The 57,671-nt window shown below is 45.5% G+C and carries 52 protein-coding genes (1 of these 52 running past the window's edge); 22 read left to right on the top strand and 30 right to left on the bottom strand.

Annotation, left to right across the window (positions count from 1 at the left end; genetic code table 11):
• The 3 genes in view from DN062_RS13835 to DN062_RS13825 are tightly spaced (at most 60 nt apart) and all read right to left on the bottom strand, a layout consistent with a single transcriptional unit that may run on beyond the window.
• On the bottom strand, positions 1-643 hold the 5' portion of the coding sequence (locus DN062_RS13835) for a UDP-2,3-diacylglucosamine diphosphatase (protein ID WP_112159900.1). 104 nt of this gene lie to the left of the window's left edge; only the first 643 of its 747 coding nucleotides appear in the window; its start codon is at positions 641-643; its stop codon lies off the left edge, out of view.
• Positions 643-1,143 (bottom strand): peptidylprolyl isomerase, encoded by a 501-nt coding sequence (locus DN062_RS13830; protein WP_112159899.1) that lies wholly within the window; start codon positions 1,141-1,143, stop codon positions 643-645. The genes DN062_RS13835 and DN062_RS13830 overlap by 1 nt, the downstream gene beginning before the upstream one ends.
• Before the next feature lie 60 nt (positions 1,144-1,203).
• The gene (locus DN062_RS13825) at positions 1,204-2,454 is read right to left on the bottom strand and encodes a TIGR03862 family flavoprotein (protein ID WP_205126740.1); all 1,251 of its coding nucleotides are present in this window, start codon (positions 2,452-2,454) and stop codon (positions 1,204-1,206) included.
• A gap of 645 nt (positions 2,455-3,099) precedes the next feature.
• On the opposite strand from DN062_RS13825, the gene DN062_RS19150 reads away from it, so the two are divergent.
• Entirely contained in the window at positions 3,100-3,222 is a 123-nt protein-coding gene (locus DN062_RS19150) for a hypothetical protein (protein ID WP_338039980.1), read from the top strand.
• Positions 3,223-3,256: 34 nt separating this feature from the next.
• On the opposite strand, the gene lipA is transcribed toward DN062_RS19150, so the two are convergent.
• A complete protein-coding gene (lipA, locus tag DN062_RS13815) occupies positions 3,257-4,300 on the bottom strand; it encodes a lipoyl synthase (RefSeq protein WP_112159896.1) in 1,044 nt (347 codons plus the stop codon).
• 123 nt (positions 4,301-4,423) lie between these two features.
• Here lipA and DN062_RS13810 point away from each other — a divergent pair, with 123 nt between their 5' ends.
• Positions 4,424-4,603, top strand: coding sequence for a PLDc N-terminal domain-containing protein (locus DN062_RS13810; RefSeq protein ID WP_205126739.1), 180 nt, complete (start codon positions 4,424-4,426; stop codon positions 4,601-4,603).
• 181 nt (positions 4,604-4,784) lie between these two features.
• On the opposite strand, the gene DN062_RS13805 is transcribed toward DN062_RS13810, so the two are convergent.
• Positions 4,785-4,985, bottom strand: a complete 201-nt coding sequence (locus DN062_RS13805; RefSeq protein ID WP_112159895.1) for a DUF1127 domain-containing protein — start codon at positions 4,983-4,985, stop codon at positions 4,785-4,787.
• A gap of 163 nt (positions 4,986-5,148) precedes the next feature.
• Here DN062_RS13805 and DN062_RS13800 point away from each other — a divergent pair, with 163 nt between their 5' ends.
• Positions 5,149-6,594, top strand: a complete 1,446-nt coding sequence (locus DN062_RS13800) for an aminotransferase-like domain-containing protein (protein ID WP_112159894.1) — start codon at positions 5,149-5,151, stop codon at positions 6,592-6,594.
• Between the two features lie 61 nt (positions 6,595-6,655).
• Positions 6,656-8,437: an ABC transporter transmembrane domain-containing protein gene (locus DN062_RS13795; RefSeq protein WP_112159893.1), complete on the top strand. Its 1,782-nt coding sequence runs from the start codon at positions 6,656-6,658 to the stop codon at positions 8,435-8,437.
• 28 nt (positions 8,438-8,465) lie between these two features.
• Here the strand turns inward: DN062_RS13795 and DN062_RS13790 are convergent, their stop codons facing one another.
• The 4 genes from DN062_RS13790 to DN062_RS13775 form a co-directional block, all read right to left on the bottom strand.
• On the bottom strand, positions 8,466-9,587 hold the full coding sequence (locus tag DN062_RS13790) for a cytochrome-c peroxidase (protein ID WP_112159892.1): 1,122 nt from the start codon (positions 9,585-9,587) through the stop codon (positions 8,466-8,468).
• Between the two features lie 8 nt (positions 9,588-9,595).
• Positions 9,596-12,334 (bottom strand): TonB-dependent receptor, encoded by a 2,739-nt coding sequence (locus DN062_RS13785; RefSeq protein WP_112159891.1) that lies wholly within the window; start codon positions 12,332-12,334, stop codon positions 9,596-9,598.
• Positions 12,335-12,404: 70 nt separating this feature from the next.
• Positions 12,405-13,418, bottom strand: coding sequence for a FecR domain-containing protein (locus DN062_RS13780; RefSeq protein WP_112159890.1), 1,014 nt, complete (start codon positions 13,416-13,418; stop codon positions 12,405-12,407).
• 1 nt (position 13,419) lies between these two features.
• Positions 13,420-13,929 (bottom strand): sigma-70 family RNA polymerase sigma factor, encoded by a 510-nt coding sequence (locus DN062_RS13775; RefSeq protein WP_112159889.1) that lies wholly within the window; start codon positions 13,927-13,929, stop codon positions 13,420-13,422.
• A 297-nt stretch (positions 13,930-14,226) separates the two neighbouring features.
• Between DN062_RS13775 and DN062_RS13770 the strand changes: the two genes are divergently transcribed.
• The gene (locus tag DN062_RS13770) at positions 14,227-17,445 is read left to right on the top strand and encodes a DEAD/DEAH box helicase (RefSeq protein ID WP_162301305.1); all 3,219 of its coding nucleotides are present in this window, start codon (positions 14,227-14,229) and stop codon (positions 17,443-17,445) included.
• A gap of 381 nt (positions 17,446-17,826) precedes the next feature.
• Here DN062_RS13770 and hchA read toward each other — a convergent pair whose 3' ends face one another.
• The 5 genes from hchA to DN062_RS13745 form a co-directional block, all read right to left on the bottom strand.
• Positions 17,827-18,699, bottom strand: coding sequence for a glyoxalase III HchA (gene hchA, locus DN062_RS13765; RefSeq protein WP_112159887.1), 873 nt, complete (start codon positions 18,697-18,699; stop codon positions 17,827-17,829).
• A 180-nt stretch (positions 18,700-18,879) separates the two neighbouring features.
• Positions 18,880-20,097 (bottom strand): MFS transporter, encoded by a 1,218-nt coding sequence (locus tag DN062_RS13760; RefSeq protein WP_112159886.1) that lies wholly within the window; start codon positions 20,095-20,097, stop codon positions 18,880-18,882.
• Positions 20,098-20,350: 253 nt separating this feature from the next.
• On the bottom strand, positions 20,351-20,869 hold the full coding sequence (locus DN062_RS13755) for a Slp family lipoprotein (protein WP_112159885.1): 519 nt from the start codon (positions 20,867-20,869) through the stop codon (positions 20,351-20,353).
• A gap of 40 nt (positions 20,870-20,909) precedes the next feature.
• Positions 20,910-21,128 (bottom strand): VF530 family protein, encoded by a 219-nt coding sequence (locus tag DN062_RS13750; RefSeq protein WP_112159884.1) that lies wholly within the window; start codon positions 21,126-21,128, stop codon positions 20,910-20,912.
• A 108-nt stretch (positions 21,129-21,236) separates the two neighbouring features.
• The gene (locus DN062_RS13745; protein ID WP_112159883.1) at positions 21,237-22,691 is read right to left on the bottom strand and encodes a diguanylate cyclase domain-containing protein; all 1,455 of its coding nucleotides are present in this window, start codon (positions 22,689-22,691) and stop codon (positions 21,237-21,239) included.
• A gap of 293 nt (positions 22,692-22,984) precedes the next feature.
• Between DN062_RS13745 and DN062_RS19095 the strand changes: the two genes are divergently transcribed.
• Positions 22,985-24,667 (top strand): PAS domain-containing methyl-accepting chemotaxis protein, encoded by a 1,683-nt coding sequence (locus tag DN062_RS19095; RefSeq protein ID WP_112159882.1) that lies wholly within the window; start codon positions 22,985-22,987, stop codon positions 24,665-24,667.
• Positions 24,668-24,703: 36 nt separating this feature from the next.
• Here DN062_RS19095 and DN062_RS13735 read toward each other — a convergent pair whose 3' ends face one another.
• From DN062_RS13735 to DN062_RS13725, 3 genes are all read right to left on the bottom strand, one after another.
• A complete protein-coding gene (locus DN062_RS13735) occupies positions 24,704-25,414 on the bottom strand; it encodes a 16S rRNA pseudouridine(516) synthase (RefSeq protein ID WP_112159881.1) in 711 nt (236 codons plus the stop codon).
• A 45-nt stretch (positions 25,415-25,459) separates the two neighbouring features.
• Complete coding sequence (locus DN062_RS13730) at positions 25,460-27,259, bottom strand: protein adenylyltransferase SelO (protein WP_239995792.1); 1,800 nt, start codon at positions 27,257-27,259, stop codon at positions 25,460-25,462.
• A gap of 79 nt (positions 27,260-27,338) precedes the next feature.
• Entirely contained in the window at positions 27,339-27,917 is a 579-nt protein-coding gene (locus tag DN062_RS13725; protein WP_112159880.1) for an HAD family hydrolase, read from the bottom strand.
• A gap of 291 nt (positions 27,918-28,208) precedes the next feature.
• Here DN062_RS13725 and DN062_RS13720 point away from each other — a divergent pair, with 291 nt between their 5' ends.
• From DN062_RS13720 to DN062_RS13700, 5 genes are read left to right on the top strand one after another with little or no spacing between them, the layout of a single operon-like run.
• The gene (locus DN062_RS13720) at positions 28,209-28,736 is read left to right on the top strand and encodes a GspH/FimT family pseudopilin (RefSeq protein ID WP_112159879.1); all 528 of its coding nucleotides are present in this window, start codon (positions 28,209-28,211) and stop codon (positions 28,734-28,736) included.
• Positions 28,737-28,755: 19 nt separating this feature from the next.
• Positions 28,756-29,223 (top strand): type IV pilus modification protein PilV, encoded by a 468-nt coding sequence (pilV, locus tag DN062_RS13715; protein ID WP_112159878.1) that lies wholly within the window; start codon positions 28,756-28,758, stop codon positions 29,221-29,223.
• Entirely contained in the window at positions 29,220-30,167 is a 948-nt protein-coding gene (locus tag DN062_RS13710; RefSeq protein ID WP_112159877.1) for a PilW family protein, read from the top strand. The genes pilV and DN062_RS13710 overlap by 4 nt, the downstream gene beginning before the upstream one ends.
• Positions 30,167-30,679 carry a pilus assembly PilX family protein gene (locus tag DN062_RS13705; RefSeq protein WP_112159876.1) on the top strand — a complete coding sequence of 171 codons (513 nt, stop codon included), beginning with the start codon at positions 30,167-30,169 and terminating at the stop codon, positions 30,677-30,679. The genes DN062_RS13710 and DN062_RS13705 overlap by 1 nt, the downstream gene beginning before the upstream one ends.
• An 8-nt stretch (positions 30,680-30,687) precedes the next feature.
• The gene (locus tag DN062_RS13700; RefSeq protein ID WP_112159875.1) at positions 30,688-34,755 is read left to right on the top strand and encodes a pilus assembly protein; all 4,068 of its coding nucleotides are present in this window, start codon (positions 30,688-30,690) and stop codon (positions 34,753-34,755) included.
• A 92-nt stretch (positions 34,756-34,847) separates the two neighbouring features.
• Here DN062_RS13700 and dksA read toward each other — a convergent pair whose 3' ends face one another.
• The 5 genes from dksA to DN062_RS13675 all read right to left on the bottom strand — a co-directional run bounded on the left by dksA (position 34,848) and on the right by DN062_RS13675 (position 39,689).
• Positions 34,848-35,255, bottom strand: coding sequence for an RNA polymerase-binding protein DksA (dksA, locus tag DN062_RS13695; protein ID WP_112159874.1), 408 nt, complete (start codon positions 35,253-35,255; stop codon positions 34,848-34,850).
• Positions 35,256-35,259: 4 nt separating this feature from the next.
• Positions 35,260-36,462: a zinc metallochaperone GTPase ZigA gene (gene zigA, locus DN062_RS13690; RefSeq protein ID WP_112159873.1), complete on the bottom strand. Its 1,203-nt coding sequence runs from the start codon at positions 36,460-36,462 to the stop codon at positions 35,260-35,262.
• A 9-nt stretch (positions 36,463-36,471) separates the two neighbouring features.
• A complete protein-coding gene (thrS, locus tag DN062_RS13685; RefSeq protein ID WP_112159872.1) occupies positions 36,472-38,478 on the bottom strand; it encodes a threonine--tRNA ligase in 2,007 nt (668 codons plus the stop codon).
• 141 nt (positions 38,479-38,619) lie between these two features.
• The gene (locus DN062_RS13680; protein WP_112159871.1) at positions 38,620-39,297 is read right to left on the bottom strand and encodes an RES family NAD+ phosphorylase; all 678 of its coding nucleotides are present in this window, start codon (positions 39,295-39,297) and stop codon (positions 38,620-38,622) included.
• Complete coding sequence (locus tag DN062_RS13675) at positions 39,291-39,689, bottom strand: antitoxin Xre-like helix-turn-helix domain-containing protein (protein ID WP_193483897.1); 399 nt, start codon at positions 39,687-39,689, stop codon at positions 39,291-39,293. The genes DN062_RS13680 and DN062_RS13675 overlap by 7 nt, the downstream gene beginning before the upstream one ends.
• A gap of 261 nt (positions 39,690-39,950) precedes the next feature.
• On the opposite strand from DN062_RS13675, the gene DN062_RS13670 reads away from it, so the two are divergent.
• The 3 genes from DN062_RS13670 (at position 39,951) to DN062_RS13660 (ending at position 41,792) form a co-directional block, all read left to right on the top strand.
• Entirely contained in the window at positions 39,951-40,511 is a 561-nt protein-coding gene (locus DN062_RS13670; protein WP_112159870.1) for a pyridoxamine 5'-phosphate oxidase family protein, read from the top strand.
• 211 nt (positions 40,512-40,722) lie between these two features.
• On the top strand, positions 40,723-41,019 hold the full coding sequence (locus DN062_RS13665) for an HNH endonuclease (RefSeq protein WP_112159869.1): 297 nt from the start codon (positions 40,723-40,725) through the stop codon (positions 41,017-41,019).
• Positions 41,016-41,792 carry a CLCA_X family protein gene (locus DN062_RS13660; RefSeq protein WP_112159868.1) on the top strand — a complete coding sequence of 259 codons (777 nt, stop codon included), beginning with the start codon at positions 41,016-41,018 and terminating at the stop codon, positions 41,790-41,792. The genes DN062_RS13665 and DN062_RS13660 overlap by 4 nt, the downstream gene beginning before the upstream one ends.
• Positions 41,793-41,919: 127 nt before the next feature.
• Here DN062_RS13660 and DN062_RS13655 read toward each other — a convergent pair whose 3' ends face one another.
• Positions 41,920-42,324, bottom strand: coding sequence for a hypothetical protein (locus DN062_RS13655; protein ID WP_112159867.1), 405 nt, complete (start codon positions 42,322-42,324; stop codon positions 41,920-41,922).
• Between the two features lie 136 nt (positions 42,325-42,460).
• Between DN062_RS13655 and DN062_RS13650 the strand changes: the two genes are divergently transcribed.
• The 5 genes from DN062_RS13650 to DN062_RS13620 all read left to right on the top strand — a co-directional run bounded on the left by DN062_RS13650 (position 42,461) and on the right by DN062_RS13620 (position 47,174).
• The gene (locus tag DN062_RS13650; RefSeq protein ID WP_112159866.1) at positions 42,461-43,180 is read left to right on the top strand and encodes a methyl-accepting chemotaxis protein; all 720 of its coding nucleotides are present in this window, start codon (positions 42,461-42,463) and stop codon (positions 43,178-43,180) included.
• Between the two features lie 351 nt (positions 43,181-43,531).
• Entirely contained in the window at positions 43,532-44,269 is a 738-nt protein-coding gene (locus tag DN062_RS13645) for a formylglycine-generating enzyme family protein (RefSeq protein WP_112159865.1), read from the top strand.
• Positions 44,270-44,856: 587 nt separating this feature from the next.
• Complete coding sequence (locus DN062_RS13635) at positions 44,857-45,234, top strand: DUF2237 family protein (protein WP_112159965.1); 378 nt, start codon at positions 44,857-44,859, stop codon at positions 45,232-45,234.
• Positions 45,235-46,311: 1,077 nt separating this feature from the next.
• A complete protein-coding gene (locus tag DN062_RS13625; RefSeq protein WP_112159863.1) occupies positions 46,312-46,776 on the top strand; it encodes an SHOCT domain-containing protein in 465 nt (154 codons plus the stop codon).
• 20 nt (positions 46,777-46,796) lie between these two features.
• The gene (locus DN062_RS13620; RefSeq protein WP_112159862.1) at positions 46,797-47,174 is read left to right on the top strand and encodes a heavy metal-binding domain-containing protein; all 378 of its coding nucleotides are present in this window, start codon (positions 46,797-46,799) and stop codon (positions 47,172-47,174) included.
• A 121-nt stretch (positions 47,175-47,295) separates the two neighbouring features.
• Here the strand turns inward: DN062_RS13620 and DN062_RS13615 are convergent, their stop codons facing one another.
• The 7 genes from DN062_RS13615 to DN062_RS13585 form a co-directional block, all read right to left on the bottom strand.
• Positions 47,296-48,108: an HAD-IIB family hydrolase gene (locus DN062_RS13615; protein ID WP_112159861.1), complete on the bottom strand. Its 813-nt coding sequence runs from the start codon at positions 48,106-48,108 to the stop codon at positions 47,296-47,298.
• Positions 48,095-48,949 (bottom strand): endonuclease/exonuclease/phosphatase family protein, encoded by an 855-nt coding sequence (locus DN062_RS13610; RefSeq protein ID WP_112159860.1) that lies wholly within the window; start codon positions 48,947-48,949, stop codon positions 48,095-48,097. The genes DN062_RS13615 and DN062_RS13610 overlap by 14 nt, the downstream gene beginning before the upstream one ends.
• Positions 48,949-49,758, bottom strand: a complete 810-nt coding sequence (locus tag DN062_RS13605) for a carbohydrate ABC transporter permease (protein WP_239995790.1) — start codon at positions 49,756-49,758, stop codon at positions 48,949-48,951. The genes DN062_RS13610 and DN062_RS13605 overlap by 1 nt, the downstream gene beginning before the upstream one ends.
• A gap of 9 nt (positions 49,759-49,767) precedes the next feature.
• A complete protein-coding gene (locus DN062_RS13600; RefSeq protein WP_112159858.1) occupies positions 49,768-50,640 on the bottom strand; it encodes a carbohydrate ABC transporter permease in 873 nt (290 codons plus the stop codon).
• Positions 50,641-50,706: 66 nt separating this feature from the next.
• Positions 50,707-51,987 (bottom strand): ABC transporter substrate-binding protein, encoded by a 1,281-nt coding sequence (locus DN062_RS13595; RefSeq protein WP_112159857.1) that lies wholly within the window; start codon positions 51,985-51,987, stop codon positions 50,707-50,709.
• The gene (locus DN062_RS13590) at positions 51,971-53,026 is read right to left on the bottom strand and encodes an ABC transporter ATP-binding protein (RefSeq protein ID WP_112159856.1); all 1,056 of its coding nucleotides are present in this window, start codon (positions 53,024-53,026) and stop codon (positions 51,971-51,973) included. Before DN062_RS13590 ends, DN062_RS13595 begins: the two co-directional genes overlap by 17 nt.
• Before the next feature lie 9 nt (positions 53,027-53,035).
• Positions 53,036-53,791, bottom strand: coding sequence for a DeoR/GlpR family DNA-binding transcription regulator (locus DN062_RS13585; protein WP_112159855.1), 756 nt, complete (start codon positions 53,789-53,791; stop codon positions 53,036-53,038).
• A 1,008-nt stretch (positions 53,792-54,799) separates the two neighbouring features.
• Between DN062_RS13585 and DN062_RS13575 the strand changes: the two genes are divergently transcribed.
• The 3 genes from DN062_RS13575 to tnpB all read left to right on the top strand — a co-directional run.
• Positions 54,800-56,902, top strand: coding sequence for a sensor domain-containing protein (locus tag DN062_RS13575; RefSeq protein WP_112159854.1), 2,103 nt, complete (start codon positions 54,800-54,802; stop codon positions 56,900-56,902).
• A gap of 151 nt (positions 56,903-57,053) precedes the next feature.
• Entirely contained in the window at positions 57,054-57,341 is a 288-nt protein-coding gene (tnpA, locus tag DN062_RS13570; protein WP_112159853.1) for an IS66 family insertion sequence element accessory protein TnpA, read from the top strand.
• Positions 57,338-57,671: IS66 family insertion sequence element accessory protein TnpB (gene tnpB, locus DN062_RS13565; protein WP_112159852.1), on the top strand; the 334-nt coding region annotated here is incomplete at its 3' end. The genes tnpA and tnpB, both read left to right, overlap by 4 nt.

Below are 57,671 nucleotides of genomic sequence, written 5' to 3'. Positions count from 1 at the left end.
CTTGACCTTTTTTTACTTGGTTTTGATGATGCGCGGGTCTATGGGTGTGACCATGAATTAGATGATCAACCTTAGCACAAAGTAGCGTTTGTTTCACGGCGTCCGGACTAACATCCATGATTGAGTAAGACTTTTCAGCGCCTCTTGCTTGGCTTTCAGCTCTAAGTGATTTTGCAATTGCAATGCGCTCTTGCAAAGGTTTACTTAAAAATTGATGTTGCCAAGCTGGGTTTCGAACCATTGACCGGAAGTTTTGATACTCTGTGTCCTCAGTACACAGTTGGTCACCATGCATGAGTACAGCCGTTTGGCCATTTACAAGCTGAAGGGGATATGACTCAGGCAATAATGTGATATTCGCTTGGTCTAACCACTGCGTTTTCACTAAGAAATCTCTATTTCCATGTTGGAAAAAAATAGCTAAATCTTGATGCCGTTGTAGAGTTTGAAGCGCAGAAATCAATCTTTCAGCCCCCGGAAGGGGGGCGTCATCACCGATCCAATATTCAAAAATATCGCCTAGCAAATACAACTCAGCCGCACCTTGAGCTATGTTGTCAAGAAACCATAACAGCGCCTCAAAAATGTCGGGGCGCTCAGGTTGCAAATGCAGATCTGATATAAAAAGCTGTTTCTTTGGCATTAAGACTTTTCAATCACAACCGCTTTAGTAATGATGACATCTTCTGTAGGTACATCTTGGTGGCCCGCTTTAGAGGCAGTTTTGACTTTCTTGATTTTATTGACAACATCCATACCATCAACCACCTTGCCAAATACCGCATAACCCCAGCCTTCCATTGTTTTAGCGCTGTGATCTAAGAAAGTATTATCAGAAACGTTAATAAAAAACTGAGCTGATGCAGAATGAGGATCCATGGTGCGCGCCATTGCTAAGGTGCCAGTTTTATTGGATAAACCATTATCGGCTTCGTTTTCGATAGTTTCGCGCGTTTTTTTAGAAATCATGCCAGGTTCAAAGCCACCACCTTGAATCATAAAACCTTCAATGACGCGGTGAAAAATGACGCCATCATAAAAGCCTTCTTTAACATACTGCTCAAAATTTGCTGCCGTTTTTGGCGCTTTTTCGTGGTTCAGCTCAATGGTGATATCGCCATGGTTTGTATGCAGTAAGATCATGTTCGTATTCCTGATGGGTTATTAGAATCTATAATTATACCTAAGTCGTGGATATGTGCATTATATTGATGGCTCTTGTGTCCGAATCCAATTCAATGCAGCGCGTCCCGCATGTTGTCCCGTTGCAAAACAAGCGGTTAATAAGTACCCCCCTGTTGGAGCTTCCCAGTCGAGCATTTCACCTGCACAAAAAAAGCCAGGGTGACTGGATAGCATGAAATCATTATTCATTTCTGAAAGTTTGACACCACCTGCTGTGCTGATGGCTTCATCTATAGGGCGAGGGGTTGTTAGCTGAATTGGGTAATGTTTTAGGCAAACTGTGACTTTTTGCGGATCTCGCATGGCATCAGCACTTAAACGGTCTCTCAGCAGATCGATAAAGACAGGCTTCAGTCCTAAGCGCTTGAGATGATTATTGATGGATCGTGAGCCATGTGGTTTACTCATGTCCTTTAATAGATCCTCAAATGGGCGGTCTGGCATGAGATCTAAGAAAAGATCGGCGATTCCGTCAGTAAGTATTTTTTCGCGCAGAAGGGAGGAGGCCGCATAAATTAAGCTGCCCTCAAGTCCATATTTAGCAATAAGCAGTTCACCTTTACGTTGCCACCTAATACCCTTGTTATCTTCAAATGTCAGAGTCACCCCCTTGAGTGGAGCGCCAGAGTGGCGGCCTTGAAGAATGGAACTCCAGTCACATTCAAATCCGCAGTTGGTGGGTTTAAAGGGGGCGATTTGAACCTGTTTATCTTTTAGTAGCTCAGTCCACTGGCCATCTGAACCCAGCTTGCGCCAACTCCCACCCCCAGTCGCCAGAATGACTATTTTTGCAGAGATATGTTGAGTGCCATTTGGGGTCTCGAAGCTAAGAATATGCTTTGTTTCATCCCATCCTACCCAGCTATGACGAGTGTGAAACTCCACCCCTTGATGCTTTAGACGTTGTATCCATCTTCGCAGAAGAGGGGCTGCTTTCATCTCTTTTGGAAACACCCGTCCAGACGAGCCGATAAAGGTTTCTATACCCAGTTCATGGCACCAATTAACCAAATCAATTGGTGTAAACTCATTTAAAGCGGTTTGCAGATTGGGTTGTGCTTCTGCATAGCGTTTGCAAAATTGTTCAAAGGGTTCGGAGTGGGTGATATTGAGGCCACCACGACCTGCCATTAGAAATTTTCGCCCAACCGTTGGCATCGCCTCATAGAGGCTCACTTTAAGGCCTTGAGTGGCCAGCGTCTCCGCTGCCATAAGTCCAGCCGGGCCACCACCTACAACAACGGCTGTAACAAACGCACTCTGTGTCACTTTTGTATCCATATAAATTAATTAATAATTAAAGAGAGCTTTAATCGAAACAACCGCTACATGGCGCACTCTATTGAGTGAGATTAAAACACAAATTTGCCCGATAACGATTATAAAATTCCGAAAAATCGCTCACTTACCGTTGACCTACCTGTCCATTAATTATTTAAATGCCCTCTCTACATCAAGGAAGTAGCCGCTGCTTCATGGATGAATCACCCCCCCCTCTGTGCTGAGCTTAAACGCTTTCAGCTTCCTTTTTCCATGAGCATTAGTCCTGCTAAACGCTAGATTACATTGATGCATTCACAAAAGTTCCGCTTACTCGCCATCGACACACCTCTCGGTGAAGATGCCATTTTTGCCTGGTCGCACCAGCCGTGATGAAGAAAGCCGCGGCTACGAAAACGAATTTGTCTGCGTGCATGCTTCGCGTGTCTAACGTCCACCGCTCAAAACAGGCTGGCCCAAAATGCTCGCTCCACAACATGACAAGGTGGTCGGCCCTGAGGGCGAAGAGATCTACACCGATGAATACGGCCGTGTCAAAATCCAGTTTCCTTGGGACCTCTACGGTCAAAAAAACGAAAATAGGTCCTGCTGGGTCGCGTTAGCCACCAATGAGCAGGTAGAAACTGGGGCTCGATTTACATCCCACGCATATGCCAGGAGGTCATTGTCGACTTCTACGACGGCAACCCGGATTGTCCGATCATTACAGGGCGAGTTTACAAGGCTGAGCAGATGCCGCCTTGGACCGAGATATAGACAGAGCCATTAAAAGCTCTGTCTAGAACCTGTATCAGTTGATTTGTTTCAGCGGAATTTGGTTAATTGCATTACTAACCGGGACCGTTGCTGGCGCGGCCAAGCCAAGGTTGTTCTTTTCGAACACGCGATCAGCACGGTAGCTTGAGCGAACCATGGGGCCTGAGGGGACCTCCATAAAGCCTTTCGCCAATCCCACTTCACGATAGTGATTGAACTGCTCTGGTGTCACATAACGCTCAACGGGCAGATGATTTTTGGTGGGTCGCAGATATTGACCCAGTGTGACAATGTCGACGCCTGCGGCACGTAAGTCATCAAAGGTTTCAAAAATCTCTTCGTCGGTCTCGCCTAAGCCCACCATAATACTGGTTTTGGTGATGATGTCAGGACGGTACTGTTTGGCGTGTGCAAGAACTCGCAAGGTTTTTTCATAGCCTGCGCGCTTATCGCGGACTGGGTGAGTAAGGCGACGAACGGTTTCAATGTTCTGTGCAAAAACTTGTAACCCAGAATCAACAACAAGCTCGATGTGTTCTTCTACGCCGTCAAAGTCGGGCGTTAAGGCTTCGACGATCACTTGCGGAGTGCGTGCTTTGATTGCGGACACGCAAGCGGCATAGTGAGCAGCACCACTATCGGCAAGATCATCACGATCGACAGAGGTCAGCACGATATAGCGTAAACCCATCAACTCGACGGACTTAGCCGTGTTTTCCGGTTCATCAACATCTAACCAACCTTTTGGATTGCCAGTGTCCACAGCACAAAAGCGGCAGGCGCGTGTGCAAACGGATCCCATCAGCATGATTGTAGCCGTGCCGTTGCTCCAGCATTCCCCGATATTCGGGCAGTGGGATTCTTGGCATACCGTGCTCAAACGATGCTCTTTCACATTGTGACGAACGGCTTCAAAGCGAGCACCGCCGGGCATCTTTGCGCGCAGCCACGATGGCTTCGGAGAAAAGGTTTCTGAAGATGAATTGTGAGATTGCTTGATACCATCTTTGATGGCGGCAATGCCTTGTTCTGTACGAAACTTTTGTCCACTCGGGACACGGATTTTACCATTGCTCATCGGATGCTGTGCTCTCTGATCACCGGTTGCAAGAATAAGATATATTCTATCATAGATGTTAACATTAGGCGTGCTGAGGATGACTGAGTACGGCTATTTTTTCAAAGGATGAGGTGAACGATTATGATATCGATTGAAGTTTCGGGTCTTCTGGGGCTGGTGTTGTTGGTGTTGAATGTCTATGCCATCATCAGGATTGTGCAAAGTAACGCAACTAACGGCTCTAAAGTACTGTGGGTGGTGTTAATTTTGCTGTTACCTCTGTTCGGCTTAATTATCTGGTATTTAATGGGACCAAAATGAATGATGTTCTAATGATAAAAAGGGGAAGGGTTAACGTCCTTCCCTGATGGCGGTGGCTTAAGTGCCATGGTGTTCTTTTGGTTCAATAATCCTAACTTAGCCAACAGGTCTGTCGTGTTGACTATGGGCGAACCTGAATAAGTCTGGTTAATAACCCTATACATTGTTGAGCAGGCCATGCTCAACAGTCTTTGTTCACGTGCTTTTTGAATAACGAGCGTTTCCAGATGGGTTCCTTTCCTTCATCTTGTGCCTGTGAGCGAGTAATGCCAACATCTTTCAGTAACCGCTCTTCGAGTGCTAGTAATTGGCGGTGGCTACGGCGGTATGCACGGTAGTCGCGTAGTTGAAGACAAAGCTGGGTAAGGTTGAAGTGCTGCATGATTGATCCCCTCTTAATTTGTCTGACTAGAATAATCGGTGCTACTATTTGGATACAGATATAGGTTTTTGTATTATTAGGATACAGATTGGTTATTTTTAATTCTGTATGGTCGATATTTAGGTCATCTGTATCGTAATTATGCTGAAAGTGGGTAATTGTTATGACGCGCTATGAAGAGGTCGCCAGTGTATTGCGAGAGCGTATAGAGCATGGTCTTTACCGTGTGGGGGATCGCCTGCCTTCTATCCGTGCGGTGTGCCAAGAGTTAGACGTCAGTATCTCGACGGCTCAAGAAGCCTATCGGCAACTGATGGATGCGTCCTTGATTGAGTCTCGGCCTAAATCAGGCTATTTTGTGTTGCCGCGCCAAGTACCCTTGGTGTTGCCGTCTGTGTCACGCCCTGCGCGGCGTCCGTTGGACATATCACAATGGGATCAGGTGTTAGAGCTGGTTGCCGCAACACAGCGTGACGACACGCGGTTGCTGTTGGGACGTGGAGTGCCTAATTTGGCATATGACACGCTTAAACCCTTGTCAAAAATTCTGTCTGGTTTACACCGAAGCAATGACTTGAATGGGTTCAACTACGATAAACTAAATGGCAGTCCCGAACTTCGTCAGCAGGTGGCGCGTTTAGCCACGGCTTCTGGCTGTCTGTTGCATCCGGATGACATTATAATTACGACGGGCTGCCAAGAGGCGTTGGCTATTTCATTGCGGACGTTGACTCAACCTGGCGATGTGGTGGCGGTGGACTCACCGAGTTTTTACGGCACTATGCAGATACTGAAAGCCAATGGCTTAAAAGCGTTGGAAATACCTACCGACCCGCAAACAGGCATTAGTTTGGAAGCATTGGAGCTGGCGTTAGAGCAGTGGCCAATCCGAGCAATACAAGTGACCCCCACTTACAATAATCCAATCGGTTACACCATGCCTGAGGCGCGTAAGCGCGCCTTGTTTCAGCTCGCTCAGCGCTTTGATGTTGCCATCATCGAAGATGATATTTACGGAGATTTGGCATTTACTCATCCTAGACCACGTACAGTAAAGTCCTTCGACAAGGATGGGCGCGTTTTGCTCTGCAGCGGATTTTCTAAAACAGTCGGCCCTGGGTTGCGGGTGGGTTGGCTGGCACCTGGTCGTTACAGTGATCTAGCTTTGCATATGAAGTATGTCTCAACTGGCGCTTCGGCGACATTGCCGCAATTGGCGGTGGCAGAGTTTGTGGCTAAAGGTTATTACGAGCGCCATCTTCGCTATGCCATCCGCCAATACCAGCGGCAGCGCGATATCATGATTAGCTGGGTGCAACGCTACTTTCCTAGAGGTTCGGGTATTAGCTACCCTCAAGGCAGCTTTCTGTTATGGGTTGAGTTACCTGCTGCTGTGGATTGTGTGAGCCTTAACGAACGCTTGGTAAAACACGCGATCTATGTCGCGCCCGGGTCTTTGTTTTCAGCTTCTGGCAAGTATCGTCAATGTTTACGCCTGAATTATGCTTTTACTCTAACGCCTGCTATAGAACGCGCAGTGCGGACGGTTGGCGAGCTTGCCTCAGAAATGGTGCGAGAGGCGCGACAGCATGAGGTGGAAGAGACATAAAATCACGCTTGATCGCGCTACACTCAAAGTAATGTTTGTCTGCCATCTTCTCAGGAGCCACATGACTCAATTAAAAACACACCCTCGATTGTTATTGCGCTTGTCCGCTTTTTTGTTGCCTTACAAAGTGCAGATGACGGTGGCGGCCATTGCCTTGGTTGTTGCAGCCGGGTGTGTGTTGTTGCTGGGGCAGGGGCTGCGGTTGGTTGTCGATAGAGGATTTGCCGCGAATGATGTGCAGTGGTTGAACTTTGGTTTACTGGTGACGTTGGTTGTGGTGCTGGTAATGGCCATTGCGTCAGCCGCACGTTTTTACTATGTCAGCTGGATAGGTGAGCGTTTGGCGGCGGATCTTCGCACTCAGGTGTTCAAGCATTTGCTGACCATGGAACCCGAGTTTTTTGCTCGCAATGGCGCAGGTGAGATTCAAAGCCGACTGACAGCGGATACCACTGTATTGCAAAGCCTATTCGGCTCGTCGATCTCCATGGCCTTGCGGAATCTGTTGACGTTTATTGGCGCACTAATTTTTCTGTTCATCACCAGCCCGCAATTGACCTTGTTGGTGTTGGTGGGTATACCAGTGACGGTGATACCGGTGGTTTTGTTTGGGAAACGTGTGCGCAGTCTGTCACGTTCCAGTCAGGATCGGGTTGCCGAGCTTGGGAGTTATGCAGGGGAAGTGATTCAGGGGATTGAAACGGTACAGGCTTCGGTGCACGAGGCCGAAGATCAGCGCCATTATAAACACCGAGTGGAGCAGGCGTTTCAGAGTGCGCGGGCACGGATTGTTCAGCGTGCTCTGTTAACAGGCTTTGCGCTGATGGTGATTTTCTCAGCTGTTGGATTGATCCTCTGGCAGGGTGGACATGCTGTTCTGGCGGGCCGAATGAGTCCGGGTGAGCTGACCGCTTTTGTATTTTATGCCATGATCGCGGCAGGTGCTGTCGCCACTCTGGCCGAGGTGGCAGGTGAAGTGCAACGGGCGGTGGGTGCAACTGAACGTTTGCTTGAGCTACTGGATGCGACGCCTAGTATTTTGCCCCCCTTATCAGTGACCCCTTTGCCTCAGCCTTTACGTGGTGAAGTGGTTTTTCAAGGGGTCAGTTTTGTCTATCCATCACGCCCAGAAACGCGGGTCGTCGATGATCTATCTGTGACGATCCAGCCAGGTGAGCGTATCGCATTAGTCGGGCCGTCGGGCGCTGGTAAATCCAGTTTGCTGAAACTCTTGCTGCGCTTTTATGATCCAGCACAGGGCGAGATTCGCTTGGATGGCGTCAACATCACCGCTCTGGATCCTCAGGCATTGCGTAGTTGTATGGCATTAGTTGCTCAGGAAACGATCTTGTTTACGGGCACAGTGGAAGAAAATTTACGTTTTGGTCGTCCCGACGCAACAGAAGCGAACTTAATTGAAGCGGCTATGCAGGCGCAGGCTTGGGAGTTTATCCAACGTTTACCTCTGGGGTTGAAAACCCCTTTGGGTTCCGGTGGAATTCAGTTGTCGGGTGGACAGCGTCAACGTATGGCGATTGCGCGTGCGTTGCTTCGAGACCCTCGGGTTCTCTTATTAGATGAAGCGACGAGTGCACTCGATGCTCAGAGTGAGCAACTGGTTCAGGCCGCTTTGGATCAGCTGATGCAAGGGCGCACATCGCTGGTGATTGCGCATCGGCTGTCTACGGTGATTTCCGCCGATAGAATTTTAGTGATGGATCAGGGAAAATTGGTGGCATCCGGTACGCATCAGCAGCTTTTGCAACAGTCTGGCCTGTATCAACGTCTGGCAGCTCTGCAGTTTGGAGCAGAGGCCAGTGTCGTTGATACGGCACAAGGATAACCTTTATATCGATCAACGCTTGTGGTTGTTAGGGTAACTCTGGCGGTGGTTTCATATAAGGCAGGTGGCCTGTTAGTGAAAGCAAAAATGCTTTGAGCTCTGCCACTTCATCTTTGCTCAACTCAAGTGGTTGAATGAGTGAGGAAAGCTGTGCCAGGGGGAGATCTAAGTGTTTGTCGGGCAGTGCCGCATTTTGCCACCAGCCGATGTTGTAGAGCGAAAGTAACATGTCCAGGTCGCGAGCAAAACCATTGTGCATGTAAGGTGCTGTTTCGCTGATACCTCTGAGTGCTGGTGTCCGAAAGGCCCCCATGTCATCAGCGTTCGCGGTTATACGGTAGCGCCCAAGAGAATTGCCGACGCGTTCGAAAGAGGTCCCTAAATGATGATATTGCTGATCGCTTAGCAGGCTACCATGGTGACAGTTCATGCAACGTGCTTTGGTTCGAAAGAGATGCAGTCCGCGTATCTGTTCAGTACTGAGCGCCTGATAGTCACCCTTAAGAAAGCGGTCATAGGGGGTGTCGTTCATATTCACGCTGCGCATAAACGATGCAATCGCCGTTGCAATCCTCTCAACGCTCACCTGCGGATCACCAAAGGCAGCCTCAAACAAGGGTGAATAGCCATCTATCTTAGACAGTTTTTCGACTGAGATTTCAAGATCTCCGGCCATCTCGATGGGGTTGCTCCAGCTGGCAATGACCTGCTCCTCTAAGTTGGCCGCTCGACCATCCCAGAAGACTTCATTTAGAAATATGCTGTTGATAATACTGGGTGCATTCATATCGCCCTGTTGTCGGTTGTGCCCGATCGAAACTCGACGCCCATCGGCCCAGCCTAGGTCTGGATCATGGCAGGATGCGCAGGCGATCTGATCTGAAGCAGACAGGCGGCGTTCAAAAAACAGCTGTTTGCCCAATACTACTTTGTCGGGTGTTAGTTGCTGCCATTCAGGGAGGCTGTCGAGACTGGGCAAGGGCGCGAGCTCTGCAGCTTCGACGCCCGGATCGATATTCGCCATGGGCCACAAGGACGGAGGCTGTCGGTAAGCCTCGATCTTTGGATCCGTTGCTGCCCTTGCTAGACTCACGAAGAGCAACAAGGCAAGCAGGATTGTGACGCGGGTGATGGATACTCTTCTCTGCATCGTCTTGCCTAAAACCTATACCCCAGTTCCAGCCAGTACTGGCGTCCCACTCCAAACAATTGGACATTCGATTCAGCACTCACGACGTTTTGATTGTCAGTGACATTGACGACATCAACGCGTAAATAGGGTGAGTTTTTTGACTCCAATAAGCGGAGGTCTAGGCTCATGTCCCAACGAAGTGTACTGCCTTGTTTGTAAACATCGTATTGACTCAGACCTGTCGCTGTATCACGACCCAGGTTGCGTAAGTAACGATAGCCATTCGTGAAGGCAAAGGCATTGCGCAATTGAATACGATCATTAGGGCTGCGGGTAATCAGGTCTAAATTGACACTGACGGGTGTGGCAAAATTACTGGCAGGCAGGTCTCGCTTAAGGATGCGCTTACCGTCAAACCAAACCTCTTCATCGCCGTTGATGCTAGACAGATAACCTGATGAATCATTGCCATAGGTTGTGTCAGTTTGTTTGTCCATCCAGGATGCAGAGGCATTGACAGCCCAATAGGCACCTAGCCATTCTGCTGGCGTTGAGCGCCAATAGAGATCAATCTGGTGGGTGCGACTGGACCCTGAGTTATCAAACCATTTGAGATCCTTTGCAGTGTCTTGCTGTGTACGTACCTGCCGTTCTCCGCGTCGTTCAACCATGACAAGACCCGCTTCACCGGATAATACGGGGCCACTAATGCCCAGATTAATTTCATCATCGTAAGGTGTATCGAGATCTTGGTAGAGCCAGCGGCGACTCAGGTCCACTGGCATAAACTCACCAGTAGGAGAGGTCCGTGACGTTTCGACAATTAAATCACGCTCTTTTTCTCTGAGTCGGTAGGCTAAGAACGACTTGCCATAATAGCGGTTTGCGCCAGCACTGAGGCGGTAACGTTTCTCGTCATCCAGATAAATCCCCCCACTTAATCGCGGTGCTACATTGGTATTCCCTAGCCAGCCATCTCGCTCAAGACGCAAACCCGTGCGCCAGAAAATACGTTGCTGATCGCTGTGCAATTCAGCAAAAGCTGCAGAGTTTAGGTTGGAAAAACGTGTCTTACCTGCTTGGTAAATGACTTGGCGGTCTTTAAATTGATCCACCGGAGACCAAGACCCCAGGCCTATTTGAGGAGGCAGTGGTTGGGTGAAATCCAGTTTGTATTCATTGAAAATGAAATCATTGAGTCGATTTTGACGGAAGTGAATCCAGCGCAGTTCACCGCCATAATCAAAGCTTAAGGTATCAGCCAAGGGAGAACTGAATTTTAGCGTGGTATTAAGGGTCTGTTGTTCGTTTTCTAACTCACCATAGCCACCGATCATGCCGCCGTCATAGACCGTTGTGTTTTTGTACTGGTCCATAATATTTTTTTCAAAGTAGCGCTCATCTGAGCTGCGTCCTGCATTGACATTCAAATCCATGCGGGTATCGCCGAAGTTCTTAGCAAAATTAACGCTAAGGTTCAGCCCTTGGTGTCGGCTATCAAAATCGGAATCGGGGAAGTTGATGAAGAAACTATCCTGATCGTATTCGCTAAAGGCTAAGGATGCATTCAGAAGATAATCCTGTTCAAGCATATCCAGACGTAGCACCCCTGAGCGGGAATAGGTATCGAGTGTGCGCTCTTCACTGGGTCTGAAAATACGACCTGTTTCAGCAAAGTGAGCGAAATCAACGCTGACATGTTGTTTCTGTCGGATGCGTGACGTTTTCTCGTCCAGTCCAGCAAACACTCCGATATCCCCTAAGCGAGTGGCGCCCTGAATGCTGGTTTGGTCTTTGCGAAAGTTGGGCTGAAATTCACCCGGTAGTCCGACAGGCAGCTGGGCCGCCGCATCACCAAATGTACCCTGCTGCACAGGGTCAACATGAAAGGTTGTCCAGCTGTCACGGGTCATACGACGGCTGATACTAAAGCTATCTTCACCTTGGTAGCCTTTGGTTTCTGCCTTAATCACCCCACCAGTGAATCCTCCTTCACTTGCGGATGCATTTACGTCGATGACTTCTACGTGTTTGAGAAAGTCGCTATTGATAAAGATACTTTGTGAGTGGCCAGCAACACTGGTGTAGTTACCCAACCCCTCACGCTGTGCTGGGTCCATTAGATTATCAATAGCGGCACCATCTAGCATAAGTTTGTTTTGATAGGGTGCGGCACCTCGGATGGAAAACTCTGCTGGTTTAATATCCCCTTGCTGTAAGCTTGAGCTGCTGCGATCGGCTACCCGAACCGATGGGAGAATGCTGAGCGACTCTGCAAGATCCCCTCGCATTGCATTGCGCATTTCACCGCTTTCAAGAGATGAAAAACCTGAGCGAGCGTATCCACCTTCAACTCTCATTAAAGGCAATAAAACGGTTTGATCTGTCCCTGTTTGACCTCGGGCTCGTATTAGAAAACCGCCACTCACGATGGGTGCTGATTGGAGCCCTGTGCTAGACAGTAAAATATCGAGAGCCTCTTGTACCGTATAGTGACCGGACAACCCCGTACTGGATTTACCCTCGACTAAATCGGTTGAGTAAGAAAGTAGAATGCCGCTTTGTTGGCCCAGTGTATTGAGTGCTTGTCCTAAGGGGCCTGCCGAAATATTCCAGTGACGGCTTGTTGACGCTTCCTGCATCGATGAGGCCATCACCGAGAAGGGGAGCATGCCAGCCGTCATACCGACGCAAAGGGTACCGAGCAACAGCAAATGCGATAGAGGTTTACGTTTAAAAGATACAGCAATCACCGTGTATGACATGAATACATCCTCAAAGAAACGTCATTTACCTACCTTGACGTTTAAGAATGAAAATCAGTCCATCTTTTTTTCATTTTTTAAAATGTTTTGATGGATGCAGAGAAATCCAGTAGCGCGATATGTGCTTTAACTGTATTGGCAGACTATAGCTGAGGCTTTCTAGGACGTTATGAGTATCGTCGATTGGGTAACTACCTGAGACTCTTAAGCTGTCTAGCACAGGGTCTAGCCGTATCATGCCTAAGTGGTGAACAGAAAGTTCATTAATAAACTGCCGGAGGGGCATACCTTCTGCGATTAGCATGCCTTGTGTCCATGCCGCATCCGATGGGTGTATGGGGCGCTGTTCAAGTAGCTGATCTTTTGAAAAGGTTATGACGTGTCCAGTAGGGATGACGTGAGGTTGTGTGATTGGACCTGAAAGCAACAAGACTTGCCCGGCTAAAACGGAGACCTCAGTTGTCGTTGTTAACTGACGCACATTGAACTCTGTACCAACGGGTGTTAGTTGCCCTTGTTGTGTGGTGATGAACAAGGGTAAACGGGGGGTACTTGTGTCAAGACCAGCCGTGCGAATAAAAATTTCGCCCTGCAGTAAACGTATCTGTATATCCTCCAGGTTGTGCTCAAGTTGAATAATTGTTCGGCTATTGAGTTGTACGAGACTTCCGTTCGTTAGCTCAAGTGTCAGCTGCTCCCCTGTGTCCGTTTGGTGATAGGCCTGTTGGGTCGTATGCACGGGTTGCTGACTGAGTAGCAAACCGCCACCTACACCAACGCAGAGCAGCGTCAGCATTTTCACGGTACGCCTGCGGGTCTGTTGGGACGAGTTAAGTGTGTGTCGTGCTAGCTCGGTGGAGGCTGGAGAGAGTGCGGAAAAGTGTTTGTAAGTGACTTCAATCTTTTGCCAGGCGCGCTCATGATCAGGGTGTTCTCGGCGCCAATCAAGTATTCGATCCCATGTGTTTGGAGCCGCTTGGGTTTGCCAGTCCATTAAAAGCTCAATGGCATGTTGTGCCACCTGATCAGGTATGTCGTGTGTTGGCTTAAAGGCTTCGTTCTGATGAGGGAGTGGTGTGGTCATATCAGAGGTTCAGGTCAGGAAAGTAACATCGGCTGGCCGCCTGAATCAGGTGGCGTTTGACCGTACTGATGGAGATGTTAAGCTGCTCGGAAATTTCAGCGTAGGTCATTCCATCAAGCTGAGCATACAAAAAAGCACGGCGGGTAATCTCTGGAAGCCCATCCAGTCGTCGATCAATTTCAATAAGCAACGCAAGGAGTTGATGTTGGGTTTCCGGTGAGGGAGCGTCGGCAACGGGTAGATGCTGCAATGCCTCAAGATAGGCGTCTTCAATGCGCTGATGTCGCCAATGGTCAATCAATACACGCTTTGCAACGGTCATTAAGTAGGCTTTAGGTTCACGAGCCTGCTGCCATTCATCTCGCTTCAATAAACGCACGAAGGTGTCCTGCACCAAGTCTGCAGCTCTGTGGTTGCAGCCCAGCCGCTTGCATAGCCAACCCAATAACCATTGCCTGTTTTGACTGTAGAGCACACCTAAATCATTATGAGTCGAAGGTTCTTTATGCATTTTGGTGTCGTTATGATGACGAGATTAGTCGATAGGGTCATGTGCTGGCTGCATAAACTCGCCAGCGTATTGTTGAGCCATTGCCATCATATTGATCCGTTATTCTAAATGCAAATGATTTTTCTTTAGTTTTATTATTTTGTAAGTAATACAGTTTCTCTCAGTTAACAACTTTAAGGGAGGTACAAAAAAACCGTTAACTTATTTTGACGCAGCATTCGTTTTTATCTTTCTTGGGCGCTACAATCGCAGTCTATCGATAAAATGCCCACTTGTTTAAGGATTACATTGGTCACTATGCTCAACTTCACTATCACTGGCATCCAAAAAATGACGGATTCTGCAACTTTTCAGAGAGGGTTGGAGTATTTCAAACAGAAGCGAGTGAAGATGCTAGCCTATGATGAGGCGAGTGAAACCTTTAGTGCGCAGGTGAAAGGACGAGGGCGAAATCGTTATGATGTCGACGTTTTTATGACAGAGGATGGTCTGTCATCTATCTGTACCTGCCCAGTAGCACTTGATTGCAAGCATGGCGTTGCAGCAGCACTTCATTGGTTGTCAATCAAGCCTAAACACGTTGAGCCACCAGATGAAATCAAACAGGCGAATGTTAACAATAAGGGAGCAATCGCTTGGCGGAAGTGGTTAGATACCTTACCCTCGTCAAGTCATGTCGCTACTTCAGCCCCGGTTCCTAGTCGTTTTTATCTGCTGTACTTTTTGAATAAGACAGTATCTGATCAATGGTTTCTTGATTTACGTAAGGCCTATTTGCGACAGGATGGAAAGTGGAGTCAGATCAGTCGCTATACCCCCGAACCTTACAGTTTGATTTATAGGGCACCGGAGTTCATGTTTCCAATCGATGTGCAGATATTGCGTCTTTTAATAGGGTGTGCTCAAGGTCCTTCAGGTTTTCAGATCGAAGGGGAGGTAGGGGCATTCTTGCTAGACCAAGTGCTCAGTACTGATCGTATGTATCGGGGAGAAACATCGAATTCAGTGTTATTGCCTTTGCAATTGCTTCCGGCCAGCGTTCTAAATTGGCATTGGACTGAAAGTGATGAAGGCCAGCACTTAACACCCGAAGTACAGGATGCCAGCCACTGGCAACTGCTACCTGTGAGTCCACCGCGCTACATGGATTTAGATCGCAATGGCATCGGAGAGTTACAGTCGGCACTTGATACTAAGCAAATCTCACATCTTCTTCAATTACCGCCTATACAGCCAGCACAAATGGCTGAATTCAGTGCGCAATTGCGGTGTTATCTGACTCCAGAGCAAATCCCATTACCTGAAGAGCCCAATAATCCACTTGCCGACACTCCTCTGCCTTGTTTACGAGTACTGGTGGGTGAGGTTGAAGGGGGCGTTCTTATGCCAGGTGTGGCTGTATCTTTTGATTACGGCGGCTATCGAGTGGCGCTTGATTTCGATGCCATGATCTCCACCCTGCCTGAGATATATGAACAAAATGGCAAAACCTACCTTGTTCAACGAGATGTTTCTGCTGAGGAGGTTTTACTTCAGCCGTTGCTATCTTACGAGTTGGGGTTGGTAAGGCGAATGGGTGGATTTCGCGATGTCTGGGTGCCCAAGAATCCTAATGGAAGTCAGATGTTGCGTGATTGGCAAACCTTTATGGAGATGGGGCTGCCAGCCTTAGAAGCCCAAGGCTGGCAGATTGAGATTGATCCAGACTATGCTTTGCCAGTGCAATCGGCGGCATTTGATATTCATCTTCGTGATGGTAAAAATAATTGGTTCAATTTTGCACTGAATCTGCCCATTGATGATGAAAGAAGTCTGAGCACACAGGATATTGTTGCGCAATGGCTAGAAAAGGGCAGCCCGGATGAACTCTGTTTGCCTTTGACCGATGGCTGGATACGAATTGATACGCAGCCCCTAAAGTCCTTGTACAGCTTGGTTCTAGAGCTCTATTCGCAAAACAAACTCGATAAGCCCGTATCTTTGCCGCCTTTTCAGGCTGCACAGTTGGCCGACTCTCTGGAGCTGGATGAGCGTCAGGCACCGCTCACATCCAAGCTTGTCAAACAACTTAAAAGCTATGCTGGTCTAGTAGAGGTACCGCTATCCATGCATGTTCAAGCACAATTGCGTCCCTATCAACAACAAGGGTTGAACTGGTTGGGATTTTTGCAAGAATATGGGTTTGGCGGCATTCTGGCGGATGATATGGGGCTGGGTAAAACGCTGCAGACCCTGAGTCTGATTCAAGGGTTGAAAGACAATAAGCGTTTATACAAGCGACCAGTGCTAGTGGTGGCGCCGACCAGTTTGATGGGAAACTGGCAACGCGAAGCGGCTCAGTTCACCCCTGAGTTAAAAACCTGTTTGATTCATGGTTTGAACCGGGCTAAACAGTTTGATCAGATCAGTAAATGTGATTTGGTCATCACCAGTTATCCGCTGCTTTTGCGTGATGCTGATCGCTATAAAAAGCGTAAGTTTTCGCTACTAGTGCTGGATGAAGCACAGGCGATCAAAAACCCAAATACTAAGGTTGCTCAGCAGGTTCGTACCTTGGATACAGCCAATCGACTTTGCTTAACGGGCACGCCCTTGGAAAATCATCTGGGCGAGTTGTGGGCCTTAATGGATTTTGCAATGCCTGGGCTGCTTGGAGGTTTAAAGTCGTTTAATCAATTCTATCGCCATCCCATCGAGCAAGTAGGGGATCGTTTGTCGCAGCAAGCACTTGCGAAGCGCGTGGCGCCCTTCATGCTGCGTCGAACCAAAACAGATGTCGTACAAGAGCTGCCACCCAAGACGGAAATCATTCAGTATGTCGAGCTAGAAGGACAGCAGCGAGAGCTTTACGAGAGTATTCGCATCAGTATGGAGCAACGGATTCGACAATTAGTGGCCACGAAAGGGTTGGCTCGCAGCCACATTGAGTTTCTTGATGCGCTTCTCAAACTACGCCAAGCCTGTATTGACCCTCGACTGGTAAAGCTGGATAAGGCCGCTCAGATAGAGGGAAGTGCTAAGCTGGATTGGCTGCGTGATACGTTGCCTGAGTTATTAGACGAAGGGCGGCGAGTGCTGATTTTCTCGCAATTCACCGCCGTATTGGGGCTGCTAGAGGTCTTGTTAAAAGATCTGAATGTGGAGTATAGCAAGCTGACAGGCCAGACTCGAAAGCGCCAAGAATCAATCGACCGTTTCCAATCTGGCGATGTTCCTGTGTTTTTGATAAGCCTTAAGGCCGGTGGCAGTGGTTTAAACCTGACGGCAGCAGACACCATCATTCATTTAGATCCCTGGTGGAATCCAGCGGTTGAGCAACAAGCCACGGATCGTGCGTACCGTATAGGCCAAGATAAGCCTGTGTTTGTTTACAAGCTGGTTGCAGCGGATACGGTGGAAGAACGTATCCAGCAGATGCAACAGCAAAAGCAAGCACTGGCCGATGCCTTGTTTGATGAAACAGGCCGTGCCGGTATACCAACAGATAAAGAGGCATTGTTGGCATTGTTGGCTTGAAAGAAGAGTGGATGAACCAAATATAGGAATCTGAAGACCGTGAACACCCTGTCCCTTTGGTCTATTATTGATGTGATAGAACTCTTTGCCTTGTATATCAATAACTTTGGACCAAAAAAGGGTCTGTTTTTCGAAAGCAGGTGCTGTGTCGCAGGGCAATTTCTAAAATAGGTCGACGCGTCTAGGTTTTTTTCATCATTAAACCATTTACCCTCTAACCAATAGAGGCGCTCATTTAATCCTTCCAGACTTGGTGATATTGTAAAGATTGCAAATCGATCAAATCCAAAGGGTTTAGCAAAATCTCGTACACGATTTTTAAGTTCACCCAGTGACTCACAGTTTTCAATAGCAATGGCGGCCGAAATGGCCGCCTCCGCTTCAGTTAGGTTCATACTTTTTTATTTCATCCAATAAAGCGTTAGCGGACAGCTTACCCAATGCATTGCTCGCAAGAGGGCTGTCGCCTGTGATTAGTCTTCGATCTTGATGTACTTGGCCTGAAATTTCGGTATTCATAAGCTTAAATCCGATGTTCGTCAGTTTTTCTCCAAATTTCCATGTTAAGTGACCAGGCATGTATCCTATATGAGGAGTCTGCTCGTCGAGTGCGTCTGGAAATGCACAGATCTCATACCCTGCAAAACTTGAGTTCTTGCCTAATGCTAGCAAGGCTGCGGGTCCATGACAAAGAGAGATAACAAACTTATCTTGCTGAGCCGCCCATTCAAGCACAGACTTTACTTCGGTACTCTCCGGTAACCCTATTAGAGCACCATGACCGCCGGGAATAAAAACAGCAAAATAATCAGAATTTTCAGACAGACTGTTTGCTACCACATCAGATAACTTAAGGGGTTGTTTAAATTGGCTGTTGTATTCAGCAAATAATTCTTTAATCGCTTCATCCTCTGATGGCATCGCCCAATATTCGAATTTCACCGGGTTGCCTGATAAGGTCGCAACATCAAATTTAAAGCCAGCTTTGACTAGATGATACATTGGCACCAAGGTTTCAATAGGGTGATTACCTGTAGAAAAAAGGCTGCCATTGTCAGTCATTAAATAACGCTCATCAGCGCCAATCATTAAAATTTTCCAACGATTTCCTTTATAGGGTTCGGAGTATTCAGCTCCACTTAAATCTGATTTGGAAGATGTGAATTGACTTAGAGAATAAGGCGAGGGGAAGAATGCATTATCCTCAGCTATGTCAGGGGTGGGGCGTTTATCATCTGTGCTAATAAGTGACATAATTTGATCCTAATGTTGTTTGAGTAACACCAGTATTGTATAGGGTCAGGGTTTAAGCAAAATGAGTGAAATCCCTCAACGATAAGATGAAGGCATACACCCAAAGATGACTGGAAAAAAATGACTGGTTTTATCGATATACCAACAAGGGATGAGGCCTTGTTGGCTTTAAGTATCGGCCTATTTAATGACGCGTTTCTTGTATATAAGTGGAATATAACTCATCACTTGCAATGCAATAAGTCCTGCGAACGCAATGCGCAATGAGCCTGATATCGATACGCCATTTTGCTGAAGAACATCTAAAGCGATGCCCAGTCCCCACTGAACGATAAAGGCACCGGCGAAGGCCATCAGATTGATGGCGGTGCTGACCCGGCCGAAAGAGGATTTAGGGAAATTAGACGCTGTTGCAATATAGGTTTGTGCATTGGCCGCTGATAACACGCCAAGCATGAACCAGAAGACAAGAATAGGGCCCCAGCCCGACAGTATAAGCCCCTGAACAATGAGCATCAGCCCGTAACCTATTTGCATAAAATTTAGCGGTGTAATGCCTCGTTGACTCAATCGTGTCCCAAAAATGCCAACTGAGAGTTGTCCTACTAACATGCCAAGATTTAGTGTCATTAAATAGCTGGCCGCTTGGCTAAGGGGTAAGTCATTGACGTTCATTAGCCAAGGCACGGCCCAAAGACTTTGCAGGGCCATGAAGCCGCCAGTGAAGAAAGTTGCGGACCCTGCAAATCGCAGAAAGTTGGGTGCAACAAAAATTTTAGCAACGGACTTTAACGTTGAGCCGAGTGATTCGGGTGACGTTTGTTGTGCATCACCGGGTAAGGCGATAAAAACAAAGACAGACAGAACCGTGGCCAGACAGGCGATGAGCCAGAAAACACCTCGCCATCCGAGGATGGGAAGCATGGCTTCCATGGGGGTGCTAGCAGTCAATGCTCCCAAAGCACCTGCAGCCATGATAAATCCTGTCATTGAGCTTTGGCGCTCAGCTGGATACCACATAGCAAACCCTTTTAAGCTCGCCATCAAACAGGCTGAAACCCCTAAGCCGATCAATCCCCGCGCCAGTGTTAATTGCCCTAATGAGTCACCCATCGCAAAGGCAGCAGAGCCTCCAGCAGCCAGCAGCAATAGGCTGCCTAGAACGCGCTTGGGTCCGTAACGATCCAGGGCAATGCCCAGTGGAATCTGTGCTATACCAAAGGTTAAGAAATAAGCGCTCGTCAGCAAGCCGAGATCCGCCGCCGATAGAGCTAAGTCCTGTGTCAACTCAGGCGAAATGACAGCATTCACAGTTCGTAGCAAGTAGGAAAGATAATAGCCCAAGGCAAAGGGGAGAAAAATCATCACCCAGGTCGTTGGACGTTGACTTAATGACATGGTTTAAATCCTGAAATAGCTGCAGTGACGCAACTTAGCAATCTGTGAGTGCGTCAGTTATTTGAAAGGAAATCTAACATAACCGATTTCAGTGTTACTAGGCCATGGGGAGGGTCATAAATTAAATTGATGCAAGTTGCGTAAAACCCTTATGTAAAGATTATCCAGCTAGGGCAGCGGCAACCTTCATAGTATTAGCCAGTGTCAACGTTTTGGGTTTAGGTTGCAGCTGCGATCAGTGGTGGTTCCTTCTCTATTCATCTGGGACGAGAATGATGGGTCGGAGCAGCAAGCTTCTGTGGAGAAAAAAAGGATCGCAATTGCAATGCTGGGTTGAGGATTCTTTAATCTCGGGCCAAAGATGCAGGTGTTCTGAATCAAGGACTGGAAACACGTAGGCTTGTTCCCCGACCTGATCCTCTTCGGTAGCTGAAAAATTGCCCAATGCTGTGACGAGGCGACCAGGTGCATAAATAGCTGGGTCGATAAAACCAGGGATCAGAATACGGAACCGTCCTCCGCTATTGTCTGATTTAACAGGACGACCATTGCTGTTTAATGAAAATTCAACCACTTCCAACAGGCTGCCTTGTTGCAGGTTACTGACCTTAGCAATTTCACCGCCCCAACGTACCGTTTGACCTGCTGGTTCAATGCTCGCCGTTGCCGAAAAGGGGAGAGGCGTTTGTTCAGTTCTGGTTTGCAGGTCAGAGGGAATTGAAGCGCAGCCACCGATCAAAAGAGCGAGTAAAAAAAGCATCTTGCGGTTCATAGCGAAGGCTCCTGTGAAGATGGTTTTGTCGATACACGAATTATTTGAATGTGTTGATGTACAGAGATTCTACTTTATCTCTGGCCCACTGAGTTTTACGCAAAAACTTGAGTGACGATTTGATTGATGGGTCGTTGTTGAAACAGTTGATATTAATTTCTTCATATAAACCCTTCCAGTCATAATGTTCGACCAAACGCGTTAATATCTTTTCGAGACTCAAGCCATGTAAAGGGTTGTTCGGTTGCTCTTGGTTCATCTTGTCAATCCGGTTGTCATTTTTAAATGCTCTGCGTAGTCTCATCTCTGGCTACAGAGAACGAATTCTAGCAGAGATATTTGAATATTCGGCCTAGTCGAAGAAAAATCAGACTTGTTTTTCTGTTTCATAAAAGCGAATTCTATTTCGGCCAGCCGTTTTGGCTTCATACATGGCCTTATCAGCCCATTTCAGAATGTCATCTGGGCTTGCTTCGTGATCGAGAAACAAACACACGCCAATACTTGCTGAGCACTGGTGTTCGATGATGTGCTCGGCTTCTCCTTTACGTGTAACATTCAGTTGATACACATTGGAAAGTGTTGTGCGGATTTTCTCTGCTATGGCTGCTGCTTCGGTGATGGATTGCGCGGGATCTGTATCTAGCTCGCCAAGCATTACCACAAACTCATCCCCTCCAAAGCGTGCAACAGAGTCAATTTCACGAACACAGCTTTTTAAACGCATCGCAACCTCTATGAGCAACAAGTCGCCGACAAAATGTCCATACGTATCATTTAGAGGTTTGAAGTTATCGAGGTCGACAAACATTAAAGCGCCATGGCGTCCCGAGCGCTTGCTGGTTGCCAGTGACTGGTTCAATCGGTCTAGAAGTAAGCGGCGGTTGGGAAGCTGAGTCAGCGTGTCATAGAACGCCAGTTGCTGAATCTGATCCTGCATTTGTTTACGCTTGGTGATTTCTCGGGTTATGCCGTGAAATCCGATAATGTTTCCATGTTTGTCCCGCACGGGCTTTGAGAAAACTTCGCCCCAAATAACACTCCCATCCTTGCAAATGTGGGGAACATCAAAGCTAACAAAACCAAGATCCTTGCCTTCCTTCTCAGCTTGTAGCCGTCTTTGCCAAGCTTCGGTGACAATGGCGCGCCCTTCTTCATTGAATAATTCCAAAACATGATGGCCGATTACTTCGTTCGCCTTGAAACCACGAAAGCGTTCGTCAGCAGGGCTGATATAGGTGATGCGAAGCTCGCTATCCGCTCGCCAGATTACATCAAGAGTGTCTTCTGTAAGCAGTTTGTAAAATGCTTCACTTTCATTGAGCCTCTGAGTGCGTTCTTCTACCAATTCTTCGAGCACTTGGTTGTGCTCCTGCAAATTCTTAAGAGGATAAACGTTGCTATCCTGTGCTAGGTGATAAGGAAACGAAAGGCTGCTGTGGACAATTTTCCAAGCGTCGGCCTCCAACTGAAAGATCAGCACTTGGCGTGCGATGTCGCGCGAAATAATGCAGTCAAGAACAGGTAGGTGCATGTGAAAAAAAGCAGTCACAACGGCGATGTGCTCACTTAAATCTTGTACTGAGATATCGCGTAGTTCAATACGTATATGTCCAGGTACCTCAGAAAAATCCTGTTGTGTGATCCTGATCCATTCGTAACGATCTGTAATCAGAACACGTCCGCCAAAGGTGTAACCGCTAAAGTTCTCACTGAAGAGGTTTGTTAGCCTCTCATCACGAGAGGTGTACAGTTCAAGATATTCGTTAAACACTGCACGAATTTTGTCTTGGCGCACAGAAACACTAGGAGTGGCGGTCATGGAGGATGCTCATATTCACTAATCTACTAAATATTATAGACCTACTTATACACTATGGGGCATTTGACCACTAGTTTACTAAAGGATGGTCTTTCAACAGAATGACAAGACGCATGATTAATATTTTGAGTAAAAAGGCTTTTATTGATGTTTGTTTCTATGGTGAATTCTCCTAGTCTTGTAGCGTCTCCTATGACGTACTCGCATAAATCAGCTCAATTAAGTATTTCGATACTGTCTGTCAGTAAAATAAAGTGATTTATACGAATCTATTAAGGGTGACTTCGCGTAGTATGTGGGTTCCTCTTTTTAACAATTGTGGGTGCTGTATGTGGTTTAATGCCAAACGAAAAAATAGTTCCATAATTGCTAATTTGGTCGGTAGTATCAAAAGCGCGGCTCTTGTACTGGATAAAGATAACCGAATACAACATGTAAATCCTGCATGTTTGGAATTGCTTGGTGAGTCCGTTATGAGTCTTATTGGCCAGCAATTTAGTCATTTTATGTTGCAGATCGGCGCAGAAGACCGTCAAGGTAGCCATACTGCTAATCTCCAGAGCACACTTTACAAGTTGCGCTCCCAAACGTTAGTCGATGTGAAATTTTCTAGCATTCAACAGGACGATGAAAGCTATCAACTTGTGTTAATTGATCCGGCAGCAGAGCGTGATGCTGATATCCAACTAAAAGAGCAAGTCTTCAATGATACTGATGAAGCACTGGTGGTGCTGAATGCGAATGGTCAGTTAGTGCTAATTAATTCGTCGGCACGTCGAATTCTGAACCTTGCGAAAGTAAAAAAAGGCGACATGTTCACAGGCTCGGCGTTGGTTGAGCGTATCTCCAAACTCCAAGATACCCAAACTATAAAGTCTGATACAAATAACAGCACGGCCCTGCAAGTTAATGTGCACTGGGCTAAGCTGGAAGGCAATGACTATAAAGTCATTCGCATACAGGATATCTCTGCCTTTACTAAACAATCCCATACAGCGGAAATGCTGAGTCGGGTAGTGGCGAACACCAGTACTTCTGTTTTGATTACGGATACAAATGGGCTGGTGGAATATGTGAATCCTGGTTTTGAGGTTCTTAGCGGATATACCCTAGCTGAGGTTAAGGGTAAGAAGCCAGGACGCCTCCTACAGGGTGAACAGACTAATAAAGAGACAGTTGCACGTATTTCGAGAAAACTTAGGCAAAAGGAGCCATTTTATGAAGAGTTATTGAACTTTGATAAAAATGGCGTCCCTTATTGGATCATTCTTTCTGTTAATCCTACGTTCGATCAACTTGGGCGTCATACAGGTTTTGTGGGAGTTAGCTCTGATATTCGCGAGATCAAAAAGCAGGTTCTAGAGCAGCTAAGCCAAAAAGAGGCGATCAGCAGCCAGTCAGCGGTAATGGAATTTGATTTGCAGGGTAAACTGATTTTATGTAATGACTACACATTGGAACAGATGGGTAAGATCAGTTCGCAGGAGTTTGCTTCCATTGTTGGTAATATTTTCAATCACCTTAGTGATGCTGAAGCCACTGTGGTTAAGGGTGGAGGTTCAGCCAATGTAACCCTCAAGCTTGAAAATGCGGCTAAACAACTGGTTGCGCTCGAATGTATTGTGAAGCCAGTGAATGATCTTAATGGTCAACCTGAAAAGTTGGTGATGTTTGGTAATAATGTCTCACAGCGAAATCGGGTTATAGTCGATACTCACAGCGCCATGTCGCAGGTGTTGGATAAGATTCAAAGCATCGTTACGAGCATCAATGCGGTTTCCAACCAAACAAATTTACTAGCACTTAATGCGGCGATTGAGGCGGCCAGAGCGGGAGATGCTGGGCGTGGTTTTGCGGTGGTTGCTGATGAAGTGCGAACGTTGGCACAAAGCTCAAACAGGGCGGCCTCTGAAATTGGCGAATTGATCATTGAGACTAAATCTCATGTTGATAAGCTTTCGACGTTTTTAGGTTAGCGGATTCAATAAACTAGCGGCGATTGTCATCCATATCTAGGTTGGGACAGGACGTCCCATTTGCTTAGTCAGTAGCTGCCATTCGCCAACTTTTAAATTAGGCGGTAAACTGTAGTTGCCAATTGCAACTCTGTGTAGATTTACAACAGGGTTGCGAAACCGACCAAACATGCGTTTTATTTGGTGGTATTTGCCTTCTGTTAGTACCACTTGTGCTTTGTTTGCTGAAAGAATTCTTAGCAAAGCAGGTGCTGTGATGTGGTTTTCATACTCAAAATACATGCCTTGTGCAAAGGCAGTAATGTATTCCTCGGTAATCGGGTGCTCGAGTTCAACTTCATAAACTTTATTCACCTTGTGCTTTGGATCTGTCAGCGCACTCGACCAGCGACCATCGTTGGTGAGTAAAACCAGCCCAGAGCTGTTTAAATCCAGTCGACCGACAATATGCAGCTCATTTTTTTGAGGGTGCTCGATTAAGTCAATGACCGTTTTATGCTGAGCATCTTTCGTCGCGCAAACCACCCCAATGGGTTTGTGTAACAGAATGTAGATAGGCTGGTTGTTTTGCAGCACCAGCCCATCGTAATCAATTTGGGTAAATTGATTCACCAACCGAGAGGGATCATCGCAAAGTTCATTGTCGACGTTTACCCGTCCTTTAACGAGGTCCAGCCGTATTTGTTTTAGTGAGCGCTGCAACCTGCGCGCTAAAAAACGGTCGAGTCGATTAGATGCGGCTGCCATTAATGATTGCTCATACTTGATTCGTGTCGCCGAATACTTCGTCCGTCACGACGAACAACTATAATGCGACAAACCACCCACCTCAAAAAATGCAGCGGGTTGCAGTCGGTAATATTTATCGTCCACTTCCTTTGACTGCTCAGCATAGGGCTGTGTCATGATGTCTTGAATCTCTCGAAGAAGTGTGTAATCCCCATCACCCGCTTGTTGATAAGCAGGCGCAACCTGCCACTCTCGTAAAGTGTATTTAGGGTTAACGCATTTCATCTGACTCGATATTTCATTCCGAGAGAGTTGTAGTGTTCTTTCCGTGATCAGTGACTTCCATTGAGTGATCCAGTCGGCCCAGCGCGCATCGAATTGCTGTGAGTCTGATTTAGGCATGGCCTCTGTATAAAAGCTTTTTTTAAGTGGTTCAATCGTATCAGGCAAGTTGGAGAGTTCACGGAAGAAGAGCGTGTAATCGATCGGTGTTTGCATCATGAGCCTGACGAGCTCACTGAACAATTCTGTGTTAAACGTATTGAGGCCCAGTTTGGCAGCCCACATTTTTTCCAGCTCTGTTTGCATAACCTCTGCGAACCCTTCTTGAATCTTATCAAGTTGCACTACTGCATCTGAATGTTTTTGAAGTAAGGGGCGCAAGGCAGAACAAAACATGTGAAAGTTTCGTTCCGCCGCCATCGGTTGGTTAAAGAACGAAAAATGTCGTCCGCCACCTGTCCAGGGTTGGAAGTAGGGGTGGAATGCCTGACAAAAACCATAAGGGCCGTAATCAAGGGTGAAGCCACCAGCGGCACAATTATCGCTGTTAAAGTTACCCTGACAATAGCCGACACGGATCCAGTTCGCCACCAGCGAGGTTAGGCGGCCACGAAACTCCCCTGCTAGCAACAGTATTTTTTCTTCAAAATTTAATGATGTATCGATAACCTGGCTATACTCTCGATTCATTAAATGAAGCACGAGTTTTCTTAGTTCTTCCATCGCTTGCGGGTGTTCATTTTTTCGGGCTCGACGGCCAAAGAGTTCGAGCTGACCCACTCGAATAAACGAAGGTGCGACGCGTGTTGAGATGGCGACGGGTTCTAATACCAGTCTATCCGGATCGAGTGAGTGTGATCCCTCTGAATACCATGGCCGCTTAACTTTTTCTGACTTAGAAACATACAAGCTTAAAGACCTTGACGTAGGCACGCCAAGCGCATGCATATGCTCTTGTGCTAGGAACTCCCGAACGCTGGATCGCAAAACAGCTCGGCCATCCGCACCACGGCTGTAGGGTGTTCGACCACCTCCTTTTAATTGCATTTCCCATCGACGTTCCTTGATCACAGCCTCAAGTATTGAAACAGCGCGTCCATCGCCGTATCCGTTGCCCGTTTTAAAAGGGCATTGCTGAGTGTATTCAGTACCGTAAATGGATAGCGCGTACCCACAAGCCCATCCGCGATCACGCATCGGCCCAGGAACTTGGCTCATATTGCCAGAGAATAGGCGCAGGAAGGTTTCGGATTGCGCGAGGCTATCTGCGAAGCCCAGCTCTTGAAAGAAGTCTTTGCTGTGGGCAACGTATTCAGGGTTTTCAATAGGGGTAGGTTTAACAGGAACATAATGCCCAGAGAAAACCTGTCGTGGATTATGATCCACACCATCGGAGGTTGCATCAGGGTCGCAGTTGAGAGCCTCTAATAGTGAATAATTGGCCAGTTTGGCAAGGTCATCGAGAGTTGCAATGGTTGGAGCGTTTTTTTCAGCAGTATTAGGCCCGCTATGCGGCTGGGAGTCATCCGGCTTTAACCCATTATCCGCGATGCTAGACCCTATTTTATTGTTTGCTTTCAATTGAATAACCCTGAATGTGGCAGTAATCGATATTATCGCTGGCTCTTTGGACTCAAACTAACAGTTATTTGTCTATGAATCACTTAAACATAGCTTGGTGCAGTAAATCAAAATGCTCAAACGTGTAGTCCGCCAGGTGATGATAGTCCGGTAAAGAAGGGTAATTAATCAAGCAAGAGTGCATCTGCGCATTTCGCCCTGCCTCTAAGTCATACTTGTAGTCGCCTACCATCAGCATGGCACCGGTAGGTAGTTTGAAGTCTTTTGCAATCTGAAGTAGAGCGCTTGGGTCAGGCTTAGGTTTTGAATTTTCTCGAGTGATGACTCGGTCAATAGGTATTGCATTGCGCTTGATTTTTACCCTTGTAGGGTGGTGCGAGTTTCGAGTCACGATCGCCATGGGTATATTTTCTATAATGCATTTATCTACAAAGGCTTGAGCGCCTGGCATCCAATCACTGCATTCAGCATCGAGTAATTCGTGGCGATGAATGATCTCCATTGCTTCATGTTGCTTCTGTTCTGGTAGTGATCTCAAAAAAGACAACACATCCTCATGATCAGGGCAGCTAATTTCGTGCTTGATGGCTGAAAAGTTGAGAGATGAGGTCACTAAGGTGCCATCTAGATCGAAAATTATGCCTCGAATGTGTTTCATTTTACGGACTCATATCAACTTTGGCTAAAGGATTTATCATCACTATTATAAGTGATCCTTAAAACTGATACGAACCTCAGGGATAAAAGGTTTTTTTAAACGGATCATAAGATGTGGATTGTAATGACAATATGAATTAACAGTCCGATGTGGCTTTCAAATGACTTCTTCGATGCTTGGTTTTAGATTGCAGAACCGCATCAAACAGCAAAAATCTGCTACTTTTATTTGTTCATTATCAATTTTTTTTGATCTATACTTTGGGTACAGTTTGTTTGAAACAGTGAGCGTATGAAACGTCATCAAGGCCTTACTTTAATTGAGTTGATGGTGAGCATCATGGTGCTTGCTATCTTAGTCACGATTGCCTTACCGAATTATCAGTTATTTGTCGTGAGCAATCGAGTCAGTTCGCAGATTAATGAGATAAATGCGGCTATTTCCTTGGCTCGTTCTGAGGCGATCAAACGTAACAGCAGTTTTTCATTTTGTAAGGCTGATTCTGAAGCTGCATCGGCATGCTCTTCGGTTGCGGGTTCATGGAGTTTTTGGATGCTACGTGATAATCAGTCCAATCAAGTTAGCATGCGTGGTGATATCAATACGGGATTATTGCATGTTCAATCCAATTTAAACTCTAATCGAATTGACTTTAGAGGGAATGGATTTGCGTATGAAGGCCGGAATCTCATATCCACTAGTGTGCAGCCGTGGGTTGAAGTCTGTCCAGTTGCACTGCCTGAGCGGACCCGAAGAGTTAATCTGGGCATTTCATCTCAGCAAATCGCTACACTAAATCCTGTTAAAGCCAATTGTTAGTGAAGGAGATGGCAATTTTATGCCAATGAGTTCTCGTGCAGTTCTACTGTTATCGCAACGAGGTGCGGGTCTTTTAGAGATTCTGATTACATTATTGCTGGTCACTATTGGGATCTTAGGGTTTGCATCTTTGCAAATGTCGGCGCTCAAGCAAAGTCAAAGCGCCATGGATCGCTCGTTAGTCGTTAGCCAAGTGTACTCAATGATTGATATGATGAGATCTGACTCTCAGACACAAGATTATTCCGTATACAATATTGCCTTGTCCGCTGCTACACCATCAGGTAATTCATACCCAGTACAAGCTATTGAAGCTTGGAGACGTAATCTATCAACTCAACTAAATGGTGCGCAAGGGCAAATTGCTTGCTCAGCAGCACGTGCTTGTCAAATTACCATACAGTGGGACGATTCTAGAGCTGGGCGAAGTGAGTCTGAGTCAAAGGCGCTAGCTGTCTCTCAATTTTCTGTTGATATTACATTATGATTTCAAATCGAAAAAAATTCGATAGACCATTATTGCCCGTTAAATGTAAAGGTATTTCATTAATCGAATTAATGATTTCTATGTTACTAGGACTGGTGCTTGTTGGGGCCATTTCATCTGTGGTTTTGGCCAATATTGAAACCTTTAAAACCAATCAAACTCTCGCAGAGGTGCAAGATAGGGCACGTTTGACATTTGAAATCCTTGCACGCGAGATACGAGAGGCGGGTTCAACAGGGTGTGCCCCCGATGAGCCGCTAGAAAGCTTTTTAACAAATACACCAATACCTTGGTGGGCAGGCGACTCTTGGAATGACTCACTCACCTTATATGCGGCTAATGAAGTGAGTCCAGCTATCGCATTTGGTGATAATGTGGGAAACCGTATAAACGGTACGAGTGCATTAATGATCAGAAGAATGGGTGACGAACCTTGGATTGTCACCGAAAGACTTACGTCTGGTTTTAGGGTTTTTTCGGATGTCAGCACATCTGAACATGACGTACGTGTTGGCGATGCGATACTGACCTGTGACGCCAGAGGAGTAGCCCTGTTTAATGCAGTCGCACCAACGGGTACAAATAAAAAATCAATTTTCTATGATGCCTCCTTAAATTTGTCTGGATACACTCTGCCAATGATTGGCTTCCTTCATGCAGAAACTTGGTATGTCGGCCATTCATCTAATAATCCCAGTGGTCGCTCGTTATTTAGGGCTAGGTTGACAGGCAGTAACATTGTAACTGATGAAGTTGTGCCTGGTGTGACTCAGTTCAATGTTCGACGTTGGTCAGGGAATTCCAATGTAATTGAAATGGCATTTGGTTTAGAGTCGATCTCACACCCATCTCAGCGTATTGAAAGGGCATTAATGTCAGCTGCGGATTTTTGCACTGAGGTTGGTTCGCAAGGTTTTTGTTACACAATTGCGAGGCGCAATTAATGTTCAGGCAAGCGGGTGTCTCTTTACTCACAGCATTGGTGATGCTGCTGATCTCAACCGTTATAGGTTTGTCGGTGATGCGATCGACTCTTTTTCAAGAGCGTATGGCCGGAAATATTCAGGAGCGTTCTTTTGCGTTTCAGCGTGCGGAGGATGCGCTAAACGATGCCGAAGACCTTATTTTGCAAGAAGCAAAGAAAGACCTTAATGCGTTCATTTCTTCTAATCAAGTTGTTGATTGTATGCTTGTCGCGAATGATTGCTCCTCCAGTATGCCTGATCAGAAAGATAAGGGATGGGTCAGTGCAGGGGCTTCTGGAGCTGAGTATATGATCCAATATCTTGAAACTCGTGCATCAAACGATTTATCGAACTTAACTCAGTCTTCTACTCAAAACTACGGTGAATCTGCCAAAATCCCAACCCGATATTTTAGAGTGACGAGTGTGAGCGGCTCGGTAGGGGATGAAAGAGGAAGAGTGATCTTGCAAATGATGGTCAAATTACAGTGAGAACTAAAATGGATACTCGACAAACGTTTCGTCATTTTTCTCGTATGGGATTAGCTATCCATCATCGAGTCTCTTTGCTGTTGTCCAGTACCTTACTGTTGGCGTTTGCTAGCTCGGTATTTGCCACTTCCATCGAATTACCAACGAAGCCTCTAACTGTTGTGTCGAATTTGCCGTCCAATTTAGTGCTAACGCCCTCAGTTGAATGGCCGACCATATTGAGTGTTGCCAATTTAGGTGGTTTTTCTCTTAATCAGCGTTATTCAGGTTATTTTGATTCAGATAAATGTTACGGATATCAAACGTCCACTAACAAATCGGAAGAGCACTTTTATCCACTCATGTTTTCGACAGGATATTCTTGTGAAGGGGCTATGTGGAGTGGTAACTATCTTAACTGGGCTGCAACGCAGACGATTGATCCCTTTCGCAAAGCACTGACTGGTGGTTTGCGAGTTAAAGACACTCCGACAGAAACTTGGTTAGAAAAGGCTCGTTACGATCGAAATAATCAATATTTTGGCAATCGTAGTTTGCAAAGCAATGTCAATCAAGTGACACCTTTTTCGAATCCTTTAATATCAGAAGTGGCGCATGCGTTAGGGAATCGTATGCGTATTGTAAGATCAGAGTTGGTGGATTTTGAAATCCCAACGGCATTGATAGGCACAAATGTCCCCGTCAATCAGCTGGGCGACGGTTTTTGGTTAACCGATAATCCAGATGGGCTGGTAGAGATTAATAAAGCCTCTATTTTTGGTGTAGCAGGGGGAGATGATTTAGTTATAGAGTTAGAGCGGAATCCAAATGATGCGTCCAACCTGTATCGAGATATATCTGCTAGAAGTGGAGAAAGTTACCAGCTGAAGTTTTCTTATGCGCCACGTTCAGGTCATGTGAACTCTTCAAATATCAACGTTTACTGGGATGGAGCATTGATTCGTAGCTTGTCAGGTAGCAATACCAATTGGCAAGCTATCGAGCTAACACTCAATGCAAATCGAACAGGTTTGCATCGTTTGGAGTTCCGAGCGGCCAATAAAGACAGTGTTGGTGGTGTCTTAAATAATATTAACCTATCGTCAGCCCCTATCGATTTTTATGTGCGCGTAGCTGTATGCGTACAAGGCTTGCTGGAATCAAATTGTGTTCAATATAAAGAGGGTTGGAAGCCAGAAGGCTTAATTCAAGAGTATGCATCAAGGATGCGGTATAGTGTTTTTGCTTTTTTAAACGATCATGATATGCTCCGAGACGGTGGTGTCATGCGTGCTAGGCAGAAGTATGTAGGCCCTGTTCGCTTAAATCCAACATCTGGACAAATGGAGGATAACCCTAATCGGGAGTGGGATCCAGTCACTGGGGTACTTGTCACTAATCCGGATCCAAATGATGCAAGCTCCACAAATACCTATTACGACATCAAAGACTCGAACTTTCACATTATCAATAGTGGTGTTATTAACTATTTAAATAAGTTTGGACAGTTAACCGAGAAACAACACAAATCATTTGACCCCGTTAGTGAGCTGTATTACCACGCGCTGCGTTATATGAAAAATCAGCAGCCTATTCTGGCGTATTCATCGGTACCTGCAAATCAGCTAACAGAAAAGCAGCGTTGGGAGTTAGCGGATGCTTTCCCTGTCATCACTGATTGGAATGATCCCTATCAATATTGGTGTCAAGCAGGTGCTATTCTGGGCATTGGGGATGTGAACACCCATCGAGATAAAAACTTACCTGGAAATACTCGGACAAATGATGAGCCTTCTACGGTTCCTCAGCGGGTCGCATCAGATGTGAGCTATGGAGACAAAGGTGTTGTTAGTTGGACCGGAAAAGTGGCTCAGTTAGAAGGTATAACGATTAATACCCCCTTCACCGGACGAGAGAACTCTGCTTACATGGTTGGTATGGCCTATCATGCAAGGACGTCTGACTTGAGGCCGGACCTTCAAGGGAAGCAAACGCTGTCAACACACTGGGTAGATGTGCGTGAAGGTCAAGTTTTGGCGGGTAAAAATAGTAACCAGTATTGGTTGGCCGCTAAATATGGCGGGTTGCAGATTCCAGATGATTTTGATCCAGAAACCTTTACAGGTCCAATTCCTGATAATTGGTGGCATGATTCCGGTGATGTACTCGCTCAAACTGGCGACAAGCGTCCTCGCAATTTTTATGTTGCGAGTGAGGCCGATAAAATGGTTCAAAGTTTAGAAGATGCATTTAAGAATATAAGCTCTGAACGCTTTGCCTCTGGTGGTGGAGTGGTCGCGACCAGTAGTGAATTCAACAACAATACTTTAACTTTCACTACTGAATACAATTCAAATAATTGGAGTGGAGACCTAGTCGCCTATAAACCACTTGCAGTTGGGGGTAGTGAGCGAGTTTGGAAAGCCAGTGAGCAGTTGCCTACTTGGGAACTAATTGGGGGGCGTAAGATCTTTACTCACTCTGGTGCCTATTCATTGAACCATCAACCTGTTTTAGTGCCTTTTGCCTTTGACTCCCTAACGGCTGATCAAAAAGCATCCCTTAGCAGTGAGTTACTCGTTAACTACCTTCGAGGGGATCGTAGTTTTGAGCTTTCTCAGCCAGATGGAGTTTATCGGACTCGACAATCTGTCTTGGGCACATTCATCAATTCTTTGCCTATCTACATTGGTAGTCCCGAGAATGTCGCTCGATATGAGGGCTATAAATTTAAAGGTGCAAATAGCTACCTAACTTGGGCAAGATCCCAAAAATCGCGCGCACCAAGAGTGTATGCTGGTAGTAACTCGGGCATGTTGCATGGCTTTGATGCTAATACGGGGGTTGAAACTTTTGCTTTCGTACCTAATGCAGTGATAAAAGGACAGATGGCTGAATTAGCGAACCCTGACTATGAGCATGAATATTTGGTTGATGGTGAGTTGGCTGCTGCAGACGTCTTTATAAACAATCAATGGAGAAGTATTCTTGTCGGTAGTCTTGGCTTGGGAGGTCGTGGCATTTTTGCGTTAGATGTTACTAATCCCAATAGCGTTAGCTTACTTTGGGAAATCAGTGCTGAAAATGCTCCAGAGCTGGGCGTAACACTGGGTAGGCCGGTTATCGCTCAAGTTGCGGATGGTGATTGGCGTGTCATTTTGGGTAATGGTTTAAACAGTCAATCTGGTAAGGCGCAGCTATTGCTCGTTAGCATCGATACTGGAAAAATTGAATGGATAGACACAGGAGTTGCGGCAGGAAATGGTTTATCTGCAGTATCAGTGTGGGATTCAGCTAAGCAAGGTTTCATCGACTTGGTTTTTGCAGGCGATCAAAAAGGGAATTTATGGAAATTCTCAAGTCTATTGAGCCCGAATCCAGTGGTCACTAAGTTATTCGAGACGGGTGGGCAACCCATATCGAGCGCACCTTTATTGGGTCAGAATCCGTATACTAGTGATCTGCAACGCTGGATTTTCTTTGGTACAGGGCGCTATTTAGTCGCTGAAGATGTTGCGGATAAGTCTTTACAAACATGGTATGGACTAAAGGACTCAAATACGTTGATTAAAAAAGATCAGTTGGTTGAGCGACAAATTCTTGCTGAAGTCGTTGCCGCTGGTCGCGATCTGCGTGTGATAAGTGAGGGAACTACAAACGAAATGGCGGGTAAGTCTGGTTGGTTTATTCCTTTGGTTTCCCCAACATTTGGTAAGGAAGGGGAGAGAATGGTGCTGAGTAATGTTTTTAGAGGGCGGCTGCTCTTGGGGACGTCTCGTATACCTGATTTTAATGATCGGTGTATGCCAGGTGGGCGGGGCTATCAGATGGTGATAGATCCATTTACTGGAGGAAGACTGAGTTACAGCTTTTTTGATGTAAATTCAGACGAGGTGTTTGATGAGTCTGATTATGTGACCTTTGATAATAAAAAAGTGCCTGTATCTGGGTTGGGAACATCAAGCCCAACTGGAAATCCTGTTTTTATAGAAGACACAATGATTACCTGTGATGAAGAGGGAATCTGCGAATCAGCAGAGACTCAATTGCAACCCGATATTATTTTGCGTACTTCATGGCGGGAAGTTTTATTATAATGAGCTCTGGACGGACATCTTATTCTCTCTGGGCGTAGGTGTTCTAGCTTGAATTTGTGTTGCTAGGCCAAGAAATAAACCTTGGCCTTCGCTTACCTCGAGTAATTCCTATCTTTCATTTCTGCGAGTGTTTTTATTTCAATACAAAGCTCGGCAGTGGGTCGAGTCAAGAGTCTGGGGATGCCAATGGGCTCTCCAGACTCCAAGCAGTAGCCATACGTTTTATCATTAATCCGTTTAAGCGCAGCATCAATTTTTGGGATTAACTTTCGATCTCTATCTAGCGTTCTGAGCCGAATACTTGACTCTTCTTCGTAAGCGGCACGATCACCCTCATCATTCATTTCAGGTGGATGTGAGAGCTCATTTTTGCTTGCTTCAATGTCTTCTAGAGTCTGAAATTTTAAGTCCTCCAGCAAGACTTTAAAAAAATCCAACTGGTCATCATTCATATACTCTGATTCAGATGCCTGAAGTAGCTGCTCTTTTGTTATTATCATGATATTACTCCCAAGCTGGAAAAGGATCGTCGAGCAAAGCCCACTCTGACTTACCCGCTAATAATTGCGCGTCGGTGATCAGACAGTTATCGAGTGAGTCAATCATGGCTTTTTGATTAAGGTTCTGTCCAATAAACACCAACTCTTGTCGCATATCACCGAAGGGCTCTACCCAGATTTCTTCAATCGACTTTAAGTATTCAGGATCATCAGGCCAGCGGTTTTTGGGTACGGCTTTCCAGAAAAGCCCGGCCATGCTGTGGTGACCTATGCCACCCGCTTGGCTCCATTGACCTGCAAACTCGGGTCGAGTGGCTAGCCAGAAAAACCCCTTAGAGCGAATAAGTTTGCCTTCAGTCACTCGGGTATTTAGAAATTGATAAAATTTGGCGGGATCGAAAGGGCGGCGTGCCCGATAAACAAAACTGGAAATACCGTATTCTTCAGTTTCAGGAATGTGTTCGCCGCGCATTTCTTTCAGCCAACCGGGCGCTTGTTGCGCTCGCTCAAAACTAAAACGTCCGGTGTTCAGTAGTTTATCTAGGGGAGCTGCGCCCCTTTGTATCGGAATAATGTCAGCATCCGTATTTAAGCTTCGAAGAATACCAGTTAGACGCTTGATATCCTCATCACTGACTAAATCGGTTTTGCTGATTAAAATAACATCGCTGAATTCCACCTGTTCCACTAGCAGGTCCGTGACACTGCGCTCATCCTCCTCACCAAGGTTTTCATCCGTGTCCTGAAGCGAATAGGCGGCATCATAATCCTGTAAAAAATTAACGCCATCAACAAGGGTCACCATGGTGTCGAGTTTGGCGATGTCTGAAAGACTAATGCCATCTTCATCTGCAAAGGTAAAGGTTTCTGCAACAGGTAAGGGTTCAGAGATCCCAGTAGACTCAATGACCAGACAGTCGAAACGACCTTCTTCTGCAAGTTTTCTGACTTCGAGCAGCAAATCTTCACGCAGGGTACAACAAATACAGCCGTTGCTCATTTCGACCAGTTTTTCTTCAGATCGATTTAACGAGACTTCTTGTTGAACCTGTGCCGCATCAATATTCACTTCACTCATATCATTGACGATCACCGCTACTTTGAGGCCGTCGCGGTTATTGAGTATGTGATTCAGGACTGTGGTTTTACCGGCGCCTAAGTAGCCTGATAAAACCGTTACGGGTAAGCGTTTTTCGAGCGTATTCATATAAAACCCCTAACAGGTTGCGGCGGTTAAGTGTGTGATAGCGGCGAGTCTTGCCGCTTGCTGACGTTCCTGTGTTTCTCTATCGGGTGCGGCGCATTCTGTGTTGAGACGCTTTACTACTTCTTCAACTGAGAAGGTGCCTAAATCTTCTCCATCGCGGTGCCTTAGAGTGACCTGAGCGTTTTCGGCCTCTCTTGCGCCCACAATCAATAAGTAGGGGATGCGTTGCAGTGTTTGTTCGCGAATTTTATAGCTGATTTTTTCATTTCTGATGTCTGCTATTGCACGAAGACCCGCCCCTGAAAGGATATCCGTCACTGCATTGGCGTAATCGGATTGAGCCTCCGTGATCGACATGACCACCGCTTGAACGGGAGCAAGCCACGCCGGTAATTTACCCGCATGATGTTCAATTAAAATACCGATGAAGCGCTCTAATGATCCAAACAGGGCGCGATGAAGCATGACTGGGCGCTGGCGCTCACCTTGCTCATCTACAAACTCTAGACCGAATCGTTCAGGCAGGTTCATGTCGACTTGAAGTGTTCCGCATTGCCAGTCTCGTCCAATGGCATCGCGTAAAACAAATTCAAGTTTAGGACCGTAAAAAGCGCCTTCACCGGGGTTTAAAGTGTAAGACAAGTTCATCGACTCTAGAGAGGTGACAAGTGCTTCCTCTAAACGGTCCCACACTGCATCACTGCCCATTCGGTTCTCTGGGCGGGTGGAAAGTTTTAGATGTATATTGTCAAACCCGAATTCTTTGTAGATGTCTAAGACTAATTCAACAACGCGACGGCATTCTTCATTCATTTGCTCAGGCGTGCAGTAGATATGTGCATCGTCTTGAGTGAAGTGCCTGACGCGCAATAAGCCATGAAGTGATCCTGATGGTTCGTAGCGGTGAACTTTGCCAAATTCGCCCATGCGTATGGGTAAATCACGGTAGCTTTTTAGGCCGTGTTTATATAGAAGGACGCTGCCAGGGCAGTTCATGGGTTTGAGTGCTAAATGCCGTTCATCCTCGGTTTGCGTAGTAAACATATGATCACGATAGTTCTGCCAATGACCCGAGGTTTCCCAGAGGCTTCTATCCATAAGATCGGGGGTATTTACTTCAACATAGCCACTGTTTTTTTGTCGACGGCGCATATAATTAATGAGGATTTGAAGTAGAGTCCAGCCATGTGGGTGCCAAAAAACGGAGCCAGGTGCTTCCTCTTGAAAGTGGAACAATCCCAGTTGGCGTCCTAAACGGCGATGATCTCGTTTCTCTGCTTCCTCAATGCGCTTTATATAGGCTTTTAATGCCTCTTTATCGGCCCATGCCGTGCCATAAATACGCTGCAATTGTTCGTTGCTGGCATCGCCTCGCCAATAGGCGCCCGAGAGTTTAGTCAGCTGAACGTGCTTTAGAAAGCGCGTGTTGGGAACATGAGGACCTCGACACATATCCACGTATTCTTGATGAAAGTAGAGGCCCAGTGATGTTTCTTCGGGCATATCTTCGATTAAACATAATTTATAGTGTTCATTACGTTCGCTAAAAAGACGGATGGCTTCATCTCGAGGCGTCATTTTCTTGATAACCTGATAGTTCTGGGCGATGAGTTTTTTCATCCGCTCCTCAATCGCCTGTAAGTCGTTTGGCGTAAAAGGGCGCTCGTATGCAATATCGTAATAAAAACCATTTTCGATCACAGGTCCTATGACCATTTCGGCATCAGGATACAGTTGCTTGACCGCATGCCCCACCAAATGGGCGCATGAATGCCGAATGATCTCTAACGCGCCTGAGTCTTTGGCGGTAATAATTTCGACGCTTGCATCGCTTGTAATAGGGTCAGATAAATCAGCTAACCGATCATTCACACGACCTGCAATGGCGCTTTTGGCTAAACCGGGTCCAATTTTGTGTGCGATTTCTAGCAGTGTTGTTGGGGAGGGAAGATGAAGCTCATCCTCGTTTGGCAAGGTGATTGTAAGGGTGCAAGTGGTTTGATTTATATCATTCATGGTTAACTCAGAAGGCCAAAAACAGATTCATTTGTTATACTATAACATAATATTTGATAGGTGGTGGTAGATGGCTTTTATGGAATGTCTATATATCTAGCTATTTTTGACTTCGAAGCGGAAAACTCAGGTGCTATGAACTCAAGTGAACTTGAGTTCACGAACCTTTGAAATACTCTCACCATCAAAGACGAACTCAAAGTGCCGAGTTTGAACGGCGGACTCTACATATGAAGGAGACATGAGTCCCCAGCAAATAGACGTTTCATTTCTGACAGAGCGATATTGAAGTCCAGCCTCTCCTGACTTTTTAACCTGCGCACCAAAAATACGGGAGGTCGTGTAATCATCAGGTGCGTGGATTGCATCAATAGACGCCGCATTAATCAGCTTGGCCGAAAACCTAAATTTGAGGCATCGCATATCAACAGTGTCGTAATGGAGACCTTCAACATTCCGAAAATACTTTTCTTGATGATATCGAGTCTCTGCGATGGCTGTGGCGGTGGTATCGGCAAGGTAAAGTATGCCGAATGCGCCATCACTGAAACGAGAACCGTCAGGATTAACATGGGTAAATGGGGCTGTTGCATAATTTACCCCTGTAATACCAAAAGGTATCTCCTCTGTAGGAATAAGCGTTAGGTCGCCAAGCGCGTTAAGAATTCTAGGGTTGGTTAATGCTTGCAAGGCATAGGCCGTCTCAAAGTCCTCCGCGCTTATTACGTCATCGAACAACGTAATGGGAGGGAACTTTGAGTTAACCATTCGATAGGCTTCTTGTTTTGAAAAAGAAACGTGCGGTTGCTTGTCTACCATTGCCCGCTTCTCATACTGTCGATTCGTTTGAACACCTCATACAATGCGCCAAAATTGCCTGTGCTAATAATTGATAGCGGTGTCCTGCCATTGAAGTATGGATTATGATTTACCATAGCCATAAAGCCATATACGTTATCAGGGTTGGAGAACACCATTCTGAGTGCCTGATGAATGTTGGCAAGATAGCTTAGGCGCTCAAGCTGATCACTGCTTAAAGAGACGGTGCTGGCATCTTTTTGATAGCGATGAAACGAACTTTTTGGAATGCCCAAAATAGCCTGTTTTTGAGCAGCAGAGCATCCCCATTTATCAAGGATATTGTTGCCCATTTTGAATGCTGCACCATGATTGATACTTGGAGCATCTTGGGCTTCTGCTACCGTTGTCATTGCTTTGCTCCCAAATTGAATCATATTGACATGTTAGTCTCATATGGGGCTTTTATCAAGCGTTGGTCTCAATTGGGGCGGGTGTTCTGTTTTGTTGTGGGAGGTCTCAAAAAGGTTCAATATAATATTAGAGCTTCTGGGCACACTTTTCTGCAGTGTGTCAGCTAATCGGCTGGCGTTGAGTTGTGAGGAATATTTACAATTTTTTGGCTAGAGGGTTATTTTTATTGGTGGTCAATCAAACAATTGGAATTTCTTAGAATGACAGATATTGAGCAGCGACAGAAGGACCTTTTCTCTATCCAACGCAGCATCTGGAATGAGTTAGAAAATGCCATCCGAAATCGTGATCATGGTTGGAGGACTCCTATTCTGGCAACCGTTGACTCAGCAGGTTTTCCTGATGCTCGAACCGTCGTTTTAAGAGAAACAGACGCTTTGAATGGGAAGTTAACAATTTATACGGACAAACGAAGCCCAAAAGTTTCGCAAATCTTGAATCAACCTGAGGTTTCTCTGGTGTTTTGGTGCAGATATCTCAATTGGCAATTACGCATTCATGCTTTAGCGAGCGTTTGTGATGACCATGAAAGAATTCAGAGTGTGTGGGAGCAGGTACGTTTAACGGCGGGTGCAGCCGATTATCTTAGCATTCAAGCACCAAGTAGCCCGTTGTTCAACGATGGGTTACTGTCTGAGAATCAGCATGCGTTGTGTATTCTAGATCTGCATATTAAGTTTATCGACTGGTTAAGCTTGAGTCGAGATGGTCATAAGCGCGCTAGATTTGAGAGTAACCAATTCACTAGGTTGACCCCTTAATTTCGACAATTTTTAATGAATAAACCTTGGTTATAAAAATCGTTTTCGTCACTGATTTCGATCAGTGCATAGTTCCGCTTTTGTGGTATGTGAACAGATAGCTTAATCCAAATACCAAATTGCTTCGAATAACTGTTGCTAGAAACGTTTGAGGATGTGAGGGTTTATGCGATAAATTAATCATCTGCCTTTGAGCCTAAAGGAGATCAAGGTGCGAAAAAAACCTGAAAATAGTTACTGCGAATTGTGTCAGAGAGATGCGCCACTGACTTTTCACCATTTAATACCTCGCAAGGTTCATCGTCGAGCACGATTTCAAAAGCACTACACACTAGAGCAATTACAACAGGGAATTTGGTTGTGTTATCCCTGTCATCGAGCGGTGCATAGACGACATGATGAGATGGAGTTGGCCTTGCGGTTTAACTCGCTTGAGGCATTAAAGTCAGATCCTGACATGGCGTCTCATATAGTCTGGATCAGAAAACAAAAAGTACTGAGTTTATGAAATCCTACTATCGCCGAGGACCCGAACACCGTTACGGTGAAATCGTTGATTTTCTGAGTATTCGCAAGTTGTATGACTTTCGTTCTGTTGAAGTGGGCCGCTGGGTTACGCGAGCCGAAAATGAAGAAGCGGCAGCACATTTTTATGATGCATTGGCTGACCTTATGACGATACTCAATGGTACGGAGGCGCTTATTTCTCTTCGAGGCACATTGGCATTTCAATATGGTATCGGCGGAAGACCCGGAGTTTCGGCGCATTACCATCTTTCTACACGGTGTTTTTCTCTGGCCAAAAATGCAGGTCCTGGCAGTATTGCACATGAATGGTTTCATGCCCTAGATCACTACTTGGCGGATAAGTGTTTTAGTGATGTGCCAATAAAAATGTTTGCATCCAGAGCTTGGCTACACGATGCTACGCCGGTTCCACATCCACTGAATGATCGATTATTCAAATGCTTTGAGACTATTTTCCTTGACGAGAAGGGGCGAGATTCAAGTCAGTTATTTCAATCATCTAAACAAGTCGATAGCGCACAAGGTACTTTATATTGGAGTTTGCCTGAAGAAATGGCAGCTAGAGCATTTGAGGCCTTCGTGCAGGACCATGCGATTTGTAATCATTATTTGGTGAAAGGGACGAAATCATCTGAGGAAGCTCAGTTAGGGCTCTACCCACAAGGAGACGAAAGAAGCCGAATAAACGCTGCATTTGGGGACTATTTTTTTCACTTGGGTCATGCGCTTAGAAAACGAAGCAGTGCAAAATAATGACTGCAGGGGGATTACCATCCTGCTCCAGTGCGCCTACTCCACTGCATAAAGGCTGTTTTGAGGCGAGGGTTTTTATGAGCAAACTAAGATTGCCGTCAATAACGGCAATCTTAAACGTAAATGATTAGTATCCAGCTAAGCTTAAAGCTTGCTCAAATTGATTGTCATCTAAAACTCGCCGCCAATGATTGACGCAACTAGCGCGCATGAGTACTAGTTGGGTCTCTAACGAACCGATTTCTGCGGCAAGACTGTCGAGTATGTCTTGTGACTCATTGGCAATAATTGCTCTACGTAATATTGCTCTTACTTCAACTGCTTTATCTTCAACAGCTCCACGTTGTGAGGGCATTGCAGCCAACCAGTTTTTAACTTCTTCACGTTGAGCATCATTCAAATTAAGTGCATCTTGATTTTGAGCAATTGCAGGTGTGAGCAAGACAAGAGGTCTAGAAAGTTCGCTAATATCACGAGCCATAGCTGTTGAGGTAGCGGTACAGAGTGCTAGAGCAATCAAAAGTTTTTTCATACTGAACTCCTTGGTTTAGATTTCACTATATTAGCTAAACCTATAACCAATGAGGCAGTGACATATTGTCGCAGCCCTGCGAGCCCCTCCAGCACCGCTTTGACTCAATCACCAGCTCATTAGTCAAGAAGTTGCTATGGAGCATGCTATCAATCAGATGCAGAGTGAGTTTAAAACTCAAGTGCAAGAGTGGAAAAGTGTATTGATTCGAGGCGAAAGGCCCGATCAGCTCGAACGATTTTGGAGTAGCTTTCAGAATCAGGAACGTCTTGTTCAAACAATTGCGAGGGATTTATTGACGATCATGCCTGATGGGGAAGAGCGACAAACCGTTATACAGTTTGTTGAAGCTCACCAAACGATGGGCGTCGCCTATCGAAGAGGTTATCAATCCTTTGTTAACAATGGTTTTGATCATCGAGTGGGTGATCAAGCGGTTGCTGGCATTGATCGAGAGCCTTCTCGGTTATTAAATCAAGCTGCTTCAGATTTGGCTGAAAAAGCACTTCAAGAAGCTAATGAAATACCCGGAGAAGTGCAGTTTGCATCCTTATTATCGGCAGTGCTTTTGCTAGTTGCGATCCTACTTTTTGGTGTGATTGCCATGCTAGTGGTGAACTTAGGCATTGTTCAATTTAGTCGTAAATTAATCAGTGCGATTCAATATTTGAGTGAGGGCCGATTGAACACAAGTATTGCTATCTCAAGGGCAGATGAGCTAGGTACCCTAGCGCACTCTGCAAGACAGCTTCAAGAGTTTTTATTGCAAGTTGCCAATGAGATGCGAGTCAACAACAAGGTGCAAGTGAAACGGCCGAGACCGCACAGAGTCTCAGTAGTGTCGCCGACGTCTTAAACCAGATGGGGCAAAGAAATCAAACCTTAACTTCACGCTTCTTAAGTATTTAATTAATCTCTATCTGAGCGAGTGAGCAGAATCGGATAGAGACTTTAAGATTGAGTGGCAATAAACTGCTAACAAACTGCTGCTACCGTACAAGGAAAAGCTCAGGCCCAAAAAAGCCTTAATTTTTTCCTGCTGCAGAGCCGAGTGTTTTGTGGGTAGTCATTTGCTACTTGTATTATATTTTGATCCTACATCGGAATAAAGATTTCCATAGGTTCGTTGTACCTACTTGGTGATTTCGTTTTAGCGAATGTGCCAATTTATTGTTTTTTAAAACTAACTGCGGCAAAGGATCATTCGATGAGTAACCAGATTCGACAACCAAGCTATCAATCACTTGCAACCTTCCGAGATCCGCTGGCCGACGGCACGTACAGCCCCGAAATGGTGGTTATTCCAATTGGCGAATTCATGATGGGTACCCACGAACTCATCGATACTCAGCCCCATAAAGTAATGATTCGAAAGTCATTTGCGCTTGGTAAGACACCCGTAACTCAACTCGAATGGCAGAGGATTATGGGCAGAGATTTTCCAGAGCTAGTAATGAAGAGTAACGACGATTGTCCAGTAACCAACGTGAGTTGGGACGATGTGCAAGAGTATATTGACAGACTCAACGGATTAGCGGGGGCTTCATTTCGACTGCCGACCGAATCCGAGTGGGAATACGCAGCTAAAGCGGGGGAGAATCATAGATACTCCGGCAGTAACGATATTGATGCAGTTGCTTGGGTTAATAAGAATAGCGACAGAAGAGTCCAGCCAGTTGCAAGGAAGCAAGCTAATGCGTGGGGACTTTATGACATGAGTGGTAATGTTTATGAATGGGTTCAAGACATATGGTGCTCAGACTACATTAGCGGAAAGCCCGATACGGAGGAAGCGTTGCAAATGCGGGTCGATAGCGGCAAGCGGACCAAACGTGGAGGCTCTGCTTTAGGTGCGGCTGGGCTAGCAGGTTGTGCGGAGCGAATCTGGAGCCCAAGAAACGCCCGAGAAGACTTTACGGGTTTTAGGCTTGCAAGAACTCTATAATGATTAGCATCTGAGCAAACACTCTTTTTGGAGGGGGTTCACATGCCTAACTTCAAGCCGACAGTATTCACAAACGTCAGAAATACCGTCGTGAAGATCCTTATGCGCATGTTTTGGAAGTGGTGTCTTTAAACTTATGATCTCCTGGTAATTCTGCTTTGAATTTAGTTTTGCAATTACCACTCATACACATTATACAAAAATGCTGGCGGTCTTCGTGTTTGGTGCTCTGTGAGATCTCGACTCCACAACCGTTACAAAAAAGGGTAGCAACAGGTCCTTCAGTTTTTACAATGGCATGTTTGTAATTCATAAAATAGTTCGCGAGAAATCCCACTTTTATCAAGGGCGGATAGCTTGTCGGTTGAAGCCGACCCTTATCTCGCATTCCTTTTGTATTAGCTATCATAGGTTTATGTATATTTGGTTGGTTTCATATGTCCCAAGCTATACAAGATATACGGCACATGGGTTGAGTCAGACTTTTGGAGCTCAAAACTAAGTGAGTTGCTATGCGTCATCAACCACGAGATCCATCTGCTAACTTAATTCGAATAATCTATGCGATTTTCGATAAAGGAAAGCTCATGAATACATTTCAGAAGCCAAAAAAGCTAAATGTCTTGAATCAACCTCTAGTGTCATGTTGCCAAAGTCCAATGACAGGTTTTTTTCGTGATGGCTATTGTCATACTAATGATCAGGACTACGGTCGTCACGTGATCTGTGCGCAAGTGACCGAAGAGTTTCTTGCCTTCACCAAAAAGCGTGGCAATGATCTTTCTAAACCCGTCCCTGATTACGGATTTCCAGGCTTAAATCCTGGAGATAGATGGTGTCTCTGTGCGGTTCGATGGAAAGAGGCATTGGAAAATAATTGTGCTCCACCGGTTTTTCTGGAATCTTGTGAGATAACTGCGCTGTCGGTGGTGTCGTTAGAAGTGTTGCGTAAGCATCAAATTTAAGGGGCTGTCTAGGCCTAATGTTTAACCACCATAGAAGCTCTTAAGTCAGATCAGGCTATGGCTTCGCACATTGAATGGGTTAAGAAACAAAAGGCATTGGCCTGACTATCGGTATTGGTTGCCCCTTTAAGGCCATAGGGTCAGGGACGTGAGGAGATATACAATCGTCGGACTACTGGAGCAAGTATAGGCCCTCGTTAAAGGAGTTTGGCGTAGGTGAGGCAACCATCTATCGGGCATTGAATAGAGTTAAGCAGCTGATATTCACGAAAGTGGCTTCTTAACTCCGAGTTGAGTGATCCTGCTAGAGAGGGAAGTGGTATTTATTTTGATCTCAACTTTATATAGCAAAACTAGGCTGGTTGTTTAAAAAATTTTAAAAAAATTAATGATAAGAACAAATTATGACCATTTCTTTGACTTAAGTCTGTTTTAATCTCTTTTTTATTTCTATATGATACGTGCATAGGAAACATGGAAGAGTATCAGGATGTTTATTCAACATACTACATTATTGAATTATCTGACCTTATTGCAATTGCTTCTGCGATCACCTGAGAGTAGGTCAAGTGAAATGGCAAGTGCTACTGAATATGCCTTCAAATATGCTGTAGCTACCTTTACTCAAAAGTATTGGAAATGCTTGCTACTAATAGTCTTGATATTGCAGTTAGAGAATCAACTATGGTTGGCCACACTCGTAAAATTAGATACACGTCGAAAAAAACACTATAGAGTTATCAAATTTTTGCAATATGAGTCTATTTTATGACTTAAATTCGTAAGATAATCATATTCTATTTAGGTCAAAAATATATGTTTGATTTTAATGACGCTGCGAGGTTTTAGTGGAGTGCCAACTAAATTTATTCAATAAAAATATTAATTTTCTATACTATTTTTATACGGATTAAATTGCTATTGCTATTGCTATTGCTATTGCTAAAGCTTTGGCTTGTAAGTTAATGAAGGTATTTAGTGAAATTTCCCTCTCGTAATATAACTATTGACTTAAATGTTCAACCACAAATTATTGTAAAAAGCTAAATGTATAACCAATGAAAAAAGGATGTTTAAATGAAAAAAATGTTAACCCTAGCCGTATCTGCAGCATTTTTAACTGGCTGTGCTGGTAGTGCTAACCACAAAGTACTGACTGCAAACCAAGCCGGTGACTCAATGTTGAACTGTCAACAAATAGATGCAGAAATAGTCCGTGCTCAAGTTGTCATTGATGGTGTAAACCAAGACAAAAATGACTTAAGTGGTGCAGACATTATTGATGGATTGCTGTGGTTTCCTTTTAACCTGATCGCTAAATCAGGTAACTATAGTAATGCTTTAAAGGCGGCTGACGAGCGTATTGGTCGGTTGCAACAACTGAAAACTGAAAAGTCTTGTGGTGGGATGAATAAAGAGCAGCAAAGTGCAGCGGCTGATGAGATTCTTACAAAATTAAGTGAGCTAAGTCAGATGCACAAGGCGGGCGAACTGACAACTGAAGAGTACAACATGGCAAAGCGCAAAGTTTTAGATCTCTAGTGTAGAAAGGAACAAGAATTATGAAGATCAAGCCCCTCGTTTTAGTTACAGTGCTAAGTGTCGTGACTCTATCAGGTTGCGCGAGTTATCGCGTTGACTCAAATATTAAGAGTGTTCAGCCTGTTGCCGTTAGTGCTAAAGAAAACATTATCATTACAGAAAAAACTTTGCCCGCAGGTACTTTTACATTGATTGGGCCTATAGATGTCTCTGTAAAAAAACTGACTGTGTTTCATAAGGATCCAACCCGCGAACAAGCAAATGAAGCGTTGCGAGAAAGAGCCATCAGCATTGGAGCTGATGCTGTTATGCAAGTTCGCTATACCAGTGGCATTGGGATGACAACTTGGGGTTACCTAGACGCAGAAGGAAAAGCGGTTAAATTGCTTAACAAGTAAATTTAAAGCCCTCTTTAAAATACTTCATATATGATATGGTTCATTTAAAGAGGGTTTCACCAAGCGTTCATTATCCATACAAATATAGTGGATTTGAAGCAATCGATCATTATCGATTATTTCATATGGAATGCTTCAATAAGCAGTTAGCGACTTCAACAAACCCAAAGCCACCATTTTTCTTCGTTATAAATCTTGGGGGCGTATTTAAAAGATCTAAAAATGCTCTAATATTTGCCACTCCAAAGGTCATTTTAAACTGATCAAACATTGAAATGTCATTTGCAGAGTCACCTACAAAAGCGACCTGAAGCATGAACTCTTGTTCACTAACCCCCTGACTTTTCAACCAAGCGATAGCCGTTGATGCTTTATCATAGTCACCTCTCCAAGCATTAATATGTATTGAACTTTTTCGTGCATGTATGCCGTGCGCTTCAAGGGCTTTGATGAGGATTGCAATTTCTTCATCACTATTATGATGTTGTTGATGAATGTCGAAGGCAATATCAGTTTCACGGTAGCGTTGATCAGCCGTAGCACGTGCAAACGGAAATTCATTAAGTAGTTGATCTTGAATCAATAAAAGTTCTTCGTGTTGTTGACGTCGCCTTATATCATCAAGGAAGTAATGAGTTTTGATCTGTCCTAGAGCATTTTTCTGCATCCAGAAGGCACCGTTTTCGCCGATTACAGCGGAGACAGGCCAAGTGCGTACCATGCAGTCACACCATCCTGCGCAGGCACCCGTAACGGGTATTACTTGAATTCCTGCCTCTGCTAGTTGTTCCAATGCTCTGAGCGTATTGCTTGGCAGTTTACCTTGCCATGTTAGAGTGTCATCGACATCTGTAAATAAGTAGCGTACTTGATGATTAATTGTGTCCGGTAGTTCTAGTGCTAATTCCGTTTCAAAAAAATTAAGGTGTGTCATGAACAGACGTCTCCAGAGTCACAATAAGCGGTTGGTGGTCGGATAAAGGGGTGTGCGTATCGACTGAAAACGTGTGCGCCTTCAGATTTTGCAGCAAAATATAATCTCGGCAATGAGGGCCTTGAGGCCATTGGTCAGAGTCGTACACACCGCAAGTTGGAAAGGGAATCTGTTTTGGATAACACTGTTGAAACGCATCCTTCCAGCCTTGTTGTCTTAGCCAGTGATATTGATCACTGGTACTGTCTAGGTTGAGATCACCGCAGAGCAGTGTGCTATTAGTGCTGTCGGGATGAGCATAAATGCCAGGTCCTCTCGATCTTGGCAGTCGATTTTCCTGTGTATACTTGGCGGCTAGGTCGTTTAGATACGCCAGCTGAACAAATCGTTCCTCGGGATTATGGTATGCCAAGTGGGTGTTCAAAATACGGATAGGCTGATGACCAGCAATTAGAGTTTCGACAGCACAACGTGGCGTTTGCCAGTATTCTGTTGCGCTGGAACTGGGCAAGCTGTGTACACGCTTATCGAGCATTGGTGCGTTGACCAAGGTTAGATTACCAAACTCTCGGCGTTGGTTTGGCTGCGAGCCTGGCCAGCTTAGCGCAGCACCCCATACTGGCGTATATTCACTGAAGGCTTGGCATAGGACGGCCAGTTGGTCAGGTTGTGTTGAACAAACGTACTCATCAAAGTAGCGTGCCACTTCTTGAAGACAGATTACCGTTAGCGGACCTTGGTCAAAGATGTAGTTAATCACATGATCCAGAGCGATCTGTCCATCACAGCCTTTGCCACTTTGTATGTTCCAAGTGAGCAGACGAAAAGGAGTTTGTGTCATTATTTTAGTCCTGCGTGCATAAAGGATTGTAAAAAACGACGCTGAAAAATCAGGAAGACAATCAGCAATGGACCGATGGCAATTAAGGTTCCTGCACAGATCACTGGCCAGTCAACTCCTGATTCCGGTGCGCCAAAAATGGCCATGCCCACGGTAAGCGGGCGACTATTAGTGGTATTTGTGACCACCAGAGGCCAAAGAAAATTGTTCCAGTGGTGGCTGACCGAGACCAATCCAAAGGCTAAATAGGTCGGTTTAGCGAGTGGTACATACACTTTCCACAGTACACCTAGCCAAGAGCAACCTTCCAAACGCGCGGCATCTTCCAGTTCTTGGGGGACTGTTTTAAAAGTTTGGCGTAGCAGAAAAATACCAAAAGCACTGGCCATGTAGGGGAGTCCAACACCCAGCCAAGTATCGATCAACTCAAGCTTTGCCAAGGTACGGTAGTTCTCGACGATAAGTATTTCCGGCACGATCATCAGTTGTAGCAATACCAGTCCAAACAGCAGGCTTCGCCCTTTAAATGGCATACGTGCAAGGGCATAGCCTGCCAAGGTACAAAGAACTAATTGGAAGGACAGAATCAATCCCGTGATCATCATAGTGTTGAACATATAACGCATAAAAGGTGCTTGCTGCCAAGCGGTGACAAAGTGTTCGAGTGTCAGTGGCGCCAACAAATCAAAACGCGTGGCATATTCCGACGGATGAAAGGCAGCCCAAAATGCATAGAGTAGTGGAAAGATCCAGGCTAGCCCAAGCGCCCAAGCGGCAGTGAAAGATAGGGTTCGTGTAAATGTAGGCATCATCAAATCTCAGCGGTAATGAATACGTCGTTCGACCAATAAAAATTGCACTACAGCCAGCAAAATGAGCAGGATAAGCAGGACAAGAGTGAGTGCTGCTGCGTAGTTGCTATCAAAGAAACTGAAGGCGTTCTCATAGATGTAATACAACAGAAGATTAGTGGCGTTATTGGGTCCACCTTTGGTCAGAATGAACAAGTGATCTACTAACTTGAAAGCATTCAGAACGGCATTTACCAATACAAATAGCGTGGTTGGCATCAACAAGGGTAGGGTAATGCGACGAAAAACATAGAGAGGGCTTGCATTTTCCACGGCAGCGGCGGCATAAATATCCTTATTAAGACTCTGGAGTGCGGCCAGATAAAAGATCATAAAGAAACCTGACTCTTTCCAGATAGTCATCAGCATCAGACTGATTAGAGCCCAATTCGGGTCACCTAGCCAGTTAATGCCTGTCAAGCCAACTGAATTAAGGATTTTGTTAAACAGGCCAATTTCTGGCGTGTAAAAAAACAGCCAAATATTGGCTACGGCGATCATAGGTAGCATGGTCGGTGTGAAGTAGGCGAGTCGAAGGGCCGCACGACCACTGATTTTGCTATTGACCCAAAGGGCCATCGCCAATGCCAGAGCCATGGAGGTAGGCACGGTGCCAATTGCATACCATAGGTTGTTGTGGAAGGCTTGCCAAAAGACTGCATCGTCCAGCATCGAACGGTAATTTTCCAATCCAGCAAACTCCGAAGGGTTTCTGCCACGAGCAGGAAAAAACAGCGAGTGCCACAGTGTGGTTAGTGCTGGAATATGGGTGAATGCAAGCAGCAAAACTAAAGCGGGTAATAGCATTAACCAAGCGTAAAGTTGATTGAATCGGTTCATTAGATAACCTAGATCACAAATTAAAACATGCGGTAGCCTCTACTGAGGCTACCGACTAGAACTGTATTAGTAACGAGACAGAATACGTTGTGCTTGGTTTTGTGCACTATCCAGCGCTTCTTGTGCTGACTGCTGGCCATTTAGAACAGCCTGTATGGCATCATCAAGTAGTTTGCGGATACGTCCTGACTCATGTGTAGAGAATTCTGCAGTGGCATACTTCAACTGATCACGTGCTACGGCAGCCGGAGGGAAATCGGCAACGTAAGCTTTCAGTGCCTCAGTTTCATAGGACTCAGGGCTGACTCCCATATAACCAGTAGCAATACTCCAGTGAGCAGCTTGCTCAGGTGATGTCATAAAACGAACAAGTTGAAGTGCGGCTCTACGCTCTTCTTCACTGGAGTCCTTAAATAGGTAAAAGTTGCCGCCGCCCGTGGGAGAACCAGGACGCTTATTTTCAGGCAACATTGCGACACCAAAGTCAAAGCTGGCATTGTCCTTTACTGCCGTTAAGTTGCCAGTAGAGTGCCACATCATAGCGGTTTTCTGTTCCAAGAAGTTTTGGCGCAGGGTACCCCACTCGATCATGCCTTGTGGCATGACGGCGTATTTACCGCTTAGATCCTGCCAATAGGTCAGTGCTTCAACCACGCCTGGGTTATTAAAGTAGGTTTTGTTGCCCTCGCTGTTCATGAGAACTTCATCGTTTTGCATTGCCAGTGCACCGAACATCCAGTAAGGATAGCCAGTAGATGGGATCATCAATCCCCACTGGTTGACTTCATTATTACTGCCACGAACCGTGAGCTTCTGGCCCATCTCAACCATTTCTTCCCATGACTTCGGTGGTTGCTCGGGATCTAGTCCAGCGCTGCGGAAAGCATCTTTGTTGTAATACATTACGATTGTGGAACGCTGGAACGGAATCCCCCAGACTTGATTTTCAACGATGCCGTTTTCCATAAGCGCTGGATAGAAGCTATCCAGCCAAGCTCGTTCGTCATCCGTTTTCACAACTTCATCAAATGGTACGATGGCGTCAATGCCCATTAGTTCGTGAACATCAATGGAAAACAGCACCGACAATTGTGCTGGCTGACCACTATTCAACGCGGCAAGTGCTTTGACTCGTGTATCGTTGTAGTTACCAGCGTAGATAGCATTTACCTTGATATCGGGGTGTTGTGCTTCGAAATCACTGATCATGCCGTCTACGACATCGGTTAGCGGCCCTCCTACTGAGATAGGGTAAAACATGGTCAGTTCAGTTTGCGCATAGGCTGCGTTGCTCAGTGCGAATGCGGTAAAGCCAGTTGCCAGCAGGCGCTTAGTGCTGCGTATCATGGTGAAACTCCTTTTGGATGAGAGAGTGGGTTGTAAGAGTAGGTAAAACATAATCGGACAAGCGCTGTCCTGTGGTACTGCAAAAAACGTGTTGATCTTGACTGCGCCAATTTATATTCAGTGCGGAGCCAGCCGCGAGCAGCTGGTGTCCTGGTAGGCGTAGCTTGATCGTTTGATGTGACAGAGATGGCAGGCTTATATCAATGATTGTATCGGCGCCATGGTAGTCACAACGAATGACCTCAGCCGCAATGCCATCAGTTGCTAAATGAATATGTTCCGGTCGAATACCGAGCAAAAAGGAACCTTTGTTGATCAGGTTCATTGGTGGATTGCCGATGAAACGTGCAACGAAGGTGCTGGCAGGAGTCTGATATAAGGCATTGGGTGTACCGCACTGGGCAATTTCACCCTGATTCAGTAGAAGAATACGATCAGCCATGCTCATCGCCTCTACCTGATCGTGAGTGACATATAGCACGGTCATACCCAGTCGTTGCTGTAGAGCCCGCAACTCTGCACGCATCTCATTTCGCAATTTGGCGTCCAAATTGGAAAGAGGCTCATCCATGAGGCACAACGGAGCTTCTGCAATGATGGCTCTAGCAAGAGCTACACGCTGGCACTGACCACCTGACAGTTGTGAGGGCCTTTTTGAAAGATGATCGCCTAGATTGACCAAATCAGTAACGCGCTTGAGTCGCTGATCTCGCTCAAGTGCACCTACACCTCGGGCCTTCAAGCCAAAGACGATGTTCTCAGCAATGCTCAAATGTGGAAATAGTGCGTAGGATTGAAAGACCATTGCTAATCCACGCTTCCCAGGTGGAAGGTGAGTAATATCCTGTCCATTCAGACTAATTGATCCAGAACTCGGATGTTCAAGTCCTGCTATCATTTTCAATGTGGTTGACTTTCCACAACCAGAGGGGCCGAGGAGGGCGACAAACTCACCTTGAGCAATTTCAAAACTGATATTTTTGACAGCCAGTGTTTCCTGCCATTCTTTGCGCAGTTGTCGTATTTCTAATTGACTCATTGAGGCACCTCAGGTTCTTAATTCAATATTGGCGGCATCAGCTAGACTTGCGATCTCTGTTGTTATCAGGTCAGTCACAAATAGATCGACATCGTTCAGGGTTGCCGTGCGGACAGGTGCTTTGCGCAGATACTTACTGCTATCAGCGACCAGAATACGCAGGTCGCTGTTTTCGATAATGGCACGAGACAGGTGAGACTCTTCCGGCGAAAAATCCATCAGCTCCCCTCCAGCCCCTAGTCCTCCGATACCAAAAATGCCGAAGTTAACTTGAAAGCGGCAAAGAAAACGCGTGGTATCTTCGCCCATAAGGTCTTGATCTGATGGTCGGATGCGCCCACCAGTGAGCAGGGTTTCGATTTTAGGGTTATGGCATAGCGCCATGGCTGCATTAATATTATTGGTTATCACCTGCAGTCCGGGATGATCAATCAGGGCTACAGCAACCTGCTGGGGTGTTGTGCCAATACCCAAAAAAATGGTTGATCCTTCAGGTATAAGCGCTGCTACAGATTGGCCAATTCTGCGCTTGGCATCGAGGTTGATCACCTGACGGCTTTGGAATGAGAGATTGCGGTTATGAAAAGGCAAACGAATACCGCCGTGCACTCTCTGAACCAAACCTTGGTCACTCAACTCATTGAGATCTTTCCGAATAGTTTGTACAGAAACATTAAAAGCATCGGTTAATTCTTGGCTTGAGAGTTGCCCCCCAGCTTGCTTTAGCCAGGCGAGGATTTTGCTTTGGCGCTCGGATAGCTGCATTTTGACCTTCGAACGAACTTAAATTGGTGGTTTTAAATTTCGAACGAGAGGTTATCGATTTAATATTGCAAATTGATGACGTTTTTGTGTTGAAGTGTGAAGGTTTTATGAAGGTGTGTAAGAAGCAATCTAATAAGAGGTGGGCGACATGGAGTAAGTGGCGATGGAGTCGATTAGATTATCCTAAGTGATCTGAATATTAACAATACAGCAGGTGCTGGAATAAACCTTGAATATTCAAGAAACATTACTATTCAAAACAATATAATCAGTAATCTTGAAAAAGCGAACTCTGACGGTTTTTCAAATGGAACTCCTTTAAACACTATCACGGGGGTGGAATTCGGCTTAATAATACAGACAGTATTCAAGTTTATGATGAAAACGAGGCACTGAAACGACGAGTGGCCGGGTTCGAGAAGCAGTTATTTGTTGAGAAATCGGAGAAGCCCGGTTGATAATCCGCATCAACCTAGCCTGCTGCGCGAAGGGCAAACCATGACTGAACCCGAGGGGCCCTGCGTCCAATCCCGATGGGGCAAAAGGCGTGATATAGACAAATGGATCAGGCGAAAATTGCGTTGCTATATCTTGAAACAAATGGGGGCGAAGTGGGTACCGTAAACTACGTGGTTTAGGGGTAGATCGCTGGACGGCTTGAAACACGGCCAAATAGGCTCATGGACCTTGGCGCTTAAGTAAAAGCCCTGTACTTTACAAGGTCTTGCCTAACTGATATTTTGCTAAATTGCGGCAGTTATGATTGGTGGCATAAAGAACATTAAGGAAATGAGCCGCCGTGGTACCTGACCCGTATGCTCTGTGGTGTGGGAGGAGAGATATTGTAAAATGCGTCCCTATCCCGATTAAAAAATGTAGATATGATTTGTTTAACTATTACAGAGAACATCCAGAAATGTCCTGTACCTTTTTTGAAGGAGTTTTGGCTCAGGTCAATTAATAGAAAAGACCTCTAATACTCGTGTTTTCGTATAGTTGGATAGTGTAATGATAAATGACCTTGATAGCCAAAAAACTATAACAAAATCAATGCTAAGCACTGATGACTTTGACTTGTCCAGTCAGCAGGCGTCTATCATTGATGCTGCTAATGAAATGGTAGCGACCATTTCTCATGATGAACGTATACTTTTTGTCAATCATGCGGGTCGAAATTTGTTGGCAATCTCACAAGATCATAATCTGGCATCTGAACCGCTTTACGTAGAAGACTTCCACTCTGTCGAGGTCTATGCACTGTTAAAAGATCATGTTTTCCCATCCATCATTCAACAACGTAAAACATGGAAAGGTGATATTGAGTTTAAAGACTTAAATAACCAATCTATTCCTGTTAACTTAAGTGTTATACCGCACATGGATGAACATGGAAAGGTCGCATGGATTACGGGAATTGCTAGAGATTTACGTGAACAAAATGCACTAGAAATACAGCAACGTTTGGCTAAAAGAGTATTCGATAATACTATTGAGGGTATTTTTGTAACGGATGCCTTCTCTAAAATTTTGCAAGTTAACCGTGCTTTCTGTGAAATTACGGGCTATTCAGCATCTGATGTCCTAGGTAATACACCTAAGATTTTGCAATCGAAACATCATGACTCAAGTTTTTATGAAGCCTTGTGGAATCAAGTGAATAAAACAGGTACTTGGCAAGGAGAAATTTGGAATCGCAGGAAAGACGGGAGTGCGTATCTACAATGGTTGTCGATTAACTGCCTGAATAATAAACAGGGTGAAATAGAGTATTATGTTGCAGTATTTCATGATCTATCTGAGCTGAGAGCGCGAGAAGCTCAAATTGACTTTTTAGTTAATCATGATCCCTTGACAGAGCTAGGGAATAGAAAACAATTAATTGATCGACTTAAATATAGTATTCAAAGCAATATCCATCGTAATAAGAAAATCGCGGTCATTAAAGTAGACCTAGGAGAAATTCAGTTGATTAATGACAGCCTAGGTCATGCTTTCTGCGATCGGTTGATACAACAAGCTGCTAGTCGATTAAAAACTATAGTGAGTGATCAAAATCTATTAGTGCGTTTAGCTGCAGATGAGTTTGGTGTGTTGGTCGCGGATATTAAAAACGCGATAGATATTAGTCGTTTGGTCTTTGAATTAAAGTCATCACTACAGCTACCTTTTCAAATAGATAATGAAAACTTATATATGAATCCATCATTGGGTATCGCATTTTATCCAGATGATACGACTAGCTTTGATGACTTATTGCGCTTTGCACGAATTGCATTGCAGCAAGCTAAGAGTGATGGTCGAAATACTTTTTGCTTTTACAACTCCGATATGAGCCATCAAGCACGTGATAGATTGTTGCTTGAGCAAGCTCTCAGAGAAGCCATCGCATCAAATGGTCTCAGCCTGAATTTTCAACCGAAGGTTCAATTAGAAACAGGCGAGGTGTTTGCGTCAGAGGTTTTAGTCAGATGGAATCATCTTACACAAGGCTTTATCTCTCCATCGGTATTCATTCCGATCGCAGAACGCTCTGGCTTAATTGCTGATTTAGGCCGTTGGGTTATGGAGGAAACTTGCCGGTATCTAGCTGAAATTAAACAATCTGGACTAACCATACTGCCAGTGGCAATCAATCTATCAGTCCATGAACTTGAGGGGTCAGGTTTTGCAAAGCACTTGATGAAATATGTGAATGATTACGATTTAGAACCCAGCTTATTTGAGTTTGAAGTGACTGAAACAGGATTAATTTCCAGAGAAGAGATGGTCATCGAGTCATTGAAACAGCTTAGAGAAGCAGGTTTTAGAGTAGCTCTTGATGATTTTGGAACGGGCTACTCAAGTTTGTCTTACTTGAGAAAGCTCCCCTTAACTACCCTAAAAATAGATAGAGCTTTCGTTAGTGATATTACTGATGATAAGGTTGCCGCCAGTATAGTAAGAACTGTAATCACACTAGCAGAAAGTCTTGGCCTTGAAGTGATTGCTGAAGGTGTTGAAACTAAAGAACAACAGTCTATTTTACTTAAGTTAGGTTGTACCAAAGCGCAGGGTTATTTTTTTTATAAGCCTCTTGATAGCTTGGAATTTAGAAAATTAATAAACCATTAGAAAACTATGTGATTAAGTTAACACGATGTATTTTTTAAAGATGAATTTAAAAATTAGTCAAGAGACTGATTGTAAGCGCCAATCCAACCACCGCCTATTCGAACTGAAGCCAACTCGATAACCTCACAGCTTTCAACGCTAGGAGGTTTCCATGAGAAAGCACCGCACCAAAGCCGAATGGCTGTCATTGATTAACGAGTTTGAGCAAAGCAACCAGAGCCAAGCTGAGTTCTGCTCAGCGCGCGGATTAAATCCCAAGTACTTTAGCCTACGCCGCATCAAGCTGAAAGCCATCTCGCCGAAGGATCCCTTTGTGGAAGTGAGGCCTACCCCTGCGGATACGACCAGCGTCGTCATCCAGTATGGTACGGTTAAAGTGCACCTCCCAACGACCAGTACGCAGGTCATTGCGCAACTGGTGAAGGCGCTGGCCGCATGATTCAATGGCAGGAAGACATCACAGTCTATCTGCACCGTGAGCCAGTGGACTTCCGCAAAGCCATCAATGGCCTCAGTGTCATTGTTCAGGATACGATGTCGCTGTCACCGTTTGAAAAAGCGCTGTTTGTCTTCTGCAATAGAAAGCGCACACAACTCAAGGTGCTGTACTGGGATGAGACCGGCTTCGCTCTCTGGCAAAAGCGCCTGGAGCGCGACAAGTTCAAATGGCCTAGACATTGGGACAGTGATCCGGTGGTCATCGATCATGAGCAGTGGCAATGGCTGTTGCGCGGCTTTGATATTACGCAATTAAAACCGCACAAAGCAC

The organism is Nitrincola tibetensis, assembly GCF_003284585.1.
Classification (GTDB): Bacteria; Pseudomonadota; Gammaproteobacteria; order Pseudomonadales; family Balneatricaceae; genus Nitrincola; species Nitrincola tibetensis.
Note: the sequence above shows the minus strand (reverse complement) of the source record. Positions and strands in the feature narration are given on the sequence as shown.

What these genes read in the sequence shown, in the direction of transcription:
- DN062_RS13775 (WP_112159889.1), bottom strand. Translation starts at nt 13,929, where the DNA reads ATGCATAAAGAACCTTCGACTCATAATGATTTAGGTGTGCTCTACAGT.
- DN062_RS13770 (WP_162301305.1), top strand. Translation starts at nt 14,227, where the DNA reads ATGCTCAACTTCACTATCACTGGCATCCAAAAAATGACGGATTCTGCA.
- DN062_RS13670 (WP_112159870.1), top strand. Translation starts at nt 39,951, where the DNA reads ATGACAGATATTGAGCAGCGACAGAAGGACCTTTTCTCTATCCAACGC.
- DN062_RS13760 (WP_112159886.1), bottom strand. Translation starts at nt 20,097, where the DNA reads ATGTCATTAAGTCAACGTCCAACGACCTGGGTGATGATTTTTCTCCCC.
- DN062_RS13620 (WP_112159862.1), top strand. Translation starts at nt 46,797, where the DNA reads ATGAAGATCAAGCCCCTCGTTTTAGTTACAGTGCTAAGTGTCGTGACT.
- dksA (WP_112159874.1), bottom strand. Translation starts at nt 35,255, where the DNA reads ATGATAATAACAAAAGAGCAGCTACTTCAGGCATCTGAATCAGAGTAT.
- DN062_RS13785 (WP_112159891.1), bottom strand. Translation starts at nt 12,334, where the DNA reads ATGTCATACACGGTGATTGCTGTATCTTTTAAACGTAAACCTCTATCG.
- DN062_RS13650 (WP_112159866.1), top strand. Translation starts at nt 42,461, where the DNA reads ATGGAGCATGCTATCAATCAGATGCAGAGTGAGTTTAAAACTCAAGTG.
- DN062_RS13805 (WP_112159895.1), bottom strand. Translation starts at nt 4,985, where the DNA reads ATGCAGCACTTCAACCTTACCCAGCTTTGTCTTCAACTACGCGACTAC.
- DN062_RS13610 (WP_112159860.1), bottom strand. Translation starts at nt 48,949, where the DNA reads ATGACACAAACTCCTTTTCGTCTGCTCACTTGGAACATACAAAGTGGC.
- DN062_RS13750 (WP_112159884.1), bottom strand. Translation starts at nt 21,128, where the DNA reads ATGAACCAAGAGCAACCGAACAACCCTTTACATGGCTTGAGTCTCGAA.
- DN062_RS13795 (WP_112159893.1), top strand. Translation starts at nt 6,656, where the DNA reads ATGACTCAATTAAAAACACACCCTCGATTGTTATTGCGCTTGTCCGCT.
- DN062_RS13575 (WP_112159854.1), top strand. Translation starts at nt 54,800, where the DNA reads ATGATAAATGACCTTGATAGCCAAAAAACTATAACAAAATCAATGCTA.
- DN062_RS13755 (WP_112159885.1), bottom strand. Translation starts at nt 20,869, where the DNA reads ATGAACCGCAAGATGCTTTTTTTACTCGCTCTTTTGATCGGTGGCTGC.
- DN062_RS13625 (WP_112159863.1), top strand. Translation starts at nt 46,312, where the DNA reads ATGAAAAAAATGTTAACCCTAGCCGTATCTGCAGCATTTTTAACTGGC.
- thrS (WP_112159872.1), bottom strand. Translation starts at nt 38,478, where the DNA reads ATGAATGATATAAATCAAACCACTTGCACCCTTACAATCACCTTGCCA.
- DN062_RS13790 (WP_112159892.1), bottom strand. Translation starts at nt 9,587, where the DNA reads ATGCAGAGAAGAGTATCCATCACCCGCGTCACAATCCTGCTTGCCTTG.
- DN062_RS13590 (WP_112159856.1), bottom strand. Translation starts at nt 53,026, where the DNA reads ATGAGTCAATTAGAAATACGACAACTGCGCAAAGAATGGCAGGAAACA.
- DN062_RS13595 (WP_112159857.1), bottom strand. Translation starts at nt 51,987, where the DNA reads ATGATACGCAGCACTAAGCGCCTGCTGGCAACTGGCTTTACCGCATTC.
- DN062_RS13600 (WP_112159858.1), bottom strand. Translation starts at nt 50,640, where the DNA reads ATGAACCGATTCAATCAACTTTACGCTTGGTTAATGCTATTACCCGCT.
- DN062_RS13655 (WP_112159867.1), bottom strand. Translation starts at nt 42,324, where the DNA reads ATGAAAAAACTTTTGATTGCTCTAGCACTCTGTACCGCTACCTCAACA.
- DN062_RS13635 (WP_112159965.1), top strand. Translation starts at nt 44,857, where the DNA reads ATGAATACATTTCAGAAGCCAAAAAAGCTAAATGTCTTGAATCAACCT.
- DN062_RS13680 (WP_112159871.1), bottom strand. Translation starts at nt 39,297, where the DNA reads ATGGTAGACAAGCAACCGCACGTTTCTTTTTCAAAACAAGAAGCCTAT.
- DN062_RS13585 (WP_112159855.1), bottom strand. Translation starts at nt 53,791, where the DNA reads ATGCAGCTATCCGAGCGCCAAAGCAAAATCCTCGCCTGGCTAAAGCAA.
- DN062_RS13745 (WP_112159883.1), bottom strand. Translation starts at nt 22,691, where the DNA reads ATGACCGCCACTCCTAGTGTTTCTGTGCGCCAAGACAAAATTCGTGCA.
- DN062_RS19095 (WP_112159882.1), top strand. Translation starts at nt 22,985, where the DNA reads ATGTGGGTTCCTCTTTTTAACAATTGTGGGTGCTGTATGTGGTTTAAT.
- DN062_RS13700 (WP_112159875.1), top strand. Translation starts at nt 30,688, where the DNA reads ATGGATACTCGACAAACGTTTCGTCATTTTTCTCGTATGGGATTAGCT.
- DN062_RS13725 (WP_112159880.1), bottom strand. Translation starts at nt 27,917, where the DNA reads ATGAAACACATTCGAGGCATAATTTTCGATCTAGATGGCACCTTAGTG.
- zigA (WP_112159873.1), bottom strand. Translation starts at nt 36,462, where the DNA reads ATGAATACGCTCGAAAAACGCTTACCCGTAACGGTTTTATCAGGCTAC.
- DN062_RS13780 (WP_112159890.1), bottom strand. Translation starts at nt 13,418, where the DNA reads ATGACCACACCACTCCCTCATCAGAACGAAGCCTTTAAGCCAACACAC.
- DN062_RS13810 (WP_205126739.1), top strand. Translation starts at nt 4,424, where the DNA reads ATGATATCGATTGAAGTTTCGGGTCTTCTGGGGCTGGTGTTGTTGGTG.
- DN062_RS13675 (WP_193483897.1), bottom strand. Translation starts at nt 39,689, where the DNA reads ATGACAACGGTAGCAGAAGCCCAAGATGCTCCAAGTATCAATCATGGT.
- DN062_RS13710 (WP_112159877.1), top strand. Translation starts at nt 29,220, where the DNA reads ATGATTTCAAATCGAAAAAAATTCGATAGACCATTATTGCCCGTTAAA.
- DN062_RS13720 (WP_112159879.1), top strand. Translation starts at nt 28,209, where the DNA reads ATGAAACGTCATCAAGGCCTTACTTTAATTGAGTTGATGGTGAGCATC.
- DN062_RS13705 (WP_112159876.1), top strand. Translation starts at nt 30,167, where the DNA reads ATGTTCAGGCAAGCGGGTGTCTCTTTACTCACAGCATTGGTGATGCTG.
- DN062_RS13735 (WP_112159881.1), bottom strand. Translation starts at nt 25,414, where the DNA reads ATGGCAGCCGCATCTAATCGACTCGACCGTTTTTTAGCGCGCAGGTTG.
- hchA (WP_112159887.1), bottom strand. Translation starts at nt 18,699, where the DNA reads ATGTCACTTATTAGCACAGATGATAAACGCCCCACCCCTGACATAGCT.
- tnpA (WP_112159853.1), top strand. Translation starts at nt 57,054, where the DNA reads ATGAGAAAGCACCGCACCAAAGCCGAATGGCTGTCATTGATTAACGAG.
- DN062_RS13800 (WP_112159894.1), top strand. Translation starts at nt 5,149, where the DNA reads ATGACGCGCTATGAAGAGGTCGCCAGTGTATTGCGAGAGCGTATAGAG.
- lipA (WP_112159896.1), bottom strand. Translation starts at nt 4,300, where the DNA reads ATGAGCAATGGTAAAATCCGTGTCCCGAGTGGACAAAAGTTTCGTACA.
- DN062_RS13645 (WP_112159865.1), top strand. Translation starts at nt 43,532, where the DNA reads ATGAGTAACCAGATTCGACAACCAAGCTATCAATCACTTGCAACCTTC.
- DN062_RS13615 (WP_112159861.1), bottom strand. Translation starts at nt 48,108, where the DNA reads ATGACACACCTTAATTTTTTTGAAACGGAATTAGCACTAGAACTACCG.
- DN062_RS13830 (WP_112159899.1), bottom strand. Translation starts at nt 1,143, where the DNA reads ATGATCTTACTGCATACAAACCATGGCGATATCACCATTGAGCTGAAC.
- DN062_RS13660 (WP_112159868.1), top strand. Translation starts at nt 41,016, where the DNA reads ATGAAATCCTACTATCGCCGAGGACCCGAACACCGTTACGGTGAAATC.
- pilV (WP_112159878.1), top strand. Translation starts at nt 28,756, where the DNA reads ATGCCAATGAGTTCTCGTGCAGTTCTACTGTTATCGCAACGAGGTGCG.
- DN062_RS13605 (WP_239995790.1), bottom strand. Translation starts at nt 49,758, where the DNA reads ATGCCTACATTTACACGAACCCTATCTTTCACTGCCGCTTGGGCGCTT.